Annotated in this window: 54 protein-coding genes (2 of these 54 only partly in view); 22 read left to right on the top strand and 32 right to left on the bottom strand. The window is 40.3% G+C overall.

What is annotated here, in order from left to right; genetic code table 11:
- Both glmS and AAEU29_RS14515 read right to left on the bottom strand, forming a co-directional pair.
- Window positions 1–570: the 5' portion of a glutamine--fructose-6-phosphate transaminase (isomerizing) gene (glmS, locus tag AAEU29_RS14520; protein WP_274763300.1), read on the bottom strand. The gene continues 1,254 nt to the left of window position 1, outside the view; only the first 570 of its 1,824 coding nucleotides appear in the window; its start codon is at window positions 568–570; the stop codon falls past the left edge of the window.
- 74 nt (window positions 571–644) lie between these two features.
- Window positions 645–1,409 (bottom strand): DeoR/GlpR family DNA-binding transcription regulator, encoded by a 765-nt coding sequence (locus AAEU29_RS14515; RefSeq protein ID WP_105173103.1) that lies wholly within the window; start codon window positions 1,407–1,409, stop codon window positions 645–647.
- Window positions 1,410–1,556: 147 nt separating this feature from the next.
- Here AAEU29_RS14515 and AAEU29_RS14510 point away from each other — a divergent pair, with 147 nt between their 5' ends.
- Both AAEU29_RS14510 and AAEU29_RS14505 read left to right on the top strand, forming a co-directional pair.
- Window positions 1,557–2,471 (top strand): aspartyl protease family protein, encoded by a 915-nt coding sequence (locus AAEU29_RS14510; protein WP_421974001.1) that lies wholly within the window; start codon window positions 1,557–1,559, stop codon window positions 2,469–2,471.
- A 79-nt stretch (window positions 2,472–2,550) separates the two neighbouring features.
- Complete coding sequence (locus AAEU29_RS14505) at window positions 2,551–3,234, top strand: hypothetical protein (RefSeq protein WP_421974000.1); 684 nt, start codon at window positions 2,551–2,553, stop codon at window positions 3,232–3,234.
- A gap of 23 nt (window positions 3,235–3,257) precedes the next feature.
- Here AAEU29_RS14505 and glmU read toward each other — a convergent pair whose 3' ends face one another.
- Together glmU and AAEU29_RS14495 are read right to left on the bottom strand one after the other, a co-directional pair.
- Window positions 3,258–4,619, bottom strand: coding sequence for a bifunctional UDP-N-acetylglucosamine diphosphorylase/glucosamine-1-phosphate N-acetyltransferase GlmU (gene glmU / locus AAEU29_RS14500; RefSeq protein ID WP_421973999.1), 1,362 nt, complete (start codon window positions 4,617–4,619; stop codon window positions 3,258–3,260).
- Between the two features lie 267 nt (window positions 4,620–4,886).
- A complete protein-coding gene (locus tag AAEU29_RS14495; RefSeq protein WP_274763304.1) occupies window positions 4,887–5,699 on the bottom strand; it encodes a class I SAM-dependent methyltransferase in 813 nt (270 codons plus the stop codon).
- A gap of 489 nt (window positions 5,700–6,188) precedes the next feature.
- Between AAEU29_RS14495 and AAEU29_RS14490 the strand changes: the two genes are divergently transcribed.
- Window positions 6,189–9,377 (top strand): amidohydrolase family protein, encoded by a 3,189-nt coding sequence (locus AAEU29_RS14490; protein ID WP_274763305.1) that lies wholly within the window; start codon window positions 6,189–6,191, stop codon window positions 9,375–9,377.
- A 236-nt stretch (window positions 9,378–9,613) separates the two neighbouring features.
- Entirely contained in the window at window positions 9,614–10,681 is a 1,068-nt protein-coding gene (locus AAEU29_RS14485; RefSeq protein WP_421973998.1) for an ABC transporter substrate-binding protein, read from the top strand.
- A 2-nt stretch (window positions 10,682–10,683) separates the two neighbouring features.
- Here the strand turns inward: AAEU29_RS14485 and AAEU29_RS14480 are convergent, their stop codons facing one another.
- The 4 genes from AAEU29_RS14480 to AAEU29_RS14465 all read right to left on the bottom strand — a co-directional run bounded on the left by AAEU29_RS14480 (window position 10,684) and on the right by AAEU29_RS14465 (window position 14,752).
- Entirely contained in the window at window positions 10,684–10,977 is a 294-nt protein-coding gene (locus AAEU29_RS14480) for a S24 family peptidase (RefSeq protein WP_421973997.1), read from the bottom strand.
- A gap of 127 nt (window positions 10,978–11,104) precedes the next feature.
- Window positions 11,105–11,536 (bottom strand): DUF2753 family protein, encoded by a 432-nt coding sequence (locus AAEU29_RS14475; RefSeq protein ID WP_421973996.1) that lies wholly within the window; start codon window positions 11,534–11,536, stop codon window positions 11,105–11,107.
- Between the two features lie 132 nt (window positions 11,537–11,668).
- Window positions 11,669–13,051 (bottom strand): cytochrome c oxidase accessory protein CcoG, encoded by a 1,383-nt coding sequence (ccoG, locus tag AAEU29_RS14470; RefSeq protein WP_421973995.1) that lies wholly within the window; start codon window positions 13,049–13,051, stop codon window positions 11,669–11,671.
- A 279-nt stretch (window positions 13,052–13,330) separates the two neighbouring features.
- Window positions 13,331–14,752 carry a sigma-54 interaction domain-containing protein gene (locus tag AAEU29_RS14465; protein WP_421973994.1) on the bottom strand — a complete coding sequence of 474 codons (1,422 nt, stop codon included), beginning with the start codon at window positions 14,750–14,752 and terminating at the stop codon, window positions 13,331–13,333.
- A 174-nt stretch (window positions 14,753–14,926) separates the two neighbouring features.
- Between AAEU29_RS14465 and AAEU29_RS14460 the strand changes: the two genes are divergently transcribed.
- Together AAEU29_RS14460 and AAEU29_RS14455 are read left to right on the top strand one after the other, a co-directional pair.
- Window positions 14,927–15,883: an ABC transporter ATP-binding protein gene (locus tag AAEU29_RS14460; protein WP_421973993.1), complete on the top strand. Its 957-nt coding sequence runs from the start codon at window positions 14,927–14,929 to the stop codon at window positions 15,881–15,883.
- Window positions 15,876–17,060: an ABC transporter permease gene (locus AAEU29_RS14455; protein WP_421973992.1), complete on the top strand. Its 1,185-nt coding sequence runs from the start codon at window positions 15,876–15,878 to the stop codon at window positions 17,058–17,060. Before AAEU29_RS14460 ends, AAEU29_RS14455 begins: the two co-directional genes overlap by 8 nt.
- Before the next feature lie 58 nt (window positions 17,061–17,118).
- Here the strand turns inward: AAEU29_RS14455 and AAEU29_RS14450 are convergent, their stop codons facing one another.
- On the bottom strand, window positions 17,119–17,433 hold the full coding sequence (locus tag AAEU29_RS14450; RefSeq protein WP_274763501.1) for a hypothetical protein: 315 nt from the start codon (window positions 17,431–17,433) through the stop codon (window positions 17,119–17,121).
- Window positions 17,434–17,715: 282 nt separating this feature from the next.
- On the opposite strand from AAEU29_RS14450, the gene AAEU29_RS14445 reads away from it, so the two are divergent.
- Window positions 17,716–17,925: a hypothetical protein gene (locus AAEU29_RS14445; protein WP_372766262.1), complete on the top strand. Its 210-nt coding sequence runs from the start codon at window positions 17,716–17,718 to the stop codon at window positions 17,923–17,925.
- A 98-nt stretch (window positions 17,926–18,023) separates the two neighbouring features.
- Here AAEU29_RS14445 and AAEU29_RS14440 read toward each other — a convergent pair whose 3' ends face one another.
- The 3 genes from AAEU29_RS14440 to AAEU29_RS14430 all read right to left on the bottom strand — a co-directional run bounded on the left by AAEU29_RS14440 (window position 18,024) and on the right by AAEU29_RS14430 (window position 19,748).
- Window positions 18,024–18,497, bottom strand: a complete 474-nt coding sequence (locus AAEU29_RS14440) for a Dps family protein (protein WP_421973991.1) — start codon at window positions 18,495–18,497, stop codon at window positions 18,024–18,026.
- Window positions 18,498–18,579: 82 nt separating this feature from the next.
- Entirely contained in the window at window positions 18,580–19,200 is a 621-nt protein-coding gene (locus AAEU29_RS14435; protein ID WP_421973990.1) for a PGAP1-like alpha/beta domain-containing protein, read from the bottom strand.
- Window positions 19,201–19,211: 11 nt separating this feature from the next.
- The gene (locus tag AAEU29_RS14430) at window positions 19,212–19,748 is read right to left on the bottom strand and encodes a YaeQ family protein (RefSeq protein ID WP_274763497.1); all 537 of its coding nucleotides are present in this window, start codon (window positions 19,746–19,748) and stop codon (window positions 19,212–19,214) included.
- 85 nt (window positions 19,749–19,833) lie between these two features.
- Between AAEU29_RS14430 and ylqF the strand changes: the two genes are divergently transcribed.
- Together ylqF and AAEU29_RS14420 are read left to right on the top strand one after the other, a co-directional pair.
- Window positions 19,834–20,778 (top strand): ribosome biogenesis GTPase YlqF, encoded by a 945-nt coding sequence (gene ylqF / locus AAEU29_RS14425; RefSeq protein WP_421973989.1) that lies wholly within the window; start codon window positions 19,834–19,836, stop codon window positions 20,776–20,778.
- Between the two features lie 62 nt (window positions 20,779–20,840).
- Window positions 20,841–21,644, top strand: a complete 804-nt coding sequence (locus AAEU29_RS14420) for a hypothetical protein (RefSeq protein ID WP_421973988.1) — start codon at window positions 20,841–20,843, stop codon at window positions 21,642–21,644.
- A 566-nt stretch (window positions 21,645–22,210) separates the two neighbouring features.
- On the opposite strand, the gene AAEU29_RS14415 is transcribed toward AAEU29_RS14420, so the two are convergent.
- The 3 genes from AAEU29_RS14415 to speE form a co-directional block, all read right to left on the bottom strand.
- Window positions 22,211–22,714, bottom strand: coding sequence for a hypothetical protein (locus AAEU29_RS14415; RefSeq protein ID WP_421973987.1), 504 nt, complete (start codon window positions 22,712–22,714; stop codon window positions 22,211–22,213).
- Between the two features lie 185 nt (window positions 22,715–22,899).
- Window positions 22,900–24,915 carry a glycoside hydrolase family 97 protein gene (locus tag AAEU29_RS14410; protein ID WP_421973986.1) on the bottom strand — a complete coding sequence of 672 codons (2,016 nt, stop codon included), beginning with the start codon at window positions 24,913–24,915 and terminating at the stop codon, window positions 22,900–22,902.
- 138 nt (window positions 24,916–25,053) lie between these two features.
- Window positions 25,054–25,914: a polyamine aminopropyltransferase gene (gene speE / locus AAEU29_RS14405; RefSeq protein WP_421973985.1), complete on the bottom strand. Its 861-nt coding sequence runs from the start codon at window positions 25,912–25,914 to the stop codon at window positions 25,054–25,056.
- 166 nt (window positions 25,915–26,080) lie between these two features.
- Between speE and speA the strand changes: the two genes are divergently transcribed.
- The 4 genes from speA to AAEU29_RS14385 all read left to right on the top strand — a co-directional run bounded on the left by speA (window position 26,081) and on the right by AAEU29_RS14385 (window position 31,069).
- Window positions 26,081–27,961, top strand: a complete 1,881-nt coding sequence (gene speA / locus AAEU29_RS14400) for a biosynthetic arginine decarboxylase (protein WP_421974108.1) — start codon at window positions 26,081–26,083, stop codon at window positions 27,959–27,961.
- A gap of 102 nt (window positions 27,962–28,063) precedes the next feature.
- Window positions 28,064–28,960 (top strand): 1-acylglycerol-3-phosphate O-acyltransferase, YihG family, encoded by an 897-nt coding sequence (gene yihG / locus AAEU29_RS14395; protein WP_421973984.1) that lies wholly within the window; start codon window positions 28,064–28,066, stop codon window positions 28,958–28,960.
- Window positions 28,954–29,865, top strand: coding sequence for a 1-acylglycerol-3-phosphate O-acyltransferase, YihG family (gene yihG, locus AAEU29_RS14390; RefSeq protein WP_421973983.1), 912 nt, complete (start codon window positions 28,954–28,956; stop codon window positions 29,863–29,865). Before yihG (AAEU29_RS14395) ends, yihG (AAEU29_RS14390) begins: the two co-directional genes overlap by 7 nt.
- A gap of 13 nt (window positions 29,866–29,878) precedes the next feature.
- A complete protein-coding gene (locus AAEU29_RS14385; protein WP_421973982.1) occupies window positions 29,879–31,069 on the top strand; it encodes a mechanosensitive ion channel family protein in 1,191 nt (396 codons plus the stop codon).
- Here the strand turns inward: AAEU29_RS14385 and AAEU29_RS14380 are convergent.
- On the bottom strand, window positions 31,059–32,000 hold the full coding sequence (locus AAEU29_RS14380; protein ID WP_421973981.1) for a histidine kinase: 942 nt from the start codon (window positions 31,998–32,000) through the stop codon (window positions 31,059–31,061). The genes AAEU29_RS14385 and AAEU29_RS14380 overlap by 11 nt on opposite strands.
- Window positions 31,993–33,132 (bottom strand): sensor histidine kinase, encoded by a 1,140-nt coding sequence (locus AAEU29_RS14375; RefSeq protein ID WP_421973980.1) that lies wholly within the window; start codon window positions 33,130–33,132, stop codon window positions 31,993–31,995. Before AAEU29_RS14375 ends, AAEU29_RS14380 begins: the two co-directional genes overlap by 8 nt.
- A gap of 356 nt (window positions 33,133–33,488) precedes the next feature.
- Here AAEU29_RS14375 and AAEU29_RS14370 point away from each other — a divergent pair, with 356 nt between their 5' ends.
- Together AAEU29_RS14370 and AAEU29_RS14365 are read left to right on the top strand one after the other, a co-directional pair.
- Window positions 33,489–34,262, top strand: coding sequence for a substrate-binding periplasmic protein (locus tag AAEU29_RS14370; RefSeq protein WP_421973979.1), 774 nt, complete (start codon window positions 33,489–33,491; stop codon window positions 34,260–34,262).
- Between the two features lie 71 nt (window positions 34,263–34,333).
- A complete protein-coding gene (locus AAEU29_RS14365; protein ID WP_421973978.1) occupies window positions 34,334–34,975 on the top strand; it encodes a YiaD family glycine zipper/OmpA-like lipoprotein in 642 nt (213 codons plus the stop codon).
- 360 nt (window positions 34,976–35,335) lie between these two features.
- Here the strand turns inward: AAEU29_RS14365 and AAEU29_RS14360 are convergent, their stop codons facing one another.
- Both AAEU29_RS14360 and AAEU29_RS14355 read right to left on the bottom strand, forming a co-directional pair.
- On the bottom strand, window positions 35,336–35,683 hold the full coding sequence (locus AAEU29_RS14360; protein WP_421973977.1) for a rhodanese-like domain-containing protein: 348 nt from the start codon (window positions 35,681–35,683) through the stop codon (window positions 35,336–35,338).
- Between the two features lie 2 nt (window positions 35,684–35,685).
- Complete coding sequence (locus AAEU29_RS14355) at window positions 35,686–35,874, bottom strand: YgaP family membrane protein (protein WP_274762723.1); 189 nt, start codon at window positions 35,872–35,874, stop codon at window positions 35,686–35,688.
- A 135-nt stretch (window positions 35,875–36,009) separates the two neighbouring features.
- On the opposite strand from AAEU29_RS14355, the gene AAEU29_RS14350 reads away from it, so the two are divergent.
- From AAEU29_RS14350 to AAEU29_RS14340, 3 genes are read left to right on the top strand one after another with little or no spacing between them, the layout of a single operon-like run.
- A complete protein-coding gene (locus AAEU29_RS14350; protein WP_274762724.1) occupies window positions 36,010–36,315 on the top strand; it encodes an ArsR/SmtB family transcription factor in 306 nt (101 codons plus the stop codon).
- A 13-nt stretch (window positions 36,316–36,328) separates the two neighbouring features.
- On the top strand, window positions 36,329–39,628 hold the full coding sequence (locus AAEU29_RS14345) for an efflux RND transporter permease subunit (protein ID WP_421973976.1): 3,300 nt from the start codon (window positions 36,329–36,331) through the stop codon (window positions 39,626–39,628).
- A 3-nt stretch (window positions 39,629–39,631) separates the two neighbouring features.
- Complete coding sequence (locus AAEU29_RS14340) at window positions 39,632–40,684, top strand: efflux RND transporter periplasmic adaptor subunit (protein WP_421973975.1); 1,053 nt, start codon at window positions 39,632–39,634, stop codon at window positions 40,682–40,684.
- A 49-nt stretch (window positions 40,685–40,733) separates the two neighbouring features.
- On the opposite strand, the gene AAEU29_RS14335 is transcribed toward AAEU29_RS14340, so the two are convergent.
- Complete coding sequence (locus AAEU29_RS14335) at window positions 40,734–41,609, bottom strand: DMT family transporter (protein WP_421973974.1); 876 nt, start codon at window positions 41,607–41,609, stop codon at window positions 40,734–40,736.
- A gap of 361 nt (window positions 41,610–41,970) precedes the next feature.
- Here AAEU29_RS14335 and AAEU29_RS14330 point away from each other — a divergent pair, with 361 nt between their 5' ends.
- The gene (locus AAEU29_RS14330; RefSeq protein WP_274762730.1) at window positions 41,971–42,141 is read left to right on the top strand and encodes a hypothetical protein; all 171 of its coding nucleotides are present in this window, start codon (window positions 41,971–41,973) and stop codon (window positions 42,139–42,141) included.
- On the opposite strand, the gene AAEU29_RS14325 is transcribed toward AAEU29_RS14330, so the two are convergent.
- From AAEU29_RS14325 to AAEU29_RS14315, 3 genes are all read right to left on the bottom strand, one after another.
- On the bottom strand, window positions 42,131–42,817 hold the full coding sequence (locus tag AAEU29_RS14325; protein WP_421973973.1) for a pseudouridine synthase: 687 nt from the start codon (window positions 42,815–42,817) through the stop codon (window positions 42,131–42,133). The two genes, AAEU29_RS14330 and AAEU29_RS14325, sit on opposite strands and share 11 nt — an antisense overlap.
- 5 nt (window positions 42,818–42,822) lie before the next feature.
- Window positions 42,823–43,278, bottom strand: a complete 456-nt coding sequence (locus AAEU29_RS14320; protein ID WP_421973972.1) for an NfeD family protein — start codon at window positions 43,276–43,278, stop codon at window positions 42,823–42,825.
- 63 nt (window positions 43,279–43,341) lie between these two features.
- On the bottom strand, window positions 43,342–44,259 hold the full coding sequence (locus AAEU29_RS14315; RefSeq protein WP_421973971.1) for an SPFH domain-containing protein: 918 nt from the start codon (window positions 44,257–44,259) through the stop codon (window positions 43,342–43,344).
- A gap of 153 nt (window positions 44,260–44,412) precedes the next feature.
- Here AAEU29_RS14315 and AAEU29_RS14310 point away from each other — a divergent pair, with 153 nt between their 5' ends.
- Window positions 44,413–44,775, top strand: coding sequence for an outer membrane protein assembly factor BamB family protein (locus AAEU29_RS14310; RefSeq protein WP_421973970.1), 363 nt, complete (start codon window positions 44,413–44,415; stop codon window positions 44,773–44,775).
- Here AAEU29_RS14310 and AAEU29_RS14305 read toward each other — a convergent pair.
- From AAEU29_RS14305 to AAEU29_RS14290, 4 genes are all read right to left on the bottom strand, one after another.
- Window positions 44,772–46,904, bottom strand: a complete 2,133-nt coding sequence (locus AAEU29_RS14305; protein ID WP_421973969.1) for a TonB-dependent receptor plug domain-containing protein — start codon at window positions 46,902–46,904, stop codon at window positions 44,772–44,774. The genes AAEU29_RS14310 and AAEU29_RS14305 overlap by 4 nt on opposite strands.
- A gap of 103 nt (window positions 46,905–47,007) precedes the next feature.
- Window positions 47,008–48,009: a metallophosphoesterase gene (locus tag AAEU29_RS14300; RefSeq protein ID WP_421973968.1), complete on the bottom strand. Its 1,002-nt coding sequence runs from the start codon at window positions 48,007–48,009 to the stop codon at window positions 47,008–47,010.
- Window positions 48,010–48,181: 172 nt separating this feature from the next.
- Window positions 48,182–50,332 (bottom strand): response regulator, encoded by a 2,151-nt coding sequence (locus AAEU29_RS14295; protein WP_421973967.1) that lies wholly within the window; start codon window positions 50,330–50,332, stop codon window positions 48,182–48,184.
- Between the two features lie 169 nt (window positions 50,333–50,501).
- Window positions 50,502–50,825 (bottom strand): DUF3718 domain-containing protein, encoded by a 324-nt coding sequence (locus AAEU29_RS14290; protein WP_421973966.1) that lies wholly within the window; start codon window positions 50,823–50,825, stop codon window positions 50,502–50,504.
- 552 nt (window positions 50,826–51,377) lie between these two features.
- On the opposite strand from AAEU29_RS14290, the gene AAEU29_RS14285 reads away from it, so the two are divergent.
- A complete protein-coding gene (locus tag AAEU29_RS14285) occupies window positions 51,378–51,743 on the top strand; it encodes a DUF4870 family protein (protein ID WP_274763484.1) in 366 nt (121 codons plus the stop codon).
- Between the two features lie 51 nt (window positions 51,744–51,794).
- On the opposite strand, the gene AAEU29_RS14280 is transcribed toward AAEU29_RS14285, so the two are convergent.
- From AAEU29_RS14280 to AAEU29_RS14270, 3 genes are all read right to left on the bottom strand, one after another.
- A complete protein-coding gene (locus AAEU29_RS14280) occupies window positions 51,795–53,264 on the bottom strand; it encodes an LruC domain-containing protein (protein WP_421973965.1) in 1,470 nt (489 codons plus the stop codon).
- Complete coding sequence (locus AAEU29_RS14275) at window positions 53,261–53,638, bottom strand: hypothetical protein (protein WP_421973964.1); 378 nt, start codon at window positions 53,636–53,638, stop codon at window positions 53,261–53,263. The genes AAEU29_RS14280 and AAEU29_RS14275 overlap by 4 nt, the downstream gene beginning before the upstream one ends.
- 121 nt (window positions 53,639–53,759) lie before the next feature.
- Complete coding sequence (locus AAEU29_RS14270; protein ID WP_421973963.1) at window positions 53,760–54,656, bottom strand: response regulator; 897 nt, start codon at window positions 54,654–54,656, stop codon at window positions 53,760–53,762.
- Window positions 54,657–54,747: 91 nt separating this feature from the next.
- On the opposite strand from AAEU29_RS14270, the gene AAEU29_RS14265 reads away from it, so the two are divergent.
- The gene (locus tag AAEU29_RS14265) at window positions 54,748–55,545 is read left to right on the top strand and encodes a chromosome partitioning protein ParA (RefSeq protein WP_421973962.1); all 798 of its coding nucleotides are present in this window, start codon (window positions 54,748–54,750) and stop codon (window positions 55,543–55,545) included.
- A 1-nt stretch (window position 55,546) separates the two neighbouring features.
- Here AAEU29_RS14265 and cysC read toward each other — a convergent pair whose 3' ends face one another.
- Window positions 55,547–56,143, bottom strand: a complete 597-nt coding sequence (cysC, locus tag AAEU29_RS14260) for an adenylyl-sulfate kinase (RefSeq protein WP_421973961.1) — start codon at window positions 56,141–56,143, stop codon at window positions 55,547–55,549.
- 22 nt (window positions 56,144–56,165) lie between these two features.
- Window positions 56,166–57,671 carry the 3' portion of an SLC13 family permease gene (locus AAEU29_RS14255; protein ID WP_421973960.1) on the bottom strand. Its footprint extends 219 nt past the window's final position, so the window shows 1,506 of its 1,725 coding nt (coding positions 220–1,725); its start codon lies off the right edge, out of view; the stop codon is at window positions 56,166–56,168.

The raw sequence follows: 57,671 nt of genomic DNA, 5'->3' as shown, positions 1-57,671 counted from the left end.
AAAGTTTTCACCTAAACCTAAGCCAATCACAAGTGGGCTGCCTGAACGTGCTACAACAATTTCATTTGGGTTTTCTTTGTCAAAAACCACAGTGCCGTAAGCACCTTCAAACTCTTTAACTGCCGCTTGCACTGACGCAAGTAAGGAATCATGGCTTTGACGAAGCTGGTGGATTTTATGCACCATTACTTCTGTATCGGTATCCGATAAAAACTCGTAACCATCGCCACGCAGTTGTGTGCGCAATTTTTCGTGGTTTTCAATAATACCGTTGTGCACAAGTGCAAGCTGCTGGCTCGAAATATGTGGGTGAGCATTGGCTTCAGTCACGCTGCCATGAGTTGCCCAGCGGGTATGCGCGATACCTGTTGTGCCTTTTACATTCGCAGCCGTAAGTGCTGCATCGAGGTTTGCAACTTTACCTACTGCTTTAACAGTATTAAGTGCTTTATCGTTGTTGCCTAATGCAACACCAGCTGAGTCGTAGCCACGGTATTCAAGGCGTTTTAGGCCTTCAATTAAAATTCGGTTTACTGGGCGTTCTGCCACAGCGCCAACAATGCCACACATAATAATCTCCTTAAATTGCACGGTATGTGAGCGTTAAATGGGTTACAGGTTTGTTGTCGGAACCTGTAAATGCGTTACTTGGCGCAAATAACAGTAACTTGATGTTGTTCAATTGCTTGCTTAGTGTTGTCGTCTAAGCCATCATCCGTTACTAAATAATTTACTTGCTGCCACGGTATTTCTAAATTCGGTATCTTCTTACCAATCTTGTTTGATTCAACAAGCACAATTACTTCCCTTGCTGAATCAGCCATAACGCGACTCAAACCGATCAATTCATTGAATGTAGTAGTACCTCTATCAATATCAATGCCATCTGCACCAATAAACAGTTGATCGAAGTCGTAAGAGCGCACAACTTGCTCGGCAACTTGCCCCTGAAAAGATTCCGAGTGTGGATCCCAGGTGCCGCCAGGCATTAATAAAGTTGGCTCATTTTCTAATGAAAGCAATCGGTTAGCTACATTTATGGCGTTGGTCATAACGACTAAACCACGCTTGTGTGAAAGCTCAGGGATCATTGCCGCTGTGGTGCGACCGCTATCAATAATAATGCGGTTATGATCTTTAATGAGATCTGCTGCGGCTTTTGCTATTTGCATTTTGCGAATTGGATCGAGCTTTTCGTCGCTATTTGCAACGATCTCTTGCGGTAATGCCATTGCACCACCATAACGGCGCAGCAACAGGCCACTTTGCTCAAGCGCGGTTAGATCTTTACGAATCGTAACTTCTGACGTTGCAAATTGTTCAGCGAGCTGTTCAACGCTCACTTCACCAAGTTCATTTACTTGCTGCAAAATAGTATGGCGTCTTTGTTGGGTGTTACGTTTCGTCATTTTATCAATAAGTTTCGTTTCGAAAGTTATGGTATTTTAATCGAAACTTAACAGATCGCAAGCGCTTATTTTTTGTGTGTGGCTTTTGCATCTAAAATTCGCCTGTGAGAAAATACTTTTGGAAACATAAAACCAAAGGGAATCAGAATGTTAAATGGAATTAAAATAGTACTTCTTACGTTAACGCTATGCTTATCACATAACGTGCTTGCCGGTGCAACAAACTGGATTGATTTTAAATTGGAGAATGGCCACATCAAAGTGCCTGTAATTGTTGGTGGTGTCAAAGCGCATGCTATTTTGGATACAGGTGCTAATGTAAATGGTATTAATAGAGGCTTTGTTGAAAAACACAACTTAGATCTCAGTAAGGGCTCTAAAATTAATATTGAAGGTGTTTTTGGTACGCAAACGCGAAGCACTTATAACAATGTACCAGTCAACTTGTTTGGCATAGATCTAGAGCTAGATGGTATGGTCGATTTCCAGCTTTGGCAAGCTGATAATGCTATCTTAATTGGCTCTGCTTTTTTTTCACGTTTTATTGTTCAGCTTGATTACCCTAACCGCAAGATGCGTTTATTAACGCGAGATGCCATTGATTTAAAAAAGCTTGAGAATATTGAGATGCAAAGCCAAAAAGGATCTGGTATGCCTATTGTTAAGGTTAAATTTAACCAAGAAAACTCCGCTTGGTTATTGCTTGATACAGGTAACAATGGCGGTGTAATGGTTGAGCGTAATTATGCTAACAAGCTGGATTGGTTTAATAATCACAAAACTAAAACAGGATTATCTTCTGGAGTTAATAAATTTAGTGAGACCGAAAGTTTTCGTATTAACTCGTTAAAATTTGGGCCATATGAGCTTGAAAATGTACTAGTAACAGTCCCAGGTGTTGGTGAGCGAAGCAATTTAGAAAATCGTTATGAAGGGTATACTGGATCTAGATTAAAAGGGAAAACTGTTAGAGGCTTACTTGGATACGATATTTTAAAGCATTTTATTTTAACGATAGATTATAAAGCAGGTCGAGCGCATATTAGCTTGCCTGCAGAGTAGTTTAAGAGTGATTGAGAATTGTAGTTGCTTTGTGATTTATTTATAGTGCTTAAAGCGTATATAAAAACAACAAGATACAATGAGCGAAAAAGCAGCATCTAAAATCCATTTTTCTCAGGATAAGGTCAATTTATTCCTAGCGCTGTGCGCTATTATTATTTCGGCGGCGTCTTTTTATGCGACATTTCTACAAGCAAATGCTGCGGAAAAACAGGTAAAAGCTGCAACTTGGCCTTGGATGCAGTTTGTCTCTGGCAATGCGAATTTAGAGCAGCGTAGTCAAGAAATTACCTTTACCTTGAAAAATTCTGGTGCGGGGCCGGCACTTGTTAAGTATTTAAAGTACACCTATGACGATAAAAGTTATTACGATGTTTATGACTTTATCACTGCATGTTGTTTTGACATTAAGGCTTATGAAACAGCGCTGCAAGAACTGCAAAAGAAGTCACCAAAGGTAAATTTCTTTAAAGAGTTTGGTTGGATCACTACCTCATTTGCGCAAAACGCACTGGTGCCACCAGGGGACTCGCTTAATCTATTAGCATTTGAAAAAACCAAATATAACGAGAAGTTTTGGCAAGTACTCGATAAAAAACGCTTTAAAGTAAAAGTTGAGGTGTGTTACTGCTCATTACTTGAAAACTGTTATATCAGTAATGGCAAAGGTGATACGCAAGAAGTTGCTATGTGCCCTGCAATTGTCGAATCAAAACCTATCGTAAAAGCCACACCCGTAGAAACAAAAAAAGCCGCAAATTAGCGGCTTTTTTAATATTATTGCTCTTAGCCTTTCTTTACAGGACGTTGCCAACCATCAATATTACGTTGTTTTGCGCGTGATACAGCTAGCTGCTGATCCGCAACATTGGCTGTAACTACTGAGCCTGCGCCAATAGTGGCTGTTTGACCTATTTCAACAGGTGCCACAAGCGAGCTGTTTGAACCAATAAACGCGTTATCGCCAATAATGGTTTTAGATTTGTTTACACCGTCGTAGTTGCAGGTAATAGTACCAGCACCAATATTTACTTTTTCGCCTACTTCGGTATCGCCAAGGTAAGTTAGATGGTTAGCTTTGGAACCTTTACCTAAACGTGTTTTTTTCATTTCTACAAAGTTACCAATGTGCGAGTCTTCTTCCATAATCGCACCTGGGCGAAGGCGTGCAAATGGGCCTAGCGTACATTTAGCTGCCACTTTTGCTTCTTCAACAATTGAGTTAGCTTTGATCACAACACCATCGCCAATTTCGCAGTCTTTTAGCACGCAGTTCGGGCCAATAACAACATCGTCGCCAAGTACTACTTTGCCTTCAAATACTACGTTAACGTCAATTTGTACGTCTTGACCTGTAGTTACTTCACCGCGTACATCAATACGTGTTGGGTCAGCTAAACTTGCGCCATTTAGCATTAAATCTTCTGCTTGCCACGCTTGATAAGCGCGTTCTAATGCCGCTAGTTGTACGCGATTGTTTGCACCTTCAACTTCCATTAAATCGCTTGGTTGGGCTGACGTTATTTCAACGCCATCAGCGTGCGCCATCGCAACGATATCAGTCAGATAGTATTCACCTTGTGCATTATTATTTGATAAACGACCTAACCAGTCGCGTAACAAACCGCCGTTAACTGCCATAATACCTGAGTTAATTTCGGTTATTTTGAGTTGCTCTGGGTTGGCATCTTTTTGTTCAACAATACCTACTATACTGCCGTTTTTGCGTTCAATACGGCCATAACCCGTTGGGTCTTTTAAATCGACGGTTAAAATTGCAAGGCCTTTACTTGGTGTCACATCAAGAAGTGCTTCAAGTGTTGATTTTTTGGTAAGCGGTACGTCGCCATAAAGAATTAATACGGTATCGTCATTTGCGATATGCTCTTTTGTCTGTGCCACTGCGTGGCCTGTACCAAGTTGCTCAGCTTGTAAAACCCAGTTCACATCGTTGTGCGCTAGGTGCTCTTGCAGTAATTCACCACCGTGGCCGTATACTAAGTTAGTGGTTTTAGCGCCAAGCGATAATGCATTATCAATAACGTGTTGCACCATAGGTTTATTGGCTACAGGGTGTAGGACTTTTGGAAGTTTTGAGCGCATGCGAGTGCCTTTGCCCGCAGCGAGAATTACAGTGGTTAGTGCCATTTACTTAATTTCCTTTTTTCACATCGATAACAACGTCACATGATGTACGTTAAATAAACCCACTCCCTGTGTTGATTAAACTCAACTAAAAAGCTGAGTACTTTTTCATGTTTGGTTGTTAAAACGGCGGATATTGTAACCTTTATTTATAGTTAGATTAAATGACAAAACACAATTAATTGCGAAAAGAAAAGCAAACAAGCACTTAGTATTAAGTGCTTGTTATATGAGGTGTGTAATTATTTCGTTAGATGTACGAGAGGTAAATTACAAGGTTGGCTTAACAAATTTAAGCGTAAAGCGGTTACTTTCACCAATGGCTAAGTATTTCGCCTTATCTTTATCGCCGAGTGCCAGAGTCGGTGGTAATGTCCAAACGCCTTTCTCATATTGAGCTTGGTCAAGTGGGTTGGCATTAACACCTGAACTTGCAACTAACTTAAAGCCTGCTTTTTTAGCGGCAGCTTCAACCACACTTTGTTTGATATAACCTGACTGACGAAACGCTTCAGCATCGAGGTTTTCAGGTAGCTTATGATCGACCACACCTAGCACACCACCAGGTTTAAGCGCTTTAAACGCAGAATCTAATGTTGTTTGCATCATTTCATCACTTGTCATATAAAAATTATGCAAGTTACGGAATGTTAGCACCATATCGGCACTGCCTGCTGGGGCCATTTCTGGGCTGAATTTAGGGTGGAATTCGGTTATTTCAGTTTTGCTCAGCGCAGGCGTATTTTTTATTTTTGCTTGATACTTAGGTAAGTGCTTATTGAAGTAACCTACATCTGTACCTGATGGGAAGTGCGCCGCAACAAACTTACCTTTTTCAGCCACGATAGGCGAGATAACTTCTGTATACCAGCCGCCTCCTGGCCAGATCTCAACCACTGTCATATCTTCAGTTAAACCGAAAAAGTTAAGTGTTTGTTGTGGGTTACGGAATTCGTCACGAGATTTATTTTTATCGCTGCGCACTTCGCTTTTTACAGCTTCTTGTAATGTGGTTGCGTGCACTGCGGTGATTGAACTTGCTGCAATTGCCGCTGTAATGGCTAGGTTTAGTATCGTTTTCATTTTTAGTCCTATTTATTCCCTAAATTATAGAGCGTGTTGAACTTTCAAATTCGTTTTTGCAGTAGCTTGATTAACTTTTTGACAAGGCAGAGGCTGCGCGACATGGTTATTCCATGTAAGTCAGTCGATAACACAGTAAAAAAGTTAATCAAGCACTGCCGAATGGTTCTTTTGAGCGTGCTTTTCTCTTTGTTGCTCGATATTCGCTTAGATGACTGAGCCACACATCGAGCGCCGCGATAAAAGTACGCTCAGAAAAACAAAAATAGAACTGCAAAGTTCAACACGCTCTAGCTCATAAGATAATCATAAAACTGTTGAATGTTTAAGCATTTTGCGAGCGAACTTGTTGCAAAATATTTCCAATTAAGTTGTTGATAGTTTTTTAATCGAATTTTTAAGTGGTTTTAACTCACGCAAACTAGCTAATTAACCGCTATTTTGTTTCAATTCATTACAGAATAAACGTGACAACAAGAAGACTCCCAGATGAAACAAATTTTAAAAACCTCACTTGCGATGGCAGTGGGCTTGGCGCTGTGTTCGCATGTAAGCGCTGAAGAAGCAAAAAAAGAAGAGAAAAAAGAGTGGCAAGTTGAAGCGCCACAAGGTGAATTTTTAGATGCAAACATCAAAGTACAGCAAGGTACTTGGATGAATGTAGATATCAGCCCAGATGGCAAAACTTTAGCATTCGACCTACTTGGTGATATTTACACAATGCCAATTTCAGGCGGTAAGGCAACCAAGCTAACGTCAGATATTCCATGGCAAATGCAACCACGTTTTAGTCCTGATGGTAAAAAAATCGCGTTTACCTCAGACCAAGGTGGTGGTGACAATATTTGGGTTATGAATATTGATGGTTCAGAGCAAGTTGCGGTAACCAACGAAACATTCCGTTTATTAAACAGTCCAGTGTGGAGCCCAGACGGTGACTTTATCGCTGCGCGTAAACATTTTACGGGTACACGTTCTCTTGGTGCTGGCGAAGTTTGGCTTTATCACAAAGCCGGTGGTAAGGGTGTGCAGCTCACTAAGCGCGCTAACGACCAGAAAGATCTTGGTGAACCAGCATTTTCACCAGATGGCCGTTATGTTTATTTTTCGCAAGATGCGACACCAGGTAAAACATTTCACTATTCAAAAGATTCTGTTGCCGGCATTTATAAAATTAAACGCTACGATCGCGAAACAGGTGAAATTGAAACCATTATTGAAGGCATGGGTGGTGCAATTCGCCCAACACCATCACCAGATGGTAAAAAGCTAGCGTATGTTAAGCGTGATGATTTCCAATCAAGCCTTTATGTATATGACTTTGCAACGGGTGAGCATACCAAACTGTATGGTGCGCTAGAGCGTGATATGCAAGAAACATGGGCAATTCATGGTGTTTACACCTCGATTGCATGGACGCCAGATAACGAAGAGCTGATCTTCTGGGCGGGTGGTAAAATTCATAAGCTGGATGTTGAAAGCAAAAAAGTAAGCGACATTCCATTTGAAGTAGAAACTAGCAAAAAACTACAAACAGCACTTCGTGTTGCACAAAATCTTGATACCAAAGAATTTGACGTAAAAATGCTTCGCAATGTACAGGTTTCGCCTGATGGTGAGACTGCGATTTTTGAAGCGATGGGCCATATTTATAAGCGTGATTTAGAGTCTGGCCAAGTAAGACGTTTAACCAAACAAAACGATCATTTTGAATTCTTCCCATCATTCTCTCGTGATGGTAAGCGAATCGTGTATGCAACGTGGGACGATAGCGAACAAGGTACTATTCGCGTTGTTTCAACGCGTTCTGGTCGCGGTAAAGAGGTTGTTGAAACCAAAGGTAAATATGTTGAGCCAACGTTTAGCCCAAATGGCGAGACAGTGGTATATCGTAAAATTACAGGCGGTTCTATCTTAGATCCAAGTTATTCTGTAGAGCCTGGTATTTATGCGGTTAGCAGTAAAGGTGGTAAGGAAGAGTTCATTACTAAAAATGGTATTCAACCACAATTTGGTGCTAAGAACGACCGTATTTATGTGATGCAAGCATGGCCTACACCTTCACTTTCAGTGGTAGAGCTAGAAACTAAAAAAGAGCGTAAACTTTACGAGTCTAAACATGCGACTGAATTCCGTGTATCACCAGATGGTAAATACTTGGCCTTTGCAGAGCGCTTTAAAGTATTTGTAACGCCTTTTGTTGAGCGCGGTAAAACCATCAATATTGGTCCAAAAGACAGCCAGTTCCCAATTGAGCAGTTATCAGTACGTGCTGGTGAAAACATTAGCTGGAACACCGCAGCAGATAAGCTTTATTGGTCGCTTGGTCCTGAACTTTATCATGCAGACTTAAACGGTGTGTTTGATATTGCTAAAGATGAGACAAAGTCGTTTAAAGTTGAAAACGGCCAAAATATCGGCTTTAAGCAAAAAATGGACGCACCAAAAGGTGTAATTGCACTGACTGGCGCACGCATCATTACCATGAAAGGCGATGAAGTCATTGAAAATGGCGTTATCGTTACCGACGGTAAACACATTAAAGCAGTTGGTACTGTGGGGGATGTAACGGTGCCAAGTGATGCATTAATTATTGAGATGAATGGCAAAACCATTATGCCTGGTTTAGTTGATGCACACGCCCACGGCTCACAAGGTTCAAATGAAATTATCCCACAGCAAAACTGGGAAAACTTAGCAGGCCTTGCGTTTGGTGTTACAACAATTCATGACCCATCAAACGACACAACCGAAGTGTTTGCCGCGAGTGAAATGCAAAAAGCAGGTAAAATTGTGGCACCGCGTATCTTCTCAACGGGTACCATTTTATATGGTGCCAACATGCCGGGTTACACCAGCCATGTTGATAGCCTTGACGATGCTAAATTCCACATTGAGCGCCTGCAAAAGGTCGGCGCTATTAGTGTTAAATCATATAACCAACCGCGCCGAAATCAGCGTCAACAAGTTGTGCAAGCTGCACGTGAACTAGGCATGATGGTGGTGCCAGAAGGTGGTTCATTACTTCAGCACAACCTAACCATGGTTGTTGATGGACACACAGGGGTAGAGCACTCAATCCCAGTGGCAAATATTTATGATGATATTAAGCAGTTATGGAGCCAAACTAAGGTAGGTTATACACCAACATTAGGCGTTGCTTACGGTGGTATTTGGGGTGAAAACTACTGGTATGACAAAACTGATGTATGGGCGCATCCCATTCTTTCTAAATATGTACCAAAGAATAAGTTGTTACCACGCTCAATGCGTCGTGTGAAAGCGCCAGATCATCACTATAACCATGTAAATAACGCGCGTGTTTCGAAAGAGCTACAAGACTTAGGTGTGTTAGTGAATATTGGTGCACACGGTCAACGTGAAGGCTTAGCTGCGCATTGGGAAATGTGGATGTTCGCGCAAGGCGGCATGGCACCACTTGAGGTGATCCGCACTGCAACAATTGACCCTGCTACGCACTTTGGCTTAGATAAACATATTGGTTCACTTGAAGTGGGTAAACTTGCTGACTTAATGGTGATTGATGGCAACCCGTTAGAAAATATTCGCGATACTGATAAAGTAACGCACACTATGATCAACGGTCGTTTATTCGATACTGCAACGATGAATGAAGTAGGTAAGAAAAAACGTGAAAAGCTGTATTTTGAAAAATAAGCTTTAAGCAAATTAACTATCAAAAGGCTGAACTTAGGTTCAGCCTTTTTTATTGAACTGTGAAAGAGGTGATATAAATGCATCGTTCTGCTCTTTGGTAATGGCAAATTAAATGACTATAGTTGAGAAATAAGTTACATCGGCTAGCTGCTCTGAGTTGTTGAGAACTTACAGCTTTATTTTTGTTCACGTTATATACTGGCAGCCATCTAGCAGTAGAAAAGTGTTGTGTGAAAATGAAAATTTTAGTGCGCTTATTGTTTATTTTTATTCTCTTTAGCTCTGCATTTAGCGTATTTGCCAATGCAAAAATGAAAGTGGTTTTTATTAATCCAGGCTCAGAATCGACCAATGATTCAGGGGATTTTTGGCCAAATGTAAATCGTTTTATGATGGCTGCAGCAGAAGACTTAAATGTACAGCTGACATCACTGCACGCTGATAGAAATCATATTTTAATGAAGCAGCTAGTTACAGATGCTATTGCCAGTAAACCTGATTATCTAATTTTGGTGAACGAAAAAGAAATGTTGCCATATATGCTTGAGCAACTTGCAGGTACCAACATCAAAGTATTTCTGTTGTTAAATAAATTTAGCCGAGCACAGCAAAAAACCTTACCAAAGTCGTTATCAAGTAAGGTCATTGGTTGTTTATCGCCGAATAACCAAGAAGTCGGTGAGCAATTGGCAGACGCCTTAATTGCCCGAGCGAGTAAATTAAATAAACCTTCGCTAAACATGTATGCCCTGTTAGGTGATTACAATACGCCAGCGGCAAGGGAGCGCCAAGTAGGCCTAACTCGCGCACTTAAAAAACACCCTCATGTAACCTTGATTGATTCAACTGTAGCTAATTGGTCAGAGAGTAAAGCCTTTGACAAGACCTATGGCGTGCTGTCAAAGCATCCTGCGGATATTGTGTGGGCTGCGAATGATGCAATGGCGTTCGGTGCAATTGCGGCATTAAAGCAACTGGCACAAGCTGAAAATGTGGTTGTGGGTGGTATTAACTGGGATGTGCATGCAAAAGGGTTGATGACCGATGTTTCGTTTGGTGGTCATGTGACGTTAGGTGCGAAGGCCATCTTAATGCTTAATGACTATCACTTTTACCCGAAAAAAGCCTCATCAATGAGTCAACGTGTTGCCATTTTTGAGTCGTCAGATTCACCTGTCCGCGACAGGTTTGTCACTTTAGTGCGTGAGCAGCAGTTTAGTCAGATTGATTTTTCGCGTTTTACTGTTGCAGCTGAACACCCGCTAGAATTTAATTTAACTAATCTAGTGAATACCACACACTAACGTTAATACCCTAAGTTACAGAGTAAAATGCCGGTGATTTGCGTTGCGCTAACCGGCCCGATTTGGCAACACGCTAAACTTTTCGGATCATCGCCAATCAGCCAATACAAGCCATTCTTATCTTGGTAGGCGATGCGTTTGATTATGGTGCCAAATTCATCGTGTTCCACTTTTACTATTTGCCCCTTTTTAAGATGCTTTTTAGTGCCAAAATTGTGTAGCAGCACATAACTATTTGTTTCGATGGTAGGTGACATGCTGTTGCCTGAAACTTTGTTAATGCTTAACCCGAGCATGATTCAAACCCTTTGGCTTATTTGTTGTATTGCACGCAGCTGCAATGGTGTCAAAGTTGAACAGTTTATCCAAGGTTTTAATGGTTTTGCTTAGTGTAGATGACTTTTTCACGGTTGCTCCTTGCGATTAGTGCAGCTTAGTTTGGTGGTAAGCAAAGTGTGCAATATTGTCTTTATCAGAGAGTGCTTTTATGCATTGACTATGGTGATGGTATTTATGTTTAAAATCCGACAAACATTTATACGTGATAGCCGACATGCGCAGTGCATTACTTTGCGTTTTGCCGCAATTAGTAATGTGATTTTCTTGTTCAACAACATAAAAATGAGCATGCAGTAAGCATTGTAATGCTCGTTCTAAATACCCTTGCTGCTCATAGGTTGCGGCCAGATTTTGATAGCCGCAGACCCAAGCTTGCATTGCCTCAAGATTACTGCGCTGTTGCTGCCAAAGCTCATCAACAAGTGCAATTGCGCGCATATAATAACGCTCAGCTTCAAGCCAATTATGCGAATCAAAACACTCGTTTCCTTTAATCATGGTTGATTGCCAGCTCATATTTCAACACCTTACACACCCCATTTAATGATAATGATTATTGATCGCGTTTATGGTGTTGTAAAGCAAAAAAAAGGCCCAAATTGATTGAGCCTTGTGTGCTAGGGAACTTAGCTGTATGTGAACAACAGCTTAAGGTTTGTAGAATTTAGACTGCTTAGTAATTTGAATCTCCGGTGATTCAGTTGCCTGAACTTTAAAATCAATCTCAGTGACTGTTTGCTTTAAGTCATATGCGTCAGCTGTCACGGTCACTGGGAACTGACTCATCTCTCCTGCTGCAATAATAATTTGCTGAGGCGCATTTAAAGTAAAGCGAGAATCTTCCAATAATGTCAGTGAATAGGTCAGAGTATTCTGGGTTTTATTGGTGATCTTAAGGGTGTAAGTATTCTCTGTAAGCCCTTCATAATTCACTCGGTAAAGTGCATTGCGATCACGTAAAATGCTTGCCTCAATTGGCACCCGTAAATTCATCCATATCAACATAGTAATAATTACAAGGCCAGTGAAGAAACCATAACCGACAAGCTTTAGGCGGAATTTATCCGTTTTCTGACCTGCTAATTGATGCTCACTGGTATAGCTAATAAGGCCTTTTTTATAATTAAATTTCTCCATGGTTTCGTCGCATGCATCAATACATGCACCACAGTTAATGCATTCATACTGTAAGCCGTTACGAATATCGATACCTGCAGGGCATACTTCAACGCATAAATTACAGTCAACGCAATCGCCTAAACCAAGCTGCTTAGGGTCATCTTTACGTTTACGACGACCTCGAGATTCACCACGTTTATCATCATAGGCAACAACATAGGTATCCTTATCAAACATTACTGCTTGGAAACGTGAATAAGGACACATATAAATGCACATTTTTTCTCTTAAAAAACCTGCGTTGCCATAGGTACATACTGCAAATAAGCCAACCCAAAACATAATTAAGCCTGACCATTCAAGCGAAATTAGGTTGCTGTAAAGCTCTGTAACTGGAACAAAATAGCTTAAAAATGTAGTTGCAGTAAAAAATGAAATTGCACCCCAAATCAGATGTTTAAGGGTCTTTTTACGAAATTTTTCGAATGACATTTTTGATTTATCAAGTTTGATGCGCTTATTGCGATTGCCTTCCACTTTCTCTTCAACCCAAATAAACATCATCATCCATACCGTTTGCGGGCAGGTATAACCACACCAAACCCGGCCGAGCCAAGTGGTTACAAAAAACAGTGCGAATGCGCCTGCCATAAAAACCCACGCCAGTAAGGTAAAGTCTTGCGGAAACAAAGTAGTATTAAAAAAGCGGAATTGTTGCGAACCTATATCAAGCAGTATCGCTTGTTGGCCATGATAAGGAATAAACGGGATTAGAATAAACGCCAACATTAGTGCCCAACCAATATAGCGGCGTAGTTGCTGGTATTTTCCTTTTTGTGATCTTACATAAATGGGCCCTTCTGTTTTATAGGGCTTAATAATCAGATCTTCTTCTTTGATATCAAACTTCATAGTGTTTCTCGACGGTAGATATTCGTAATGCTTACTACGCTAATAACAATAAGTATGCCAAGAGCTGATTCCACTTAAGGTTTTGATAATTAATGTTTTATTTTTATTTCTGTAAATGCAGTAGGCACGATATATCGTGTGTTCGCGATATATCGTGGTTTTTTGAGGTGTTTTTGTGGTGAATTACGATGAACGGATTAGTTGAGATTTAGAGAAGCAGGACAATAAACTGATTAACCAACGTCCATTTTTTGTGCATAAAAGGGCTAATCCAGTCAATTAGTTTCTTGAAATACCGAGTTTTTTCATTTTTGAACGTAAAGTGCTTTCGGGAAGATCAAGTAACTTAGCGGCACCATTTGCTCCACCAATTTTCCCTGCACATTGTTCTAGCACTTGTTCAATATACGACTTTTCCATTTCGGCAAGTGTCAGCTGAGCAAAATTACTCGCGTCTAAATTCGCTTGGAAGTCGTGTTTAATTTGAATCAGTGAAGTTTGGCTTAAAATGACTTCGCGCTCTAATACATTTTGCAGTTCACGAATATTGCCAGGCCAATGATAGGTAGCAAGGCGTTTTAAACTTGCTTTGCTAATACCTTTGATAGCTTTACCAAGTTTGCGCGCAAGCTCCGCAATGATGTTTTGGCATAGCAGTGGTAAATCATCAAGGCGTTCTCGAAGTGCGGGCATGGTAAGTGGAAAAACATTAAGGCGATAATATAAATCCATACGGAATTCGCCTTGTTGTACCATTTTTAATAAGTCTTTATTGGTTGCAGCAATGACGCGAATATCAACTTTTAGGGTTTGATTGCCACCAACGCGTTCAAATTCTTGTTCTTGTAGCACACGTAACAGTTTGCTTTGTGCTTCTAGGCTTAATTCGCCAACTTCATCTAAAAACAATGTGCCTTTATCTGCTAGTTCAAAGCGTCCTTTACGACGTTCAGTCGCGCCGGTAAAGGCACCTTTTTCATGGCCAAATAATTCGCTTTCAAGCAGGCTGGGAGTAAACGCTGCACAATTTACTTTTACTAAGGTGTTGTGAGCACGTTTGCTAAGGCGATGAATATTACGTGCTATCAGTTCTTTACCTGTGCCGTTCTCACCCAAAATCAATACAGTGCTGTCGGTCTTGCTGACCAAGCTCACTTGATCAAGTAATTGCTTAAAACGTGGGCTTTGGCCAACTAAGCCAGAGTCGCTCCAATTTTCATCAATTTCACTTTGTAGGTAAGTATTTTCGGCTTGTAATTGCTCTGATAAGGCTTGCACTTGTGCCAGCGCTTCTCGCAGCGCACGATCACTTTCTTGTTGCTTGGTTACATCGCGGAAAATTGCCACTGCACCAATGATTTTTCCGGCTTTATATACTGGTGTTGAGGTGTATTCTACAGGAAAGCTAGAACCATCTTTACGCCAAAATACTTCATGGCTAATACTGCGCTCTTGGCCATCTTGCATGGTCGCGTAAATATTACATTCATGGGCTGGGTAAGGGCTGCCATCGGCATGGCTATGATGATGATATTGGTGGATTTTCTCACCAAGCAATTCACCTGCTTGCCAACCAGTCATGCGTTCGGCTGCTGGGTTGATAAACACCGCTTTACCTTCTAAATCAAAACCATAAATGCCTTCACCCACGGCGTTTAACAGCAGCTCTGAATCGGCGAGCAAGTGCTTTAGATTATCCATACATTACAACCCTCGATATTTCGTGGGTTAATTGTGCCAAGCTTAATGCCAAATTGCCAGTAAGCAATAACCGTCATTTAAATGATAAGTGGCAATATAAAATGACGAGTGATCTGTTTCTTCCTATTCAAGACCGTAAAATACTGACAATTATAAGAAAAAGCGGGAAGTAATATGACACAGCCGATGATATGTGTTGAACAGGTAAGTAAAGAATACAGCTCAACAAAAGCTGTTAATCAATTAAGCTTTTCAGTCAATAAAGGCGAAATTTTTGCCTTGTTAGGGCCTAATGGTGCAGGTAAATCGTCACTTGTGCGTATGTTGGTAGGCTTTACTAAACCCGATAGCGGAAAAATATCTATTCAACTCGACAATCGCTATTTAAGTGAAATCCCAGCAAATAAGCTTGGTTATTTACCAGAAGACCGCGGACTTTATGGTGAAAAAACATTGCTACAGAATCTTCATTACTTTGCTGCATTGCATGGGGTGAGTAAGCAAGATGCAAAACAAACAATAGATTACTGGCTGCAACGATTTGATTTATTGGGCCGTGAAAAAGAGCCGCTTAAGTCACTCTCGAAAGGTAATCAGCAGAAAGTACAGCTTATCACTGCAATATTACACAACCCTGAAATTGTTATTTTAGATGAACCTTTCTCAGGTCTTGATCCAATAAACCAAGAAAAAGTAGTGCAGTTTTTAGCTGAGCTGAAACAGCAAGGCATGACAGTTATTTTAAGTGCGCACCAAATGGCCATGGTAGAAAAAATGGCAGATAGAATGCTGCTAATGAATAAAGGTGAAGCCGTTTTATATGGCACTTTGGATGCGATTCGAACTCATATTGGTGGCGCTTTAGAGTTGGAGGTTGGCTTTGCGGGCGAACTCAATGCAGAGGCGTTGCAGCAACATTTTGACCAGTTTAATTATCGTTTAAACAAGCAGTGCACCTTAGTGGTTAGCCTTGAACATAAGTCGCAAGTAAATGAGGTACTAGCAAGGCTGCCTAAACTTGGTCAAGTGATACACATTTCTAGCCGCAATATGGATTTACACCAAATGTATTTAAAGGCGATTGAATCGCATCAAAGTAGTGCATTATCAAAGGAGAATAATCATGAATAACCAAGTAATGCACGTGGCCAAATGGGAGTTTATGCACTTTTTTAAGTGGAAGCAGGAAATCATCAGCAAGTTAATTATGGTCGCAATTGCGCTAGTGGTGTTTTTTTGGCAATCGGCTGCTAATTTTACAACCAGTGATTATCGCATTGCTGTGGCTGCAAATAGCGAATTTGAAATGGTACTTGAGGGGTATGTTTTTACAAAGACCAACGAGAACCAAGAGACTTTGCATAATGCCTTAAAAGCCGGGGACTTTGATGCAATTCTATTAATTGATGAATCGCAAAGCCCTGTGAGTATTGGTGTTATCAGCAAAGGAAAAATGGCATGGCAACAAACATTGCAAAATGCGTTAAAGCAGCACTATGCAAGCAAAGTCAGTGAACAATTATCGCTTTCATCACAACAAATGGCGTTGCTGAGGAACCCTATAACGCTTTCAACGGTATACTTTGACCAAAATATTAAAAGCGAAGAAAACCATTCAACATCAACAGCTGTTGGCGTATTAGTGTTGCTTTCGGTGGGAATATTTATGTCGTTTGCACAGGTGTTTGTATCAATCACAGGTGAAAAGCAGCAGCGTGTAACCGAGCAGCTTTACGCTACTATGAGCGCACAAACTTGGGTTGATGGTAAAATTTTAGGGCAAGTATTGCTGGCGCTTAAAGCAATGCTAAGCACCGTTATTTCGGTATTGCTAGGGATTGCATTTATGCAAGTGATTATTCAAGGACAAGCGCTCGATTTGTCTTTTATAGATTGGACGATATTACCTTGGGTACTGGTTTTTTCATTGCTTGGACTTTATTTTTCAACAGCATTTATGGCGGCAATTGCTGCAGCAATTGATGACCCAAATCACAGTGGAAAATCTTCGTTTATGATGATCCCATTAATTCCAATGATTTTGGCGTTTGTATTAATGGATAGCCCAAGCGGCTGGGTAATGACGTTTCTAAGTTATTTTCCGCTAACTGCGTTTGCTGTTATGCCAGTGAAAATGGCATTGGTTGATGTGGCTATTTGGCAACCGATTTTATCGCTGATCCTCACTCTTGTGCTTTGTATTTATATGCGACGTGTTGCAGGGCGTTTATTTAAAATGGGCATGGTGATGTACGGCAAAGAGCCAAGTTTTAAGCAAATGTTAGGATGGGCTATTTCTAATCAGTAAATGTATTTATTTGCGAGAGCTGATGCTTATTAGGCTCTCGCTTTAAACTAATATGCAATTAGTTACGTTTTTCTTGTTTTTTAATAATCGATGTTACAACAGAGTTCTCTAGTTTAACTTCTACAAGGTAAAAACCACCAATTGATCCTTCTAACCTGTATGTCAGAGTTTCTTTTTTTGTTGGTGAGTTACCTTCTCCAGTATCAATAGCTACCGTTTGTACATCTTCGTACAATGGAACACCAGCTAGAGAAATTAACTCCGATTTTGACTGTCCAACTAGTAATAACTTACCGTTTTCTAATCTGAAGCTTTCTGATGCTGCAACTTTTATACTTAGCAGTGCAATAAATATGATTAAAACCTTGTTCATGTTAATAATCCTTTAATTTTAAAATTACTTTTTCACTCTACATTATTTACTGTGATTATTAATACAACTTATTGATCAACCATCTAAGTCGAAATATTCATGAAGCATAATTTCTGCCAAAAATTATCGATTTGGATGATTTTTTGAGCTAAATCAAATTTAATTCCAGCTGTTATTTGGTTAATAAATAAACTTGATTTAGGTCAATTCTCAGTTGAGAAACAAGCGCATACTCTCTTTCAAGCAACCGATTTATCGGACATTTATAGAAGGAATTTCGTTATGAGAAATGTGCAAAAATCAGAAATTATTGTAACCGTCATTGCAGTCTTAGCATTAGTTGTCACAGTGGTTGGTCACCTTGCCGGTGCCAGCATTGCTAACTCAAGTTCATTTGGCATTATTGCAGCACCGGTACCATTAGTACTCTTTATTATTGCATTTGCAGCTTACAAATATGCTGCATCTCATGACGAAGACTCTAGTCATTAATAGATAAGTACAGATTGCCCCCCGATTAGTTTTACTTTACTTGCGACAAAGGCAGCGTTAGCTGCCTTTTTTCATTTAACTTTGTGCGCTAATTGGCCTTAATACAAATAAGCGTTTAGCATCCAAACAAGCTTTTCTTGCTCTTTAATGTAATCACTCATTAGTGAAGCCGTTCCTTCGTCGTCGGCATCGCCTGCTAGCGCAAGTAATGATCGCTGTTTAGCTATCAATACACTGTAACCTGAGAGCAAATTAGCAATGGCATCTCGCCCTGCGCTGATATTTTTGGCTTCACCGATACTGCTTTTAGCAAGATAATCTGAGAATCCATGCAGTGGTTCACCGCCTAGCGTTAAAATACGCTCAGCAATTTCATCTACTTTAAGCAATAAGTCATTATAAATTTCTTCAAACTTTGCATGTAACTCAAAAAAGTTTTCGCCTTTAATATTCCAGTGGAAACCACGGGCATTCATATATTGAATTTGGTAACTGCTTAATAAGCCATTAAGTTCTGCAACTAATTTATGTGTGATGTCTTTGTCTAATCCGATAATTGAAACGTTTTTCATAACCCACCTCGTGTTCAATAACATTAATTTGTTTCGATGGGATTATTATCGGGTAACTTAGTGATTGGTTAAATCACTTAAACTAGATTGGTGCGTTCTGTTTTTGTGATGATAAAATGGATTCGATGTAGTCCATTACTTTGCGGGAGTAGATTAAACTTGTATGGCTTAAGTGAAACACTTTATGTTCAGCCATGCCGTGCAGGGTTGTTTCATCAAGTAACACGGTACCGTCAGATTGGCTGTTCTTTTTGATGAATGGCATTAAGCCAAGAGGTAGATCACCTGCAATACTGTAGAGTTTGGCTGTAAATGGCCAATCGTGATTTTCAGATAGCAAAAACTCCACACTATTTTTTAAAAACAGATCAAACCCTTTTTCTTTCATATGTTTGGCAAGTGTAGCCCCTTTGTGAGGTGTGCCTAATGTAATGACTTTTTTAACCTGAGCGGCTTGCGAGGTATTTGCTTCTAAATAGGCGCGCGCAATTAAGCCTCCCATTGAGTGGCATACAAACGCAGTGCTTTCGCCATCAATAAATTCATCAATTTTATGAAAAATGTCTTCTTTATTGGGAGATAAACTCTGATAGCTTAAATTGAGGGTTTTAAAGCCCAGCTTTGTAATGCGCTTACTGAGCGGCAACATTACAAAGCCCGACATATATAAACCGTGCAGAATAACAACTTTTTTAATCGTCATTGGTGGCTAGTTTATAAAATGGTGATCGGCTCGATTAGCACTGAATCGCTTTCGTTACTGACCCAGACTTGCCCGTCTTGTACCGTTACGGAAAGCTGCATATGCCTTGCTGCCAAAGGAATAAGTTGTTGTGATTGCTCAAACGGAATACTAAACACGCGCAAATTAGTGTGCTGAAAAAACTTACCTTGGTGTTTCTCAAGCCACACTTTTTGGTCGCCGTCACCATAGGTATATAAAATGACTTGTTTAGATTGGTTGCAGGCTTTTTTTAAGCGCTTTTCATCAGGTAAACCGAGATCAATCCATAACTCAATATCATCGGTGAGCGACTTTTCCCAGATTTCAGGTTCATCATCAGCGCATAGACCTTTGGTGAAACTCAGTGTATCAGAGGCATTTAATGCAAATGCCAAAACGCGCAACATCAAGCGATGTTCATTTTCAGAAGGGTGCTGTGCAATCGTTAAATTGTAATCACCATATTGGTGTCTATCCATGTCGCTTAGGTTTAACGAGAGCTTATGTACTAAAGCCTTTAATGCCATAATTATTATTTATATAAGAAAGATTACTGCTATTGTAACTGAATATAGTTAAAATACGCGTACTTTCATGCTTTGGAGAAAATAAATGGCAATTCAGTGGTTTCCTGGTCATATGAATAAGGCGCGCAATGAGATTAAAGAAATCATGCCGCAAATGGACGTGATTATCGAAGTGCTGGATGCGCGTATTCCTTACAGTAGTGAAAACCCAATGGTTGGTACATTACGCGGTGATAAGCCGGTAATTAAAATTTTGAATAAAGCTGATTTAGCCGACCCTGAAATGACCAAAGCTTGGATGACTTACCTTGAGCGCGAAGATGGCGTTAAAACCCTACCGCTTGATAACAATAAATCGAGTGAAGTGCACTTAATTAACGATCTTTGTCGCAAGCTTGTGCCGCATAAAGTGGGTGCTGATAAACAAATCAAAGCCATGATTATGGGTATTCCTAATGTTGGTAAATCTACATTAATTAATACGTTAGCAGGTCGTGTTGTGGCGAAAACAGGCAATGAGCCCGCGGTAACCAAAGCACAACAAAAAATTCGTTTAGAAGACGGTATCTTACTCTACGATACGCCGGGTATGTTATGGCCAAAGGTTGAAAACGAAAATTCAGGTTATCGTTTAGCTGCAACGGGTGCTATTCGTGATACAGCGATTAATTATGAAGAAGTCGCAAGCTATACCGCAGAGTATTTACTAAGTGCATATCCTGAACTTTTAAAATCGCGCTATAAAATGGATGAGCTGCCAGAGCAAGATTGGGAATTTATTGAACAAGCGGGTCGCAAGCGTGGCTGTATACGTTCGGGAAATCAGGTTGATACCCATAAAATGTCTGAAATCTTAATCAATGAACTGCGCGATGCTGTAATTGGCCGTATTTCGATGGAAACGCCTGAAATGCGTGAAGAAGAAGAAATTATGGTTGCAGAACTTCGTGCCCAGGCAGAAGCAAAAAAACAAGCACGTGAAGAAGAGAAAAAACAACGCCGTGCTCGCGCACGTAAAAACCGTCGTTAAGGTTGGCTTTAAACTAAAGATTCACTACAGTTAAATAAGAGTATTACTGTAGTGAATTTAACTTGCGTCGTATACCCTACCTAATCACATCACTGTTCTTATTAAGCTTTTCATCTGTCGCGAAGCAAGAGATTACTTTTGCCACTGACCTTATGCCCGAACAGGGAAATCGTAAAATTGATCTCGTCTCCAGTCTGGTTTATTACGTTACTGATACCTTACAGAACGAGTATCAAATTAGTTTTCAACAAGCGAGCAGGGAGCGTGAATGGCGCTTAGTTACAAAGCAGAATAATGTGTGTGTTTATAATAAAACGCGCACACCTGAGCGTGAAAAAATTGCCGTTTTTTCATCTTTACCTTTAATAGTTTATGCACCAAATCGATTGATATTAAATCGCAATTTAGACTTGCCACAGCCACTTTCTCTACCCGAAATAATCTCGCTTGGCTTAAATATTGGTGTGGTTAAAGGGCGAAATTATGGTGAACAATTGGATTTATTAATCGCAGAGCATAGTGAGCGTTTATATGTTGGTGCTGGCAGTTATAAAGCCGAACGTCTTGAAGTCATGTTAAAACAAGGAAAGTTAGACGGCATCATTGAATACTCTTCCGTATTTAAAAGTCGCCAGCCAGAGGCTGTTATTAACAAGGATTATTTTGTTTATGCGCTTAAAGAGGCTCAGCAAGCTGTAAAAGGGTTTTTAGCATGTTCGGATTCTACTGTAGGTAAACAGTTTATTGATGATTTTGAGCAGGTGATGTTAAGCGAAGATTATCGTACTTTTGCCATCAGTAAATTTAATGAAGCTCAGAGTTATATTGAATCAGCGTATATTATTGAGCAGTTAGGATACAAATAAAAAAGGCCTCTGTCTGAGGCCTTTTGGTTTCATATCTACCGTCACCGATATGAGCAATGTAGCAAGTAATTCGTATAAATTGGCTACTAGCAACGTAACTTCAGGGGCGCGAAGCGCTGTTGCTAGTAGCCGTAGCCTGTTAATTCACTATTAAAAAGCTACTAGGGTCGAGAAACACAAAGAAGAGTGAGTGCGTGTACTGCTTCCTTGTTGAGATTGATTATCAATTAGATCTAAAAAACTGTCAATACCTTTTTGAGAATAGTTCTCATTATTTTTAATGTGTTCTTTGTGCTTTTGCCTATCTTGTTGATATTAAATGGTTTTAATGAAAGGATTTATTTTTATATTGCGTGCTTCTATCGGTTGTTTCTGAGATGGGTAATAAAGTGTTGTGAAAAAACTGCTTTATATAAATTTTTGCTGGTTACCCTCTTTGTAATAAAAGTGAAACTAAATGCATTTAAACTTAACTTTAATAATTCGCTGCTAAACGAACTATTTCCCTTAGGTTATTTAGCCGACACTGCTTTAAAGCATGGTCGGCTTTTTTATGCGTGATGCTTCTATTTAAATTTTACGGTTTTGGTGCTTCGCGTGTAACTGCGAGATTCTGGCGCTGTCCATTCACCTTGTTTAAAGTAACTAGTGCTGACGATAATTTTATCGTTTGTTAATTTACTTGATGATTTTACTTTAGTGATACCTTCTTTATTACCTGTTACATCCTCAAAGGCAACAAACTCATTTTCAGCAGTGATTTCAAGTTCGCCTTGAGTATAAAACCCCGCGGTTGTGAAGTAGTAAAACACCAGTTTTTGTTTGTTATTGTCCCAAAAAATCAGTGATTCACCACCGTATGCGCCGTCATTAATTGAGTGCAGGGTGCGCAGTGTTGTGCCATTTAGCGCACTTTCCCAGTGGCTTACATCAACAGCGCCATTACTAAAGGTAGATTCCCATGTGCCTAAGTAAGGTTCGAAAATTTTTAGCTTTTCGTCTAGCGCATTAACATGGCTGGCGAAGGTTTGTAGTAACAAAGCGATGCCGATAACAAGTCGTTTTTTCATTGGGTTCTCTTTCATTTTATTGTTAGTGAGTAATTCTGTGTTTATGGATTTTTTAATAACACAGAAAAAATTTTGTTGTTTGTTAAGCTTAGTGAAAACGAGGCAAAAGAAAAGCCCTAACAAATGCTAGGGCTTTGGTATGCCTTATGGCATAAGCAAGTAATTATTGCAGAAAATAAAGTTCTTTAAAGTGCCTTAAAACGAATAGCTACACCGCCGCCTGCGGCCATTTTCAAGCTGAATTCGTCTTTGCTAGACACCGTTTTGCTATAAATCGCCATTTCGTATGGTTTGTCTACCCAATTAGCGTTTTCGCCATCGCTGTACACTTGGGCAATGTATTTGCGATTAGGGTCTAGAAAATTAAGGTTAATTTTCTCAGTACGTGCATTTTCATCGGTTACGGCACCTAAGTACCAATCATCTGAGTGCTTATCTTGTCGCGCAAATACGATAAATTCGCCTACCTCGCCAGCAATCGCTTTACTCTCTTGCCAGTCTGTCGGTACATCTTTAATAAATTGAAATGCTTCAGGCTTGGCAAGGTAATTACGTGGTAAATCGGCCGCCATTTGAATTGGGCTATAAAGCACAACATACAGTGCTAACTGTTTTGCCAATGTGGTTTGAGGACGATTAGTGTCGCTACCTAAACCATTAAACGATAAATCAAAGATGCCTGGGGTGAAATCCATTGGGCCCGACAGCATGCGGGTAAAAGCTAATGTTGGCACATGACTTGGTGGATTAGGTGGTGTGCCCCATGCGTTGTATTCTTGACCACGGGCACCTTCACGAGAAATCCAATTTGGGTAAGTGCGGCGCAAACCGGTGTCTTTAATAGGCTCGTGGGTATTAATGCTAATTTTATGTTTTGCAGCAAGTGTTACGTTGGCTAAGTACTCGTTCACCATAAATTGGCCATCGTGCCACTCGCGATGAACTTGGCCGTTTATATCAACACGTTTAATATTACCGCCATCAGCTACATAGCCGGTTTTAACTTGGCTAACACCGTGCTTTTGGTAAAGCGCAAAGGCGTCTTCCATTTGATTTCTGTAGTTACTCACATTGCCGGATGTTTCGTGGTGTCCAACAATCACCACACCTTTATCTGTGGCATAGTTTGCCAGTTCAGCAAAGTTAAAATCAGAGTAGGCTTGGGTAAAATTAAATACATCACCGTTGTGAAACCAATCACCATCCCAGCCAATATTCCAACCCTCGACTAGCACACCTTTAAAGCCATTTTGTGCAGCAAAATCGATGTATTCTTTAGTAAGCTTTGTGGTAGCGCCATGTTTTTCCCCGCTGCCCCAGGTATTTTCGCCAATATGCATACCCCACCAAATACCTACGTATTTGCTAGACTCTACCCAATCAACATTACCTAATTTATTTGGCTCATTGAGATTTAGAATTAAGTCTGAGTTAGCTAAGCCAACAGCAGAGTCACTAATTTGAATGGTGCGCCAAGGTGTTGTAAAACCGTCAGTGGTTTTAACTAACGAGCCATCACTCCATGGCGTTAAATCAGCGTTAAACTGGCCATCACGACTTTGTTTAAGTGTCATTGCAGCAAAGTCGACTAACGCCGCTTCATGAATGCTAATATGAATATTGTCATTGCGTTTAAAAGTTACTGGCGTATGCACATGACGCGCTAAATTAAGCGGTGTTTTGTTGTAAACATACTCATAGCGGTTCCATTCGCGCGCTGGGATCCACCAAGATGTTGTCGTGTTTGAATCTGAAAGGTTAAATTGGGTTAGTTCTTTGCTGATTTCTGCGTATTTATAACCCTGATCTTCAGCTAATTGGTAACGAAAGCCAATGCCATCATCAAATACTTTAAAGGTGACATTAAAAGTAGCGTTTTGTTGTTTAAACGTTATTGCCAATTGGTTGTGATTATCGCGCACATTGTGGCGCTCTCCCCAAGGCTGCTGCCAAGTCTCATCATGTGATGAAATGCTTGAACTTACAATCTCAGCATTATGACCAAGCGCTGTATGCTCTCGAAAAGTAAAGCCCAAGGTTGATGGCATGATGATGGTGTTTTTATTAAAAGTAACTTGGTAAGTTGGCAGTTCAGCATCATCACTGACGACAACTTTTAACTGTTGATTTGGTGAATTAACCGAAACGGTTTTCGCCTGCAGGCACGGCGCAAGTAGAAGCAGAAAAAGTGCTTTTTTCATTTTTGTATCACTTGTTGTCAATGTGGGGATAACAAGAGTAAAAGGTTGGCAAAAATGACACCAGCGCTTGCAAACGTATTCAATAACGCAAAAAGCCCTCAAAGAGGGCTTTAAATTTGTAGCTTAAGGTGTTTTCAGTTATTTAGCTAAAGCACGCTTTAAGAAGTTAGGTGTAGCTAATGCACCTTGGTGAATGCCTACATTGTAGTATTCTGTATCAAATGGTGCATTTTCAACATCTTCAGCTCTAAATGCTGTGAAGTTTTCACCTTTACGTGCCATTGTTGCTGACCATAAACCTGAAGGGTAAATTGGCTGTGGGAATGGCAGAGTTTGTAAATCGGCAAAACCAACTTCTAACATTGCTGCACGTGTTTCACGCAGTAATTGTTGGTGCATTAATGGCGACTCACTTTGCTGAATTAAGATACCGCCAGAGCGTAGTGCTTTTAAGCAGCTAGTATAAAACGCGTGGTTAAATAAACCTTCGCCTGGACCTACTGGGTCAGTACCATCAACAATAATAACATCGATTGATTCTGGTGCTGCTTCAGCCATAAACTTAATGCCATCATCAAACATCACTGTTGCGCGTGGGTCGTTGTTTGACTCACATAGTTCAGGGAAGTATTTCAATGACATTTCAGTTACAACTTCGTCAATGTCAATTTGATGAACGGTTTCAACACCTGGATGTTTAAGTACTTCACGTAATGTACCGCAATCACCACCACCAATGATCACAACATTTTTCGGTGCTGGGTGTGAAAACAACGCTGGGTGGCTCATCATTTCATGATAGAAAAAGTTTTCGCGCGTACTAACCATAGTACAGCCATCAATAATCATTAAATTACCAAAGTCTGTTGTTTCGTACATTTCAACAAGTTGAAATGGAGACTGTTTTGACTCTAGTTTTTTATTGATGCGCAGTGAAAAAGCACTGCCATCACGATCACTTATTTCAGTGAACCAAGTATTAGCATCTAAATTAGACATAGTAGTTTTCACTTACCATTTATATGTTTAAAAATTGCCGCAATTTTGCCAGTGAAATGCGTGTGACTCAATTAGAAAATAAAATTATAGCCGAACAATTTAATTTTTATGGCTAGTGATTAAAAAGCAAATTAAAATATTCCTAATTATATGACTTTATGAAGAGATAACATTGGCTATAACTAACGCACGCGAAACTTATAATATCGCTCACTGGAGTGAAGGCTACTTTGATATTAACGAACAAGGCGAACTGGTTGCATTTCCAGATAAAGATCACTCAAAACAAGGTGTTTCTTTAGCGCAGTTAACTGAAAAATTTAAAGAACAGGGGTTAACGTTACCTGTTTTGGTTCGTTTTACCGATATTTTACAGTCGCGTGTTGATACGCTAGTAGGTGCATTTGCGGATGCAAAACAAAGCCGAAATTATCAAGGTGAATACACCTGTGTTTACCCCATTAAAGTTAATCAGCAGTCATCAGTAGTTAAAAAGCTGCTTGCTCATCAAAGTAATAAAGTAGGCCTTGAAGCTGGCTCTAAGCCAGAGTTAATGGCGATTTTAGGGGTTGCTGATAAACCAATTAAAATCGTATGTAATGGCTACAAAGACAGTGAGTTTTTACGTTTAGCATGTATCGGTCAGGCAATGGGGCATGATGTAAATATCGTGGTTGAAAAGCTCTCTGAACTTGATGTGCTATTGCAAGAAATTGAAACGCTAGGCATTGAGCCAGGCATTGGTATTCGTATACGCCTAAACTCTGTGGGTAAAGGTAAATGGCAAAATACCGGTGGTGAAAAAGGCAAATTTGGTTTAACTGCAAGCCAGGTATTAAGCGCCATTGAGCGTTTGAAAAAAGTTGGAAAAGAGCACTTACTTACGCTTGTGCATTTCCACATTGGCTCGCAAATCGCGAATATTCGCGATATCCACCGAGCGTTAAAAGAGTGTGCACGCCATTATGCTGAGCTTTGCCAAATGGGTGTTGCGCTTAAAACGATTGATGTAGGTGGTGGTTTAGGTGTTGATTACGAGGGTTCAGGATCACGTAATTCATGCTCGATGAATTACACAGTAGCTGAATACGCGCGCAATGTTGTAAATACCTTTGCCGACACTTGTGAAGCCAATAACCTGCCGCAGCCAGACATTATTACAGAATCAGGACGTGCACTTACGGCACATCACGCAGTGCTTATCACTGATGTAATTGATGTTGAAGAAGCGCCAAAATTACACAGCGATATTGTACTTTCAGACAATTCGCCGCAAGTATTACAAGAAATGTGGCAAGCAAAACAGCGTTTAACACCGCGTCTAGCGCTTGAAATTTACCATGATGCTATGCATCTGTTCAGCGAAGCACACGAGCAGTACGTGCACGGGTTACTATCGATGACCGATTGGTCGCAAATCGAAACCTTATATTTCGACATTTTACGTGCAGTACGCGCGCAATTGAGCGCAAGTGCACGTTCTCACCGAGAAGTGATTGATGATTTAAATGAGAAGCTAGCTGACAAACTGTTCGTGAATTTCTCGTTATTCCAATCATTACCAGACGTTTGGGGTATTCAGCAGTTATTCCCTGTGATGCCGATTGAGCGTTTAGATGAAGCATGTACACAGCGTGCAATTCTTCAGGACATCACGTGTGATTCGGATGGTCAAATTCGTGAATACGTCGATGGTGCAGGTATTGAAGCAAGTTTACCTATTCCGCCATACCGCCCTGGCGAGCAGTATCACCTTGCAATGTTTATGGTTGGTGCGTACCAAGAAATTTTAGGTGATTTACATAATCTATTTGGTGATACTGATTCTGTGCATATTGAGCTTAATGACAATGGCTTTGCACTTACCAATGCACTAAAAGGTGACAGCGTAAAAGACGTACTTAAGTATGTGCATTACAACGAAGGTGCGTTAAAAACCAATTACCAGAATCGCCTCGCGGCCAGTAATCTATCGAACGATTTACAGCAAGCGTATTTAGAAGAGTTAGAAGCTGGACTTAGTGGTTACACCTACTTTGAAGACTGACCAGCTGTAAGACAAGAGTCTGGCTATTTATTGCTGCGCTAAAAAAGGCTAAAATATGGCCTTTTTTAGCTTGTTCATCCAATAAATTCGATAAGTTGTGTGATGTTGTATTATTTAAGAGCCCTAATTTCATTACTGTTTTACACAGTAAACACCCTGTTTTGGTTTGTGCCTATTTTTATTGCAGGTGTACTAAAGCTATTGCCAATTAAACCATGGCAGGCAATGTGGAGCGTTGTTGCTAAATGGTGTGCGAGCCGCTGGGTTGGCACCAACAGCATAATTCAATACATCTTTACACCAACTAAGTTGGTTGTTACTGGCAGCCAAGATTTTACCTATAAAGACTGGTATTTAGTGGTTGCAAACCATCAGTCTTGGGTCGATATTTTGGTTATGCAGCGTGTGTTGCATAAGAAAATTCCTTTTCTAAATTTCTTCCTCAAAAAAGAACTAATTTACGTGCCATTTTTAGGTTTAGCTTGGTGGGCTTTGGATTTTCCATTTATGAAGCGTGCCAGCAAAAGCCAGCTAAAGAAAAACCCATCGCTGCGCACTAAAGATATGGAAACCACAAAAAAAGCCTGTGCCAAGTTTAAGCATATGCCGGTGAGCATTGTGAACTTTGTTGAAGGTACGCGCTTTACGAAAGACAAACATACTCGTCAAAAAAGTCAGTTTGATAATCTATTAAAACCTAAAGCGGGCGGTGTTGCGTTTGTTATGGAAGCAATGGGTGAACAATTGAATAAGCTTGTTGATGTCACTATTTGTTATCCAAAAGGCACACCAACTTTTTTTGACTACTTGGCGGGTAAAGTACCTGAAATTCGTGTACACATTGAAGTAAAACCTGTGTCATCGACTTGGGTTGGCAACTATTCGAATGATTCTGAGTTCCGTGTGCAATTTCAAACTGAACTCAATACCTTATGGCAAGACAAAGACCAGCAACTGGCTGAATTAAAGCAGTCACAAGCTGAGGAAGTGTCATGCTAGCCAGATTTTTACCAGGCGTGTTACTTGCGCCAATTGTGTTTACAGTGCTGGTTGGCAATGTTGTGCTGTGTGGCGGTATCGTATTTTTATTGGGACTGTTAAAAATAGTATTGCCAATACAAATCGTGCGTGATGCATTGCATTTGGCCTACAAAGGCTGGTGCAAGGGTAACTTTTTTGGCGTATGGCTTGCGTGTGATAACTGGCAAGTTGATATTGAAGGTGAGCTAGACGAGAACGCATGGTATTTACTAATTTCAAATCACCAAAGCTGGCTCGACATTATGGTATTGAGCGCTCTTGGCCGTTTGCCTGCGCCTAAATTCTTTTTAAAAGATGAGCTTAAGTGGGTGCCTTTTGTTGGCACTGGCGCATGGGCGATGGACATGCCATTTATGAAGCGCGTGAGTAAAGCTAAAGTTGCGAAAAATCCGAAGCTCAAAGGTATGGATGTAGAGCGAACCAAACGTGCATGTCGCCATTTCCGCTTAAACCCAACGACGATAATTAATTTTGTTGAAGGCTCGCGTTTTACTTCTGAAAAACACCAAAAACAGCGTAGTCCGTTTAAACACTTGCTTAAGCCAAAAGCAGGGGGGATTGCCTTTGCACTTGAAGTACTTGGCGAGAAAATGGATGGTCTATTAAATACCTGCATTGTTTATCACGGTACGTCTGAAACGATTTGCAAGGATATGTTATTCGGCAAACTGACTAAAATTCATGTCGATATCAAAGTGCAGCCGATCTCGGCAGATTTAATTGGTAATTATCAGCATGACCGCGAGTTTAGAGTTGAGTTTCAACAAAAACTCAATGATATTTGGCAAACCAAAGACCTGCAAATTGCACTGATGCAAGAGAACCCACAGTTGCCGAAAGTAACTCCGGCACATTCAAGTTAATAAAGGGATTTTTATGAGCAAAATAGAAACGCTATTAGCCCCATGGCTAACGGAAGCCTTCCCTCACCTTGGTTGGTTACCAAAAGTGCTTTCTATTTGCTCCGGTATTTTACTGCTGATAGTGCTTTACTTTGTTGCTAGGCACTTAGTATTACCAAGCTTTGAAAAGCTCGCGGTGTATATCTCACCGCAGCGATTAGGTCAACTTAAACCACTACTCAGTAAATTAAATAGGCGTTTAGCTGGTTTTATTTGCTGTGTGGCATTTCTTTCCAGTTTTCATTATTTTTATCTGCCGGGCGAAGAAGCTGAGCTGTTTTATCGTACGGTGGGCCAAATCCTGGCGGTGATTTACAGTGGCTTTATTTTTAGCTCGCTGATCGGCATTTCTGGGGCGGCTTATAATCAACTTAGCTTTGCCAAAGATGTGCCTATTCTGGGCATTATTCAGGTGGTAAAACTGATTACTTTTATCGTTACCTCGATTTTAGTGATTAGTGTGTTATTGGATAAATCGCCGGCCTATATTCTTTCAGGCTTTGGTGCCCTGGCAGCCATGCTACTGTTAGTGTTTAAAGACACTATATTGGGCTTTGTGGCGAGCATTCAAATTGCGGCAAATCGTTTAGTGGCGGATGGTGATTGGATCCAGATAGACCAATATGGTGCCGACGGTGAAATTGAAGAGCTAGGCCTTAACACAGTTAAGGTGCGCAATTGGGATAAAACCATTACCACAGTACCAACTTATGCTTTGATTTCGCAGTCATTTAAAAATTGGCGCGGCATGCAGGAATCAGGTGGGCGCCGTATTAAACGTGCTATTAACCTTGATTTAAACAGTATTCGCATTATTGATAATGAATTTATCGAAGGCTTGAAACAGCACAGTGTTATTTGCGATGTTTTAGAGCAAGAGCAGCTGCAAGAAGCGCTTAGCAAAAGTAATGTCAGGCTGTTTCGTGTTTATGCAGAAGAATATCTACGCCAACACAAAGCGCTTAATCATAGCCTTACCTTAATGGTGAGAGAGCTAGCACCTAGTGCTGAAGGTTTACCTATCGAGATATATTGCTTTAGCGCAGATAAACGCTGGATCCCATATGAGCATTTACAAGCAGATATCATAGATCATTTACTGGCAACCTTACCGCTTTTTGCATTGCGTCCTTACCAGTATATGAGCGGTCAATTTACCCGTTAATGGTTAGGCTGAGTTCCTTGTTTTGGTAGCTAATGCTTGCTTGTTGGCTGGCAAAAAACTCTGCGTAATTATGTTTGATGCGAGACATAATTAAACGCGGCTGAAAACTAAACCCCGAAACCAACAAAATACAACTTTCTTTTGTCATCACAACTTCAAGGTGAAGTGGTTGTGAGACCTTTAAATTCAACATATAAAGCAAGTTGTAAACTAATAACGGCGGCACTGTAATTGAGCGCTCAGCAAGGTTTGGTGCCACAGAGACGGTTAAATCCCCTGCGTTTGCCAAGCGCTGCATATAACCCAGCGCATTGAGCTCTTGTTGCAATTCCACTAAGTCTTGTTTACCTGCTTGCAGCTTGTAGCGCAGTAGCTCTGCTAAATCTGTAATTGACTCACTTGCGCTATCAATATTTTTATCCATCAGCGCTTCGATATTGTCTAAGCATTGGTAAAGAAACGCGGGTTGTACTTGTTGTGACAGCATCTTCAAAGTGTGATGACGAATGCTCTTTTCGATACTGGCTTTCTCGCGGACTGCTTGCGCACTTACATAGCCAATCGTCCAGACAAAGCTAAGAAATATATTAAATTTTGTTAATAATCTTACCAGCTGTTCGCGGTCGGCTGGTTCAACATACCAAATATAACTAAGCAGCATGTTAGGTAGATAGAGAATCGCCACAGAGATAATCACCGCGCTAAGTACAACTAAAGCGCGATAGAAGCGCTGCTTTTGTAACATTCGTTTGATAAAACGACGGGTTACAAAATGCCAGACAGACACTAACATAAGTGTGTATAGCAGCCATTCATGGGCATACTTCATTAACTTTTCAGGCGCAATAAAGGTGACAGCCACTAATGGAAACAGCAGGATTAATACGGTGATAATACCTTGCGCAATATAGTAATCGTTCGACTTATTCACCGCTTTTATCCTTTTTAATTGGTATTTGCAGCTCTACTCTAAACTGGTCGTTAGTACGTTCAGAGTTAATGGTGAAATTATCGCGATATAACAGAGCTAAGCGCGCTTCCAGATTGGTCAATCCGGTGCGCGTACCATCGGCTTGACGGGCGGTTAAGTTAATAGGGTTACTGACACTTATACAAAGCTTTTTAGCTTGCTGATGAACTGAAATGGCGATTGTGCCACCTTGAGGTATTTGCGCGATACCATGCTTAATGGCATTTTCAATTAAGGTGAAAATACTCATGCTAGGAACTAGCATAGTCTCACATGCCTCAGACACAGAAATATCAACGTTAAGGCGCTCCTCAAATCGTACTTTTTCAAGCTTAAGGTAATGACGGCACAATAAGAGTTCTTGCTTTAGCGCAATACAATGACGCTTATTATCAAAGTGATGCTTAAACAACTGGCGAAATTCCAGTAATAATTTTTTTGCCTCACCGACATCTTCATACAACATACCGCGAATACTGTTTAAAGAATTAAACAAAAAGTGCGGATTGAGTTGGTATTGCAGCACATCGAGTTGTTGTTGCTTAAGTTGCTCTTTTAATTTGTGTTTGTGCAAAATACCAAATGCTTGCAAATAACACAGCATGTACAAACAATATAAGATGCTGTGTAAAAAGGATTCAACATAGAAATAAGCTGGCCCCACAGGTTTTTCATAACCTTTTACACTGGTAGTAATTGTTAAAGCCATATATGAATTGGTGTCGCTGCCCTGCACATAATCAGGGTCATCTACCTGTTTTGTGCCGCCTTCAATCTTAAATAGAAAACTACCTGGAACAGAAATTGTGTGGGTGTAAGTCGCACTGATAACGCCTGCCAATACACAAAGCACTAGACCTGCAAGGTAAGCTTTTTTACCACTAGAGTATTTTTGCCTGATGTATTTGAGAGGCAAATAAATGCAGATAATTGGAATGATAATGATATGCACGCTGTAGTGTAGTAAACGCGCAGAATCAATACCCTCAATACGTAAAGGAGCCGAGTGCCAGGCAAAACTGATAAGAAGTATAAGTGAAAATAGTAATAGATTAACGCCTATTGCCACTTTATATTTTGCCAACCAATGCAAGTGTCACCTGATGTTGAGGGAAATCTGCTTGCAAAATATAGCTTTTTGGAAAAAATGGCAATAATAGTTTGAATAGCCAATTGTTTGTTAAAGGTTCGTATAAAATTTCCGATATTGGGGAAGGCCAAGTAAATCGTGGTTTTATGGTTTTTATGTTGCCTGCTTAAATAAAGCAAATATACTAATAAAAAAGTGTAAGTTATTTTGAATAACCATCTGTAAATTCAGAAATTCTTACATTTGGCTTAGGTAATTATCGCATTTTAGGGTTTTTTTAGATTGTCTTTTTGGCTAGAATCAAACCGTATGCAACCGCAGAACAAGGACTTTTTGCCACACTGTAGTAAGGCAGAATTGTGAACTTTAGACACTTAATACATTTCATAACGCTCGCAACGTTATTGCTCGCATCGCCCTTAATGGCGCATGAGCGATTAGTGGTGGCAGTTGATCATGCTCCTCCATATAGTTACACCTTGGGTGAAACACGCCCGCGCGGTTTGCTTATCGATATTATGATGCGTATTTCAAAGCAATTGAATGTGTCGCTACAGTTAACCCCTTGCCCAATTTCTCGCTGTGTAAAATTAATCAAAGCTGGCCAAGCTGATATTGGCGGTGCATTTATCAAAACCCCAGAGCGTGAACAAGATATGGTGTTTCTTGATCCTGCTTACATGGTCTTAAATTCTCCCTTTGTATTTTATGCGCAAACTGAAACCGATATTGCAGTAAATACCTACCAAGACTTATATGGTAAACGCATTGGTATAGTGCGTGGTGCAGCTCACTTTGCCCGTTTTGATAATGATAAAAAGCTAAATAAAGTCGCGGTACAAAGCGAACGCGTGGCGATGGATCTGTTATTAAAAGGTCGATTAGATATTGTGATTGCGGTTGAGCAGACGGCAGATCATTCTTTAAGTGTGTTAAACCAACCTTCTCATCGCTTGAAAAAACTAAATTATCGCCATGATGAACCCATTCTAGGTTTTGCCGTGGCATCAAAACGCTCTGAAAATCAAAAACTAATCTCACGAGTACAAAAAGCCCTAGTAGAGCTTGCTAACTCTGGTGAATTAACGCAAATCGTGGATTTATATGACCTCCCGCCTGTTATTGTAAAATAATGGGCCGATTCAGCGTTTATTCAGTCACATCAAATTACATTTTATAAAACTCCAAAGAAAAAGAGTAAACAATGACTTATTTCTCTCCACGTAAATTATTTAACGTTTCTATTTTAGCTGCTGCATTGGCTGCGTCTGGTTGTGCTACAACTAATGCCGAAAAAGGCGCAATGATCGGTGCTGTTACAGGCGCTGTGATTGGAAAATCAACATCAAATCATAAAAACAAACGTGCTGTGATAGGTGCCGCTGTTGGTGCTATTGCAGGTGCTGCGATTGGTGATTATATGGATCGTCAAGAAGCGGAAATGCGTGAGCAGCTATCAGGCTCAGGTGTTGAGGTTGTTAGGGAAGGTGACAACTTGCGTTTAGTTATGCCGTCTAACATTACCTTTGCAACGAACCAGGCGACAATTACGCCACAGTTTCACGGTACTTTAAACACAATTGCGAATGTACTAAATCATTACGATAAGACCTATTTGAGCGTAGAAGGCCACACCGACAGCAGTGGTAGCGAAAGCTATAATCAAACGCTGTCTGAGCGTCGTGCACGCAGCGTACAGCAATATTTGGTAAACCAGTCGATTATGAGCGAGCGTTTATCGATAACAGGCTATGGTGAAATGCGTCCGGTAGCGAGCAATGAAACCGCCGCAGGTAAAGCCAAAAACCGTCGTGTAGAAGTGCAAATTGTGCCTAACCAAGCGTAAGGGTGTAATTACTTAAAAAAGGCTTCCACATGGAAGCCTTTTTAGTAACTGTTGATTACTGCAGAAATAGACCGTTAAGGTTAGCAGTCTCTAGGGTCTGTTGACCTTTCAAGTTCGTTTTTGCAGCAGTTTGATTGGGTTTTATACACGGCAGAGGCTGCGTGGCATAGCTATTCTATGTGAGTCAGCCGATAACACAGTATAAAAGCCAATCAAGGGCTGCCGAACGGTTCTTTTGAGCGCACTTTTCTCATTGTTGCTCGATATTCGCTTAGATTGCTAGGCCACACATCGAGCGCCGCGATCAAAGCACGCTCAAAGCGAACAAAAATAGAACAGCAAAGATCAACAGACCCTACTCTAACAAAATGTCTCACATACACTTTCAGCTTTGCAGCTGATCACTGTTACCTTGTTATAGCCAACACGTTGCAACTGTTCTGCAGCAAGTGTGGCACGACCACCGGTTGCACAGTGAAGGTAAATAGGGCGGTCAGCGTCTTTTTCAATTTCAACCAACTTCATTTCGAGTACACCGCGTGGAATATTAATCGCACCAACGGCATTTTTAATGGCATGTTCAGCTGGTTCGCGAACATCGATTAATAATCCATTATTTTGCGCTATTTCAGCTTTTGCTTGTGCTGAATCTACTTTTTTTACATTTTCTGATGCGAGCTTAATAAGATCGGGAATTGTCTTTAGCATGCTTAATCCTCCAAGCCAAATTTACGCAAAATGGTCATCATAGGGCACCATTTAGTAAACGCCGATTGTAGTAAGTTTATAGCAATAAATAGCGTGAAGAACACCCAATTTGGGTGCACAAAGTGTGTCAGTAATAGCGATACAATTAGCATTACGCCAGCAATTAATCTTAGTGCGTCATTAACTTTCATATAGAAAACCTAACTTAAAGTAGAACTTGTTATGAACTATATTAGTAAAATCTAAATTAGTAAACTCTAATATTAGACTTTTCTAATATAACGACATATACTTTACTCAATTTTGAGAATATTGAATTGATGCCTATGATGTTAGATATGGAAAAAATGCTTGAAAATGCGGCAGATGCAGAGCAATTTTTAAAGTTGATGGCAAATAAAAATCGCTTAATGATTTTATGTACGTTGAATCAAGGTGAACTCAGTGTCACTGAGCTCAACCAGATTATTCCGTTAGCACAATCAGCATTGTCTCAACATTTGGCAAGCTTGCGTAAATCGAAGCTAGTTGAAACGCGCCGTGAAGCACAAACTATTTATTATCGTATTGTCGATCAACGTGTCAGTGCCATGTTAAACGCTTTGTACGATATGTTTTGTCAATCAGAGTAAAGGGAATTAAAAAATGAAGTTAACGCATCCTGTTGACCGCTTGGTTGCCAGCTCATTGCAAGGGCGCATTCCGCTTATCATTTTTATTTTTGCGCTACTAAGTGGCTTATTGGCGTTGCAATTTACTGCGCGTGAAGAAGAGCCGCAAATTGTTGTACCTATGCTTGATATTCAAGTTGCGGTTCCGAATATCAGCGCCAATCAAGTTGAGCGACAAGTTACTATTCCACTTGAAAAGTTATTGGCACAAGTGCCAGGCGTAGAGCATGTTTATTCAGTCACACAAACGGGCGGTGCAATTGTTACGCTGCGCTTTTATGTGGGTGAAGACCGCGAAAAAGCGATTTTAAACACTTACAACAAACTTTACGCAAATCAGCATACTATGCCAAGCATTGTGTCCAATTGGCAGATTAAGCCAATAGAAGTTGATGATGTGGCTATTATGATGTTGGGGCTATGGAGTGAACAGCCGCAACTTTATGATGACTATGCACTTCGCCGTATCGCCCAAGAAGTTTCTACACATTTACAAGCAATTGACGATACCTCTGAAGTTAAGGTGATTGGTGGTCGTCAGCGCGCAGTACAAATTTACTTAAATACTACTAACCTTGCCGCATTTAACACCACCGTAATGGATGTGTACAACGCGCTCAATGTCTCTAACCAACTTGCTACTGTTGGTGTACAGGTAAGCAATAATAAATCTGTGGTTTTAGAGGTGGGCGATGTATTTCGTCAAAGTGAAGCGCTTAACCGTTTAGTCGTCAATGTTATCAACGGCAAACCAGTTTATTTATCCGATGTTGCCACTATTCAAGATGGCCCTACCGAGCCAACAAGCTATCAATGGTATAGCGAAGTGGCTGACAACACAGCCGATCACCCAATGGTTACTATTAGCGTTGCTAAGCAAGCGGGCAGTAATGCAGTAAGCCTTGCTAATCGTGTTTTGTCTGAGGTTGAATCACTTAAAGGGCAGCTGATCCCAGAGCATGTTAATGTTTCGGTACTTAGAAACTACGGTGAAACCGCTAACGAAAAAGTAAATAACCTTGTTTCGTCACTGGCGTTTGCGGTGTTTACTGTGGTGGTATTTATCGGCGTGTTTTTAGGTTGGCGACCGGCTATTGTAGTTGGTTTGGCGGTGCCTATTTGTTATGGCTTAACGCTTATCTTGGATATGGCATTTGGTTATACCATTAACCGCGTAACGTTATTTGCCTTGATTTTATCACTTGGCTTGCTGGTCGATGATCCGATTACCGGCATTGATAATATCAAACGCTTTATGAGTAAGGGCAAAAATAAAGAAGGCCAAATTGTTGCGGCGATGAGTGAAATTCGCCCTGCATTGATTATGTCGACAGTAACCATTGTACTTGCTTTTGTGCCCATGGCTTTTATAACCGGCATGATGGGGCCGTATATGGCACCAATGGCGTTTAATGTGCCTGTCAGTGTGATTGTTTCAACCTTAGTGGCTTTATTTGTTACACCGTGGCTTGCGAGTAAGTTACTAACAGATTCTCCCGTAGAGCAAGAAACCAATAACAGTGGCGACCTTTACCATAAAATATTAACGCCAATTTTGGCGTCAAAATCACGTGCTAAGATGGCGCTTTGGCTGACGCTTGGGTTGTTTGTTGCAAGCGCCTTATTGCCAGTGTTCCGCACGGTACCACTTAAGCTTTTACCGTTTGATAATAAGAATGAAGTACAAATTTTAATCGACTTGCCAGAGTCAGCCAGTTTAGAGCAAAGTGCTGCTATTTCTTCGGAAATTGCACAGCAGGTAAAGCGTGTTGCTGAGGTAAATGCTGTGGCGGTGTATGTAGGTGAGCCGAGTGCTATCGATTTCAATGGCATGGTGCGTCAATATTATCTGCGTACGCGAGAAAACCTAGCTGAAATACGAGTGTTGTTGGTTGATAAAACCGAACGCGAACATCAATCCCATGGTGTGGTATTGCGCCTACGTGAACTGTTGGCGCCATTTAATAAAAATGGCATCAATATCAAAGTAGTTGAGGTGCCACCAGGCCCGCCGGTGTTATCAACTTTAGTGGCAGAAGTATACCGAGAGCCATTTGTCGCATTAGAGCAACAGCAATTAGCCGCGCGCCAAGTAGCTGCACGATTAGCCAGTGAGCCTCATGTGCTTGAAGTTGATACCACAATGCAAGCGGCGCAAAAGATTAATCGTTTTGTGGTAGATAAAGAAAAAGCTGCATTATCGGGAATTGCGACAGAAGATATTAAACGCACCTTAATGATTGCAGGCTTTGGCGTTGAGGCGGGGACAATTGCGAATGAATCTGAGGCCGAGCCTTTAGCGATAAAATTACGTATTCCTTACGCGACACGTAATCAATCAAGTGAACTTGATGGCCTTTATATTCGTGGTCGAGAAGGCATCGCACAAACTGATTTAGGGCTAGGGTTAGAAGCTGCACCCCAACCACTCGTAGCGCTTAGTGAATTAGGTGAATACCAAACGTTAACGGTTGCACAGCCTATTTTCCGCAAAGATTTACAATCAGTGATTTATGTCACTGCTGAGTTAAATGGCAGAACACCGGCGGAAGTAGTCGCAGATATTAATGCTGACCAACGTGAACAATTAGGTGATGAGCAAGCAAGCCATGTTGCTTGGCAGGACCGTCACTACCTAAACAACGGTGGTGGTGAGTTATGGTCAATTCCAAAAGGCACTTGGCTTACTTGGAGTGGTGAAGGTGAACTAAGAATAACCGCGCGCGTGTTTCGCGATATGGGTATTGCATTTGCGTTTGCACTGACAGGTATCTTCTTTATTCTTCGCTTACAAACTGGGTCTTATGCGTTGTCGGGCATTATTATGTCGGCAATCCCGTTAACTGTAATTGGTATTATGCCGGGATTTTGGATAATCAATCAGTTTGGTGAACGCGAGATTGCAAATAGCCCTGAGCCGATTCTATTCACTGCAACCGCGATGATAGGCATGATTGCCCTTGCGGGTATTGTGGTGAGAAATTCACTTATTTTGGTTGAATTTATCAGCGCAGCGCGCGCTCAGGGTGAATCAATAAAACAGGCCTTATTAATGGCAGGGAGCGTACGTATGCGCCCAGTGTTGCTTACAGCAGGCACTACATTATTGGGTAACTTAGTGATTATTCTAGACCCTGTGTTTAGTGGTTTAGCACTCGCCATTATCTTTGGCATTATTTCTTCCACCCTATTTAGTTTGATTATTGTGCCCGCCGTTTACTATTTGGTTTTCGATGAGTCACAAAAAAGCGATCAAGAGCGTCAGGAGCAATAAATCATGACAAAACAAAAAGTATTAATTCCGATCAGTGCCATCGTTATCTTGGTTGTAATGATCATTATGATGGCGGGCGGCTTCGACAATAAAGTTGCGCCAAGCACATCAAACGACGAATTACAGAATGTTCAAACTGTAATGGTTGAACCTTATGTACATATTGAACGGCTATGGTTGCCAGCAAACTTAATTGCCAGACAAAACACCCAAGTTGCGAGCCGTATTTTAGCAAATGTCACGTCAGTGAATGTGAGAGCTGGCGATATTGTTAAAGCCGGTGATGTGATTGCTGAACTTGATAATCAAGATTTAAAAGCACAAGTAGGGCAAATAGAAGCTCAGGTGGAGGCGGTTTCTGCGCAATTAACGCAAGCCACACTCCAGTTAAAACGCAATAAAGCGCTGCGTGAGCAAGGGCTTATTTCAGTAAATGATTTAGATACAGTGCAATCTACTTATGATCAACTACGTGCCACTAAACTCAGCTATGAGCAACAATTGGACCAAGCAAAAGTAACCTTAACCTACAGTAAAATTGTTGCGCCTATTGCGGGTAAAGTGGTTGATCGCATGGTAGAGCCTGGTGATTTAGTTAACCCAGGGCAAGCTGTTGTTGCACTTTATAATCCAACCAGTATTCAAATAAGTAGCTTTATACCTGAAAGTCAGGCGGTTAATTTGTCGTTAGGACAAAAGCTACAAGTTGAGTTATCAGCACTGAATCAAGTGCGTGCGGCAAGAGTAAGTGAAATTGTGCCGCTCGCTGACAGTGCTGCACGCAGCTTTGAAGTAAAGCTTGATTTAGCGGGCGATAATATCGACTTAACAGGACTGATGCCGGGCATGTATGCCAAAGTTGGTATTGATAAAGAAGCGCGCGGCGTGATTGCGATTGATGCGCGTTATATTCAGCACTTCGGTCAGCTAGCTAAGGTGTCAGTGCTTGAAAACGGTAAAATCAGTGAGCGCTTTGTGCGCTTAGGGCAGCCTTTGGAAAACAACTTAATAATTATTACCTCAGGTTTATCTGGCGGTGAAAAGTTGGTGATTTAGTATTTTAATTAGCAATTTAAGGCTGCACTTCGCAGCCTTTTTTGTATCGCTATTGCCACATCACTAAAATCGCCGCTATGGCAATTAGTACCAGACCAAGTAATTCATTTTTGCTTGGTGTTTGTTTAAGCCAAAAAATGGCAAGTAAAATAGTAAATAGCACTTCAATTTGCCCGAGTGTTTTAACATAGGCTACATACTGTAAACTCATCGCGCTAAACCAACCGATAGAGCCAATACAGCTTGTAACACTTATCGCAAAGGTTGTGGGCAGGTGTTGTTTTAATTTGCTAAAAGTATGTTTTTCTTTAAGTGTGATATGTATTAATAAAATCAATGTTTGCACACTGAGCACCCACAATAGTACCCAAGCAGCACTGTGTGGAAATGGCAAATTAAGCGCAATGCTAGCTTCGCGCACTGAAAGTGAAGTAAGCGCAAAAGCACTGCCACAGCTAAGGCCAATGAATACGGTCTTGAGTTTAAACCCTTGAGTAAATCTTAATCCGCTTAAAACAAAAACGGCCAATGCGCCAAGCAAAACGCCAAACCAGCCAAGTAAAGTCAACTTGCTGCCGAAAAAGAGCGCGCCTAAAATCGCAGCGACGAGGGCTTCACTTTTAGCAAGGCCCGCACCTATGGCAAAGTTCTGCTGCTTAAACAGCACCACCATCAGTGCCGTTGCTAAAATTTGCATTCCTGCCGCAACAGCAACATAGGTTAAAAACTTAGCATTAAATGTGGGTATCTCGATGGGGTCAAATTGATACAGTACAATGAGATAAACCAGTGCAATTGGGGTAGCAAATAAAAACCGCGCTAGCGTTACTCCTAGCGTGCTGACATGCTTACTTAATTTGCTTTGCAAGCCATTGCGAAAGGTTTGCATAAATGCGGCAAGCACCGTAAAAAAGACCCAAAGCATAGATATACCTTTTGATTGAAAAATGTATCTTATCAGTTGAAAAGAGAATAAAGGTCGCGGTTTTTTGAATAGGTGAAAAAAATTCATTAAAAGTGCGACATTTTGTCGCAGGCGAATTTTTTGTGTTTTTTTATAATAGGTTTTGTAGCTTGCCCTTTGCTACACATTTTCCACATGATGCTATTGTTGATTTGCCGCAAGTTTTGCGGCTTATTTTTTCATGCCTCGGCTGTTTTTTATTCTAGATCAAAGTTTTTTTATCCAAAAATTCTAAGCTACACCCAGCTTATCAAAGCACACTATTTTTATTAATGTTTGAATCAACCCCTGATTTGGTTTAGCACAACAGCAAGGAATTGTTATGAATACCAATAAATTATTAGAATTCTCTTTGGAATACTTAGACGTTATTTTAACGACGGTATTTTTCATTGCGACAATGTCTTACTTAGCAATGAATGGTATGGAAAAGGCGTTGTTACCAGGCGGTGTTATTGCAAGTCTTTATATGTATGTTCGCTTTAGGAAGTAATTTGGCTGCGGCTAATCGCGCAGTACTTGCCGGGTTCCAGATTAAGCTCGGCAAGTGTTAACTTTGCAATTCTCACTCTTTTTAAATCTGTTACATAATTCCCACAAAACTTAGTCATTCTGCGTATCTGCCGATTAAGGCCTTGCGTTAATATAATGCGAAATTGCGTTTCATTTAATTGCTCAACAATACATGGCTTTGTGATTTCACCTTTTACCGGCACGCCCGCCATCATTTGTTGGCAGAATTCATGAGAAATAGGCTTGCTGGTGGTAACTATGTATTCTTTTTCTTTATCAAAATTAGGGTGATTTAACTGATGGCATAATTCACCATCATTAGTGAGTAACAATAGACCGTGCGAATCTTTATCTAAACGGCCGATTGGAAATAATCTGATGTGTTGTGGTAGCAGGTGAATCAAGCTACTTGGGTCGCTTGGTATTAATTTGCAATCAATACCGATAGGCTTAAAAATTGCGAAGTAGTGTTTGTCATGTTGTGCAACAACTTGCTGGCCATCGAGTTCGATAAGATCGTCACCGTCTACATGGTCAATATGATTAGCTAACGCACCATTAACACACACACGTTTGTCGTCAATTAAGCGAGAGGCTTGACGCCGAGAGCAGATCCCAGCATCAGCAATAAATTTAGCGAGGCGAATTTTACTCACAAAATTTAGTTAATTGAGGTTATTTGCAGGCTCATACTGTCGGCATCCACTACTTTGATACGTGTGCCTTTATCTATTTGGCCTTCAAATTTCACTTTCCAAAAAGTATCGCCAATTTGAATTCGACCTTGTCCACCTGTTAGGTCATGTTCTACAACTAGTTCACGGCCAATTAAGCTTGCTGCTCGTTGGTTCAGTGGACCATGATCTGAACGGTTGTTAAATTCTTTAAAGTATTTCCAGTAAGCAATTGAAAAACCAAGTGCTGCGATAGCAAATAAAATTACCTGAGTTTGCCAAGAAATATCGCTAAATAGGGCATTGATAATCGCTAATAAAAACGCAGCAATCGCTGTTCCAAGCAAAAAGCCTGATGCGCCAAGTGCTTCAGCACCAAGCAGCAGTAATCCAAGTGATAACCAGTGCCAAGGTTCTAAATTATTTAATAGCTCTATAATCATAACTGCTCCAAAAACACTGCACAGCCTGTGCTGTGCAGTTGCTAGTATACATCTATGTAAGGTTTATTTCTTGCCAAATGCTTCTTTTGCAATTTCGGCAACACCAGCGATAGAACCTAACATATTGCTTGCTTCAAGTGGAATCATCATCACTTTGTTGTTATCAGACTCCGCTAATTTGCCGAGTGATTCCATGTATTTTTGTGCAATAAAATAGTTAATTGCACGTGAGTCACCGTTTTGAATTGATTCTGACACTAAGCGTGTTGCTTCAGCTTCCGCTGCTGCTAAACGTTCACGTGCTTCAGCCTCGCGTTTAGCCGCTTCGAGTGCGCCTTCTGCTTTCAAAATCTCGGCTTGCTTTTGACCTTCAGCAACTTTAATTGCTGCTTCACGTTCACCTTCAGCTTCTAAAATATTGGCACGCTTTTCACGTTCCGCTTTCATTTGACGCGCCATGGCATCGACCAAGTCCATTGGTGGCGCGATATCTTTGATTTCGATACGCGTTACTTTAACGCCCCATGGGTCAGTTGCTTCATCCACTTTTACTAGCAGTGAACCATTGATCTTATCGCGGTTCGAAAGCATTTCATCAAGTTCCATCGAGCCTAAAACCGCACGAATATTAGTCATAACCAAGTTGCGCATAGCGCGTTCTAAGTCGTTAACTTCATATGAAGCCTTAACAGGGTCGAGCACTTGATAGAAACATACAGCATCGGTAGTTACCTGAGCATTATCAGACGAAATAACCACTTGAGGTGGTACATCTAATACTTGTTCCATCATATTTTGCTTGCGACCAATGGTATCAACTAGTGGAATAATAAGTTGTAAGCCAGGTGGTAGCGTTCGCGTGTATTTACCAAAACGCTCTACCGTGTAGTTAAAACCTTGCGGCACCATTTTTATGCCGAGCATAACGAGGATAAATACCACGGCAAGGCCAATTATTATTGTAATATCAAACTGTTCCATAACGAGCTCTCCTGTTTAGTTGGCTTCAATCTAACGTTTTTTGAGTTGAAATAACAGATTTAATGATAAGTGGATAATAACGGTGCTGGGCGGTATTTGCTTTTTCAAAGTTGTATTGCAAGCTAGAAAAAAGAAGATTAGCGGAGTAGAGCTATGGATTTATTATTTATTGGCATTAATGGTCATGTTATAGCTATCAACAAAGGTGATGGCAGTGAAGTGTGGCGTACTAAACTAAAGTCAGCCAATATTACCGTTGTGAGTAGTGATCACACTCGAATTTATGCAGCTGCATCGGGGCACTTATTTTGTTTAGATAAAGCCACCGGAGAGCAGATATGGACTAATTCGCTAAAAGGATTGGGTTACGGCACATGTATTATTGATGTTGGTAATCACGCTGCGCCTGTAAGCGGTATTGTTGCGAGTAATGTCGCTGCCACCGCAGCATCATCAGCCGCTGCCACAGCTGCTATTGCGGCATCAGGAGCAGCCTCAGCGGGAGATGGCGGCTAAAAGAAATAGTTCAGTGTTGCGCGAACATTACGACCCGCCTGTGGATAAGGGTGTAATGTAGTGCCACCTTGTTGATAACTTTTGTCTAGTAAGTTATGAGCTGTAAGCGACACACTAAAATTATCCAAAATCTGATAGTTAATTGCCGCATCCAATAAAATAACATCATCCACTTGATTCTTAGGGTCGTTAAAATTAACCCCTTGATCTGGGTAAGGATCGATAATTTCTTGTCCATTTGAAATGATATGAATTGGAGACTGTTGTTCACTTATGTATCGCACAGTGAAACTTGCATCTGCATTATCATTTACTTGCCAACTGGTAATAAGGTTAGCTGTTAAACTTGGTACATTATTAATTTCATCACCGGTGGTCGCAAAGCGCTCAGAATCAATAACGGCTTGGTAGCCAAGTGTTGCATGCCAAGTAACGTCGCGTTTTGTTAAACGTGACTCCACTTCAACTCCCCAGGTGGTTAACTCCCCTGCATTTGAGTAATTTGGCTCGTTTGCTCCAGCATTATTATCGCGAAAGATAAAGTCATCTAACTGGTTATAGAAGAGATTTACTGCACCATAAAACTGGTGTTCAGCAAGCTTGATGCTAGGCGTAAACTGTAGTGATGATAGTTTTTCAGGCTTAAGCGTTTGCGCACCTCGGAAAGAGCTTAAGGTACTGAAGCGATTCCAGTACGTCGCATCAACAAATGAGGTTGCATATGAGGCTTTGAAATTATAGCCATTTTCACTTTGGAAAATTATTGCGAGGCGCGGGCTCAAGTCGTTAATGTTATCGCTACCGGTACGGTTTTTTTGATCAAATCGCGCACCAACATTGGCAAGCCAATTTGCTGAAAAACGATATTTTACCTGTGCAAAGGCTGAGTAAATTGATTCACTGCTTTCTTTGATTAAAGGCGTTTTTTGGTCAGCCGGAAAGTAATCCTCCCCATTTAGCGAAACCGCAAAATGAGAGTTTGTAATTTTCATATGGTCTAATTGCAAACCAACTAAATAATCAATGTTATCGATACGTTTGCTGACATGTGTTAGCAACCCTGAGGAAAGCTCTTGCCAGTTAACACTTGCAGCTTGATTAGATGCCGGAGCTGTGACGACAACCGAATCAATTTTATTATCATCAAGGTAGACTTCTTGGTGCCATTGCCAATTAAATATTGCATCTTGATGCGAGAGATTGATATGTGTTGAGGCGTAACCTAAACCTGGCCCCGTGCCTGAGTGTTTTCGGATGTTGTCATAATTGTATGCTTCGCCACTTATGCCACCTGCACTAAATGGCTCAATATAGTGAGAGCTGCGGGTGTTAGCTAGCAATCGCCAGTCTTGATAAATGATTTTTGCCCCTAAATCATAAGTGTTTTTGTCTTGATATGACCCTAAATGGGCATATGCGTCTTCTCGTGGCGTGGGTGAATAGTTATTTTGTGGTGCAATGTTTAAACTTTCACCTTCAGCTGAAAAGTACTGTGCCCATGCCAGTAAATCCCAGTTCTCACCCTGTGTTCCTAGCGTTAGGCTTGCTTGTTTATGGCCTTGATTACCGCCAGTAATTGCAACTTGAGACTGGGTTAATTCACTGCCCGTTTTTAAGATAATATTTACCGTAGCTGTGAGAGCGACATTGCCATAAATAGAACTAGATGGCCCTCGTAGCACCTCAATTTGTTTTATTTTATCAAGACTAATGGCGTAGTCTGGCGAAGCCATTGAATAGCTTCGACTGTTAAGGCGATGGCCATCAATTAAAAATAGGATTTTCTGCTGTGATGAAGTGAAAACACCTCGGGCAGCAATGTTTTGTTCATTCTGATCTTCAACATGCGTCATGTTTGGCACATATGCCAGTAACACGTCTTTGATATTGCGTGCGCCCGCTTGCTTAATCATATTCGCGGTAATTACCGTAACGGGTACTGGCGCTTCACTCAAAGACTCTTTAGTAAGAGAAGCTGAAGAAACTTCTACATTAATGAGTTGTTCTAAAGAAAGGTCGAATAAATCATTATTGTTATTGGCAATAACGAGAGACGAATTTAACGCTAGCAGCATAGTGCTGGAAAATAATGTCCATTTATTAATTGTACTGTTACTAGCTAAACTCATCTCGTTACTCTTTCGCATTTGGGTCTACATCAATTCACGGAACCAAATAAAAAAGCCAATAGGGCGATGCAACATCTTGCCACAATTAGAATTTCACGCAAGCTTATTGCAATGGCTTTTGCTCGCCAGACATCATACCGCGAGAGAATGTTGCGTTATGCCAAATTAATAATTCGCCTTTTTCACCACGTTTGATAGAGCTATCAATCGCGATCACTTTGCTTTTGAAACGTGTTTCAATGGTTGGCATGGAGGTATGGCCAACAATCACTTTAGTTGCATTTAATTGTTTTAGTATTGATGAAATTTGAGCTTCTTCCAAGTTTTCATCTCTAAAATAGCCGCGATACCAAATAGGGCCATTTGAACTATGCAGCGATAGCCATGTTGGATTTTCTTTTAGGGCGTTTTTACTTAGCCCAATGGTTTTACGAAATTCATTATTTGCTTGTTCTAAGCTTAAATTAAGATCAAGGAATTCCTGATGAATGCCGCCATGTAGAAATACAAAACCATTTATTTTGATAATAGTAGATTTGCTTAGAAGCCAGCGACCCAAAACGCTTTGTTCGCTATATTGTTGGCGTAAATCGTTATTGAAATGAGATACTGCATGAACGTATTTAGGGTGTAAATAGCGCTGATCATCGCGCAATACCATATATTCATGGTTACCTAGTAAATAGTGTAATTTACCGCCAGCTGAAGCTGCTTGCTGCTCTAGTTTAAATACCAGCCATAAAGCTTCAGTAACGGTATCGCCACGGTCAAAAATATCACCTGTAATTACCAAATGGCCTTTGCCATAAGACCAATTTAACTGTTGGTCGATGATGCCATTGTTTTGCAGTAATGTTTTGAAAATATCGAATTGGCCATGAATATCACTAATCGCGGCAATCTTTTCTACATTCTGAAAACTATCTATTTCGTTTGCTGAAAAAGTTTGGTTGATAGCCAGAGGACCTGAATATTCAGAGACTTTTTTGGTGTTTTCGATAATATCAATTTGCTCTATTTTGTTATTTTTATAAAACAAATAAGGACCATCGCTGTAAAGCGTTTGGGCTAATGCGCAATTGGCAAACAGTGAGCTGACTAGCATTATAGTTATAAGGGTAAAGCGAATCATATGATAGTTTTATCAATTTAGAGTTATTGTATCTGTAGAGTGGCTTTGAATTTTTTAGCTAGCAACTCTTTAATGCTCGTTTTTATATCTATTCTATATTTTTATCTGCAAAACCCTTTTAATTCAATGTGATATTTATTTTTCATTAGAGTTGCTGTCGAGCGTATTCAAGGTAGTTTGAAAGGCTTTCTTGCCATAATTTTTTAAGTTTTTCGCCATCAAAAACCAATCTATTATTGAGTAAATCGCGTTCGCATTGTTTGAGTGCAAGACCAAAACGGTTAAATCCTAATTGTAATGCTGTGCTTGCTAAGCGGTGAAGAATTCGAATAGTTTCATCTGTTTGCTTTTCAAAATCATTTTCACAACGGGCAAGTTTATCGCGAAGCGACATAATAAATTCATCATAAATTGCATTAAACTCATCTTGGGCGAAGGAAGCACTTAAGCTATTGGCCGCAGTACTATCAAATAGTACATCATCAACTTGTTGATTAGTTTGTAAATAGACTTGTTGCTGTGAATTGAAAATGGCCTGGCGTAATTTTTCGATGCGAATAGGCTTACCGACAATATCTTTAATACCAAGTGTTAAATACTCTTTTACTTCGTCAGGACTTAAGCTCGCAGTAAACGCTAAAATCGGTGTTTGGCTATTTTTATGTTGCGAACTAGCGAGTTTTTTAACCACTTCTTGTCCTGAAAAATCAGGTAAATTCATATCGAGAAGAATAAGGTCAAAAACCTTATTCTTAACCATTTCAATTGCTTCTTGGCCGGTGCTTGCTAGGGTAACGCAGTGCTGATCCATTGCCATAAATTCAAGCGCTAATTTTTGATTAAGTGGTAAGTCTTCAACTAATAATACATTTAAGCCTGTAAGCGTATCTGCGTTCACTTTACTTTGTTCCACTAAGCTAAGCTCACCTAAACTAAAGCGAATATCAAAGCTAAACTGACTACCCAGGCCAAGCGTGCTTGCTATTTTTAGTTCGCTATCCATTTTATTGAGTAAGCGCTCGCTGATGGCTAAACCAAGGCCTGTGCCGCCTTTTAGTTTTCCTGCATCACTTTGTACATAAGGTTCCTTGAGTTGCGCTATTTCTGATTCAGCTATGCCAGGACCCGAGTCTGTAACTGTAAAACGTAATTTATGCTCAAGCGGCGCCTTTTCAAGCACCTCTACGGATAAAGTGACTTGGCCGCTGTCGGTAAATTTAATGGCATTACCGAGTAAATTGATTAGTACTTGTCTTACGCTTTGCTGATCAAAGTAATAGCAGGCTTTATTTGGTAGTTGATTATTAAGTATAAAATCAATGCGCTTTTGTTGCGCTAAAGGTCGATACAGTAAACAGAGGTTTTCCAACCAAGGTGTCAGCTCAATATCTTCTTCTGTTCCCGACTCAGTATTTTGTTCAAGGCGAGCATAATCAAGCACCTTACCAATGAGTAAGTTAAGTGATTCGGAGGAGTTAATGATTGCTTCACAATAGGGTTTCACTTTTGCATTGGGCGATTGATTTAAAATCAATTGAGCGCTGCCCATGATGCCGTTTAAGGGTGTACGTATTTCATGGCTCATAGTTGATAAAAATAACCCTCTAAGCTCTGCATCTTGTTGTGCTTTATCTTTTAATTCCGAAAAATGTAATGCTTTGCGTTCACTACATAAATAAGCCATACCGAGTGCATATAAAAGCGGGCTAATAATGCCTGTAACCATAGCGCCAATTGCAAACCATGCATTACTGAAAATCTCAGACGCCTCAAGTGGCACTAAATAATAGGTACGTAGCGGATAAACAATAATAAATATTGCCGCATGGCAATAATAAATGTGTTTTGCAAAGCGGTGATTAGAGGTGTCGATGCTGGCAAAAAACCAAAGCATTACAGCACCTTCTAGAAAGCGTTGAAAATTGAAAATAACTAAGCGGTTATGAACATCCGACTCACCGTAGGTATACCACGAAAACATAATGATGCAGCAAACGGTTATCAGGTTAAATAGTTTGATAATCGCACTATTGATAGCAAAAAAACGCTGCAAAATATGAATGCTGAGAATCGAACAAATTAAAACGATAAGACTGGCGATACCTGCTTTTATATCAACTATGCGGTAGAGGTAGAGTGAATAATTAATTAATGCAATTAGCATTAAGCTGGGTAAAAGCAGGTTGGTAAAAGCACCGTCTACGTTTTTATTATCACGCCAAACCTGAAAGCTAATAAACCAAGATAGTAATAAAACAACGCCACCTACGACGTAAAGGGTATTTAAATCAAGCATAATAAGCGCTCTTTAACCTGCATCTTATTATGCTATCACTAATTAGGCTGGCTAAAAAAGCAAAAGGCAAACATTGCGTGTTCGCCTTTTAGGTTATTGGATTGGGATGTCTTAGCTAAGATTAGCTATGAAGCTTTACAAAAGCAAGTACAATTATTTAACAAATAATTTACTTCGAGTTTTGCGCGTAGCGTTCTTTATCCGTAGCTAAATCCAGCCGAGCAATAGCCTTAAAAGCATTATGTTTATATGCAAACTCTGAGGCTGACATGCCATTGCAACGTAATACATCTTTTGCTTGATGTTTACGAAGACCCGCTTGCTTTAAACGCTTTAGAATTAATAATGGATTGTCTTTTGCAATTGCAACGCAAAGACTTGAATCTGCTGAAGAGTCAGCGCTAACAATTGATTTTGCTTTGCTGTGAGCTAGGCTCTGTGTGCTTGTGAATGAGAGTAATGCAATACCTGCTGTAAGTAGTAATGTTTTCATGTCGGCTTCCTTTTTAATGGCTTTGAGTACAGTGCAAGCAAAAGGTAACGTAAAAACTGCTACTTTGTGTTTGAAAATTATGATGCGATGTAAGCAATTATGTTTTAGTTGGTTGGTTAAAAATTATTCTATTTACACGGTGTAAAAGAAAACATGTTTTTTGTTATTTTAATTGTTGAGTAAATTGCAATTAAAATCCGTTCAACACTTTAAACAAGCCGATTACCGAAATCAAAATAGTAAATTGTGTAAAACGTAGTTAAAACGTTAATTTTTTGCAGTACCTGCTTGCAAAATTATTTGTTACAGATTGCCTTAAAAAGGGGGCTGTGAATTTAATCTCTACCTCTAAATATTGAACAAAAGTAAGAGCGTAAAGGGCAATATGTGCTTGTGTAGTTTGTAAATTGAGCAATCAATTTTTGTTCCTTGTCACTCACTAGTATTAAAACTCTAACACCTCCGCTCAGTTATTCTCTTATTGCATTAATTCCAGATGATTGTAAATTAAGCATTCTGGCAACAAATAAGTTCATCATAAGGAGATAAAAGGTGACTGACCAGGTAGTTGAAACAAACGAAAAACAAGATGCGTCGGCAAAGAATGGCGCGAAAATTAACTATGTACTTTACCTAGCTAGTATCATTTTAGGTATTACAGGTCTAATTGCTGTGATCATGGCATATGTTAATAAAAAAGATGCGCCTGAGTGGGTGCAAACACACTATCAATTCCAGATCCGTACATTCTGGATCGGATTACTTTATGCTGTAATCGGTGGCATTTTAACTGTTGTCGGAATTGGCCTGCTAATTCTTCTATTCTATTTAGTATGGTTAATTGTTCGTTGTGTGAAAGGGCTTAAAGCTCTTGATAAAAACGAACCAATTGAAAACCCAACTTCTTGGATGTTCTAATCCAATTTTAAGTTGTGTTTTAAAAAAGGCGCTTTAAGCGCCTTTTTTGTTTTACCACTTCCATAGTGAAGTTGAAATGGACTTTGTTTTGCTCGAAGTCGGGTAAAGATACCAAGTTTCATTCTGCGTATTGCTGTTCTTTGTGTAGTCTAAAAAGGTGTCGTATGCCTCACCTAGGTCCGTGTATTCGAGAGGTAGTAACCATTGATCCGGAAAAACTAAAGCATACGGATAACCCAAATCATCTTTGTATTGCGTATTTGAATCACCACTATTAGTTGACTGAGATAATTGCGTTGCATTACCTGACAAGTGAATTTCATACCCTGTAGTGAGTACATGTAAATAGGGATCATACGGTGCAGCAGGAATAGCGCTGAAATCTAAAGGTGTATCAAGGTTAAATGAAAAACTAAATTTATGGCCTTGAATTGGTGATTGACTGCTTAGTGTATTGGCAAAGTCACTGCCTTCCACCTTCATTAGTGCTTTGGTATTTTCGAACAGTTTTAAATTGAGATTACCGTTTACTTCTTGCAGTTGCGGGTAGCCAACCGCTTGTTCAGATGTGCCAGGTTTAAATAAGTTCACAAGCGCATTGCCAGACACATAATCGCTAAAGGGAACATGTAAATACCAGTCGTGATTAGCAGACGCTCCTCGGGCAATCATATATCCGACACCGATAACCGAGGTAACTTGCGAATCTTTAATGCCAAAACCAACGCGATAACCAATCACTAGGTCGTTAAAATCATAATCACCGCGATTTGGGTATTGATCCTCATATGCCACTACGAAATAAGAAGCGCTGCTTGGGTAATAAACCCAAGAATCAGCAGTTTCTTCGAGTTGTGATTGGGCGACCACTAGTGGGGCTTCATCAACACCTGGAGCAAGTTCAGTAAGCACTTGAGCGTCATAAAAATTAACAACTGCAATATCTTCAAAACCTCCGCTGTAATCATAAAATGCTTCTGGGTCGCCGAGAGAGCTATTCGTTTGTTTTAAGCGTACAGCTAAAAATGCGGAATCAGCACTCGCTAATGAATCAGGTACGATGATGGTTAGTAAGCTATCAAACTCTGAGGTTATATCATTTAAAGTCGAACCAGTGATACGTGACGAACCCGATTCACCAATCATGGTGTAGCGAAAAGTACGATTAGTTTCACTGATTGCAGCAACTAAGCTGGTGGTTGGGGTATAAAATTCACTGTAGCGAGATTCGCTGCCATTACTCGTAATGATAAGTTCAGCAGTATCAACAGTAACGCCTTGGGTAGAGGCTTTTTCTGTGCCGTTTGCAGCTTCGTTAATATCCACAGCAAAAACAAGTTTGTTGCCGTGCTCAATGCGCAATGACTCTAAATCAATTGCTGTAAGGTTATTAGCACTTTGCTGCGCCTTAAAAAGATCAATATAGCCGTAACCTTGCTTGATGGTGTCGGCCATTTTCACTGACTCGACAGCAACTGCATTAAAGCTTAAAAAAATCGCAATATAAGAAAGTATCTTCATAACGAAATCTCCCCTGTTACTTGTTCATCATCGCTAAAATCTGAAAAGATATCGTATTTAATGGTTTTAACGTTATTTGGTACGTGAATAGAAAAAACTTGTTTTGCTGGAACTTTACCGAGGTAAAGGGTTTGTTCGGCATCGACATATACTTTGATGTAAATATTGTTGCCGTTAAGCGCTAATGTTTGTAAGTCGATTTCTACTTGGTGCTGTTTAAACTGCGCAAAATTAGCATTTTCATCAACTGCATTATCGCTAAGTTTGTTTGATTGTACGCTCACTGGTGTGGGGGCAGGTGGTTGTTCATTGCTTGCGCCCCCGCCACATGCGATAAGCATTAAACACAGTATGCTACTGGCTAGATTTTTCATGAGAAACATCCTTCTTACCGAGAGTAATAAGAATGTTCAAGAAACGAGCCTACTTTAATGCGTTGAATTTTATAAGATTATGTTTTTAAAGTTCGTTTTTGCGTTGCATTTTGCAACGCTTTTAAAACCCAATAATGGTGATTCTCCCTTGTGCTAGTGGAGGGATTTGCAAAGAAATATCAAGCCTACGATTGGCAGGGGTTTTATAAAGGTTTTCTAATTTGGGAAAAGTGTGGTCAATAAAGTTCGTATTTTTTAAGCGTAAACTTTTTCGGCTTTGATGATCGAGAAAAACAATCGCAGCTTTTTGCAAAATCTGTTGAGTAGTTTCCATTACATATTTGCTTGGGCGTTTAGATTTTATGACTCGTTGAATATGACCATTAGTTACGTTGGCATTACTCTTAGCTAATATACACGCTGCATAAATATCTAATAATGCTACAGAGCGAATTTTTTGTGTTTCACTGTCTTCAAATACCGCCATAATGCAGGGCAGTTTAGATTCATCAAATACTTGTGGCTTAATAATGTTTACAGTGAGCTCGTTTGAAGTAAGTTTTACTAAATTTTTTTCTAATTGAGCTAAATTGGGTAACGCTAAGCCCTCTGAAAGCTCCTCAATTTCATTAAGAATAATCTCGCTTTGCTCAACGCCTTGAACTAATGGCAATAACTTTTCATACAGCTGTGCATCATCAAAAGGTTTACTCAACACAAAGTCAGCACCCGCTTGCTGTGCTTGTTCTAATTGTTGGCTATCGTCAATTGTGGTGATCATGCCAATTTGTGTGGAAAGCTGTTTTTTGCGAATAGCTTTAATGAGTGCAATACCACTAAGCTCCGGCATATTCCAATCAGTAAGTAAAATATGAGGTTGCCATTGCCCGATGATAGAAAGGGCATCAATCGGATTGTTGGTTTTTTTGATTGATAAATGACGATAACCAAAGCCTTCGAGTGAACGCCTTACAATTTCAAGTGTTGCTTTGCTATCGTCTACAACAAGTATTCTCAATGTGGCTATCTGCAGTAGTAGATAATTTAATCAGTATAGTCGCAAAAAATAATCAAGACTATACTTCAGTTGTTATCTGAGTGGAGATGTTATGAATATCCCAGGCTTAACTTCTTATAAAGTATTAGAAATATTAGCACTCGACCTTGGCCTGCTGATTCTTGCTGGTTGGTTCGTTATTTTGTGGTTGATTATTCGTGAATTTCGAAAATTTGCTTACAAGGCAGGTGGTGGGTCGCAAGCAGTGGACGATAAGCTGATTTCAGAGTATCAAGATTCAATTGAAATGGCGCTCAATTACAGCGCTGAGAATCGCGATACACTCGATGCCTTAATTCGTGTTCAACAAGGCCTTGAGAATAAGCTTGCCAATATTAAAGCATCTACTTCGGATCATATCAGCAAAGAAGAAAAGGCATCGATGGATGACCTTAATGCGCGTTTGAAAAAAGCCCATAAATTAATTCAAAAACTGAAAGGTGATTTAGACACCAGTGTGAAAAAACTCAGAACCACACGTGAAAAACTTTATTCTCAGTATGATACGGTTGAGCGTTTAACCAAAGAGAATAAAAAAATAAGTGAGCAGTTTGAACAACTCGAACGGGAATATGTGCAGCTAACGTCCAATTCATCAAGTAGTGCAAATAGTGAAGAAAACAATAATCTCAAAAGAGCATTACAGCAGTATAAAAAACAAATGGCAGAGCAAGACCAGGTTATCCAGCAATTAATGGCTCAAGGCGCAGATAATACAGATGCCGGTGAGGCAAAAAAATTACAGCAAAAATTGTTAGAAGCCGAAGAGCGATTAACACATCTAGTAAAAGAAAAAGATTTTGTAGAGAAGAAGTTTCTCGACTTGCTACAACAAGTCGAGAAAAAATAACTTAGATGATTTGGTGGTGCTTTAAAGCAGCAATGATTTGGTTAATTGAATCGGCAACTGTATTTGCACCTGTATCAAGCGTAATTTCAGGTGTTTCAGGTGCTTCATAGGTTGAATCAATACCTGTAAAGTTTTTAATTTCACCAGCACGCGCTTTTTTATAAAGTCCTTTCGGATCACGCGTTTCACACACAGCTAACGGGGTATCTAGGAAAACTTCAATAAACTCACCGTCTTCTACTAGCTCACGTACCATTTTACGTTCTGCTTGGAATGGTGAAATAAATGCGCTTAATACAACAAGCCCTGCATCAACCATTAACTTAGCAACTTCGCCTACGCGACGGATATTTTCTTGACGATCTTCATCACTAAATCCAAGGTCACCACAAAGTCCGTGACGCACATTGTCACCATCGAGTAAGTAGGTATGAATCCCCATTTCATGAAGAGCGGTTTCTAGTGCGTTAGCAACGGTACTTTTACCTGAACCTGACAAACCTGTGAACCATAAAATGCATGGCTTATGGCCTTTTTGTTTTACCCGTGCTGATTTTTCGACATGGTAGTTGTGCCAAACAATATTTTCGTCACTCATAATGGGTTCTACAATCCGTTAATTAAAATGGAAAAACAATAGGTATAAAGATCAACGCAGTAATTGAATATACTAACGACATGGGAACACCCACTTTGATGTAATCTTTAATTTGATAGTTGCCTGCGCTATACACCATAAGGTTGGTTTGATAACCAAATGGCGAAATAAAACTGGCAGATGCGCCAAATGCAACCGCCATAATAAATGGCAGTGGGCTAACACCAAAGCCAATCGCTAAAGAATAAGCTATAGGAAACGAAAGCGCAGCCGCAGCGTTATTGGTGATTAGCTCAGTACACAGCAAGGTCAAAAAGAAAATAACGACAAGGGCAGTATAGGGGCCAAATTGACCTACTAAACTTAACACAAACTCTGAAACTTGAGTTGCCACACCAGTGTCGATCATCAATTTTGCAAGGCCTATAGCGCTACCAACGATAACGAAAAGCTCAAGTGGAAAACGGCGTTTTACCTCACCAACCGAAACCACGCCCCACAACATAAATGCAATGAGTAATACAATTAAACCTTTAACAAGCGGCACAATGTCGAAAATACTGAGTGCAATAACTGCGATAAAGCCAGCAAAAACAAAGTGAGATTGCTTTTCATCAAGGTGACTTTGCAAGTCGAGCCCTGAGATATAAACAAATTCACGTTTTAGTTTTTTATTCGATTGAAAGTCACTACTCGGTGCTAAAATAAGGCTGTCGCCAGCTTGTAATTGAATATTGGCAAAGCTGCCCTCTAAACGACTATGGCCGCGGCGAATCGCCACTACAGCAGCTTTAAATTCCTTACGGAAATTAGCATCTTTTAGTGTTTGCCCAACTAGTGAACTACTATGGCTGATTACCACTTCTACAAAATGCTCAACTGCCATTTCGTGTTTATCATGGATAACTTCTAAACCATCAAACTGCTTCAATAATGGCACGGATTTTAAGTCGCCTGAAAACAGTAAAATATCACCGGCTTTTATTACTTGCTTAGGTGTAACGGCTGCAATGCGCTTTTCTCCGCGAATAATTTCAGCCAAGAAGATATCTTTTAATTCACGTAAGCCGTTTTCTTCAACTGTTTTACCAATTAGCTTGGAGCTCGATTTTACTTTGCCTTCGAGGTAAAACGGTGTGACTTCTTCATCCGCTTCTTGGTAATTAGGTAAAAACTTTAATAGCAGCAAAATAGCAATCAAACCGGCACTCAGAACCGCAAGCCCGACTAAAGTAAAATCAAAAAAGCCCAGCGGAGCCATGCCAGCGTCAACAGCAAATCCATTGACAATAAGGTTGGTAGAGGTGCCAATTAAAGTCAGTGTTCCACCGAGAATCGCGGTATATGATAAAGGTAAAAGTAACTTTGACGGTGCATGGGTTTTATTTTCTTTTACCGCAGAAATAAGGCTTGCAACAACAGCAGTGTTATTGGTGAATGAAGATAAAAAGGCGGTTGATAAACCGAGTTTTGTTACTGATTTTGATAAGCTTCCTTTTGCTAAGGAAGTCGATAACTTGCGAACAAA

The organism is Pseudoalteromonas aquimarina, from assembly GCF_049257255.1.
Lineage (GTDB): Bacteria > Pseudomonadota > Gammaproteobacteria > Enterobacterales > Alteromonadaceae > Pseudoalteromonas.
Note: the sequence above shows the minus strand (reverse complement) of the source record. Positions and strands in the feature narration are given on the sequence as shown.

What these genes read in the sequence shown, in the direction of transcription:
- AAEU29_RS14410 (WP_421973986.1), bottom strand. Translation starts at nt 24,915, where the DNA reads ATGAAAAAAGCACTTTTTCTGCTTCTACTTGCGCCGTGCCTGCAGGCG.
- glmU (WP_421973999.1), bottom strand. Translation starts at nt 4,619, where the DNA reads ATGGCACTAACCACTGTAATTCTCGCTGCGGGCAAAGGCACTCGCATG.
- AAEU29_RS14510 (WP_421974001.1), top strand. Translation starts at nt 1,557, where the DNA reads ATGTTAAATGGAATTAAAATAGTACTTCTTACGTTAACGCTATGCTTA.
- AAEU29_RS14320 (WP_421973972.1), bottom strand. Translation starts at nt 43,278, where the DNA reads ATGATTATAGAGCTATTAAATAATTTAGAACCTTGGCACTGGTTATCA.
- yihG (WP_421973983.1), top strand. Translation starts at nt 28,954, where the DNA reads ATGCTAGCCAGATTTTTACCAGGCGTGTTACTTGCGCCAATTGTGTTT.
- AAEU29_RS14365 (WP_421973978.1), top strand. Translation starts at nt 34,334, where the DNA reads ATGACTTATTTCTCTCCACGTAAATTATTTAACGTTTCTATTTTAGCT.
- AAEU29_RS14440 (WP_421973991.1), bottom strand. Translation starts at nt 18,497, where the DNA reads ATGAAAAACGTTTCAATTATCGGATTAGACAAAGACATCACACATAAA.
- AAEU29_RS14300 (WP_421973968.1), bottom strand. Translation starts at nt 48,009, where the DNA reads ATGCTAGTCAGCTCACTGTTTGCCAATTGCGCATTAGCCCAAACGCTT.
- AAEU29_RS14445 (WP_372766262.1), top strand. Translation starts at nt 17,716, where the DNA reads ATGAGAAATGTGCAAAAATCAGAAATTATTGTAACCGTCATTGCAGTC.
- AAEU29_RS14305 (WP_421973969.1), bottom strand. Translation starts at nt 46,904, where the DNA reads ATGAGTTTAGCTAGTAACAGTACAATTAATAAATGGACATTATTTTCC.
- AAEU29_RS14330 (WP_274762730.1), top strand. Translation starts at nt 41,971, where the DNA reads ATGAATACCAATAAATTATTAGAATTCTCTTTGGAATACTTAGACGTT.
- AAEU29_RS14290 (WP_421973966.1), bottom strand. Translation starts at nt 50,825, where the DNA reads ATGAAAACATTACTACTTACAGCAGGTATTGCATTACTCTCATTCACA.
- AAEU29_RS14465 (WP_421973994.1), bottom strand. Translation starts at nt 14,752, where the DNA reads ATGGATAATCTAAAGCACTTGCTCGCCGATTCAGAGCTGCTGTTAAAC.
- AAEU29_RS14505 (WP_421974000.1), top strand. Translation starts at nt 2,551, where the DNA reads ATGAGCGAAAAAGCAGCATCTAAAATCCATTTTTCTCAGGATAAGGTC.
- AAEU29_RS14490 (WP_274763305.1), top strand. Translation starts at nt 6,189, where the DNA reads ATGAAACAAATTTTAAAAACCTCACTTGCGATGGCAGTGGGCTTGGCG.
- AAEU29_RS14430 (WP_274763497.1), bottom strand. Translation starts at nt 19,748, where the DNA reads ATGGCATTAAAGGCTTTAGTACATAAGCTCTCGTTAAACCTAAGCGAC.
- cysC (WP_421973961.1), bottom strand. Translation starts at nt 56,143, where the DNA reads ATGAGTGACGAAAATATTGTTTGGCACAACTACCATGTCGAAAAATCA.
- AAEU29_RS14480 (WP_421973997.1), bottom strand. Translation starts at nt 10,977, where the DNA reads ATGCTCGGGTTAAGCATTAACAAAGTTTCAGGCAACAGCATGTCACCT.
- AAEU29_RS14450 (WP_274763501.1), bottom strand. Translation starts at nt 17,433, where the DNA reads ATGAACAAGGTTTTAATCATATTTATTGCACTGCTAAGTATAAAAGTT.
- AAEU29_RS14350 (WP_274762724.1), top strand. Translation starts at nt 36,010, where the DNA reads ATGATGTTAGATATGGAAAAAATGCTTGAAAATGCGGCAGATGCAGAG.
- AAEU29_RS14280 (WP_421973965.1), bottom strand. Translation starts at nt 53,264, where the DNA reads ATGAAGATACTTTCTTATATTGCGATTTTTTTAAGCTTTAATGCAGTT.
- speE (WP_421973985.1), bottom strand. Translation starts at nt 25,914, where the DNA reads ATGTCTAATTTAGATGCTAATACTTGGTTCACTGAAATAAGTGATCGT.
- AAEU29_RS14310 (WP_421973970.1), top strand. Translation starts at nt 44,413, where the DNA reads ATGGATTTATTATTTATTGGCATTAATGGTCATGTTATAGCTATCAAC.
- AAEU29_RS14335 (WP_421973974.1), bottom strand. Translation starts at nt 41,609, where the DNA reads ATGCTTTGGGTCTTTTTTACGGTGCTTGCCGCATTTATGCAAACCTTT.
- AAEU29_RS14355 (WP_274762723.1), bottom strand. Translation starts at nt 35,874, where the DNA reads ATGAAAGTTAATGACGCACTAAGATTAATTGCTGGCGTAATGCTAATT.
- AAEU29_RS14345 (WP_421973976.1), top strand. Translation starts at nt 36,329, where the DNA reads ATGAAGTTAACGCATCCTGTTGACCGCTTGGTTGCCAGCTCATTGCAA.
- AAEU29_RS14415 (WP_421973987.1), bottom strand. Translation starts at nt 22,714, where the DNA reads ATGAAAAAACGACTTGTTATCGGCATCGCTTTGTTACTACAAACCTTC.
- AAEU29_RS14455 (WP_421973992.1), top strand. Translation starts at nt 15,876, where the DNA reads ATGAATAACCAAGTAATGCACGTGGCCAAATGGGAGTTTATGCACTTT.
- AAEU29_RS14295 (WP_421973967.1), bottom strand. Translation starts at nt 50,332, where the DNA reads ATGCTTGATTTAAATACCCTTTACGTCGTAGGTGGCGTTGTTTTATTA.
- AAEU29_RS14315 (WP_421973971.1), bottom strand. Translation starts at nt 44,259, where the DNA reads ATGGAACAGTTTGATATTACAATAATAATTGGCCTTGCCGTGGTATTT.
- ylqF (WP_421973989.1), top strand. Translation starts at nt 19,834, where the DNA reads ATGGCAATTCAGTGGTTTCCTGGTCATATGAATAAGGCGCGCAATGAG.
- AAEU29_RS14460 (WP_421973993.1), top strand. Translation starts at nt 14,927, where the DNA reads ATGACACAGCCGATGATATGTGTTGAACAGGTAAGTAAAGAATACAGC.
- AAEU29_RS14265 (WP_421973962.1), top strand. Translation starts at nt 54,748, where the DNA reads ATGAATATCCCAGGCTTAACTTCTTATAAAGTATTAGAAATATTAGCA.
- AAEU29_RS14360 (WP_421973977.1), bottom strand. Translation starts at nt 35,683, where the DNA reads ATGCTAAAGACAATTCCCGATCTTATTAAGCTCGCATCAGAAAATGTA.
- AAEU29_RS14515 (WP_105173103.1), bottom strand. Translation starts at nt 1,409, where the DNA reads ATGACGAAACGTAACACCCAACAAAGACGCCATACTATTTTGCAGCAA.
- ccoG (WP_421973995.1), bottom strand. Translation starts at nt 13,051, where the DNA reads ATGAAGTTTGATATCAAAGAAGAAGATCTGATTATTAAGCCCTATAAA.
- AAEU29_RS14495 (WP_274763304.1), bottom strand. Translation starts at nt 5,699, where the DNA reads ATGAAAACGATACTAAACCTAGCCATTACAGCGGCAATTGCAGCAAGT.
- AAEU29_RS14275 (WP_421973964.1), bottom strand. Translation starts at nt 53,638, where the DNA reads ATGAAAAATCTAGCCAGTAGCATACTGTGTTTAATGCTTATCGCATGT.
- AAEU29_RS14340 (WP_421973975.1), top strand. Translation starts at nt 39,632, where the DNA reads ATGACAAAACAAAAAGTATTAATTCCGATCAGTGCCATCGTTATCTTG.
- AAEU29_RS14435 (WP_421973990.1), bottom strand. Translation starts at nt 19,200, where the DNA reads ATGACGATTAAAAAAGTTGTTATTCTGCACGGTTTATATATGTCGGGC.
- AAEU29_RS14385 (WP_421973982.1), top strand. Translation starts at nt 29,879, where the DNA reads ATGAGCAAAATAGAAACGCTATTAGCCCCATGGCTAACGGAAGCCTTC.
- yihG (WP_421973984.1), top strand. Translation starts at nt 28,064, where the DNA reads ATGTTGTATTATTTAAGAGCCCTAATTTCATTACTGTTTTACACAGTA.
- AAEU29_RS14485 (WP_421973998.1), top strand. Translation starts at nt 9,614, where the DNA reads ATGAAAATTTTAGTGCGCTTATTGTTTATTTTTATTCTCTTTAGCTCT.
- AAEU29_RS14475 (WP_421973996.1), bottom strand. Translation starts at nt 11,536, where the DNA reads ATGAGCTGGCAATCAACCATGATTAAAGGAAACGAGTGTTTTGATTCG.